The organism is Nocardia sp. NPDC050799 (genome assembly GCF_040654015.1).
Taxonomy (GTDB): Bacteria; Actinomycetota; Actinomycetes; order Mycobacteriales; family Mycobacteriaceae; genus Nocardia.
This window is the reverse complement of sequence record NZ_JBFAHF010000038.1, coordinates 1-57671: the sequence shown is the minus strand read 5'-3', so window position 1 is coordinate 57671 and position 57671 is coordinate 1. Positions and strand designations below refer to the sequence as shown.

Sequence of the window (57671 nt, the reverse complement as noted above, 5' to 3'; positions counted from 1 at the left end):
TCACACGGTTGAGCACCACCGAGGCGGCGGAACTGTTCGATGGGGTCGACCTGCTGTGCGCACCGCTTCTCACCCTGCAGCAAGCGCTCGATCATCCCCAGACGCGCCACAACGGCACACTCGTCGACGTCGATGTCGAGGGTGTGCGGACGACCCGCCTGATGGGCAGCCCAGTCACCTTGTCCCGTACGCCCGCACAGGTGCGCCGAGGGGTGCCCGCGGTGAGTGAACATGCCGACGAAATCCTTCGCGAACTCGGAATACCCGAGTCACGTATCCAGACATTGCGCAGTAAGGAAGTGATCCGATGAGTAATGCGATGCAGACGGACCCGACGAGCCCGACCACCGGCACGGCCACAGCCATGGTGCTCGAAGGGTTCGGACGGGCCGTGACCTCGAGAACGTTTTCGCGCGTGGATCCCGACGTCGGCGCGGTCGTCGTCGACGTGACGCACGCGGGAATTTGTGGAACGGACATCCACCTGCAGCAGGGTCGCTTGCCCATTCCGGTACCGGTCATCCTGGGGCATGAGGCGGTCGGTCGAGTGCACGCCCTCGGCGAGGGTGTCACGACGGACGCGCGTGGCGTGGAACTTCGCGTCGGGGATGCGGTGTCGTGGGCGTCCAACATCCCGTGCGGGCACTGCTACTACTGCCAGGACCGACAGGCGCCGTCACTGTGCGAGACCCGCAAAGTTTACGGCATCAATCAGTCGTCGGCCGACTGGCCCCACCTGTCGGGTGGGTGGTCCGAGCAGATCTACCTCCAGCCCGGCTCGACAATCGTCCGCATTTCGTCGTCGGTGACACCGCAGCAGGTGATCGCTCTCGGCTGTGCCGGACCGACCGCCGTCCACGCAGTGAACGATATCGCCAAGCCTGACGCAGGCGATGTCGTCGTGGTCCAGGGCAGCGGACCGGTCGGACTGGCCTGCGCCATGTACGCCACGCTCGCCGGGGCGGCGAAGGTGATCATCGTCGGTGGACCGGCCAATCGTCTGGAGGTCGCACGGGCGGCCGGCATCGGCGACCTCCACATCGACATCTTCGCCGAGACGGATCGAGCGGCCCGCCTGGACCGAATTCTCGCGGAAACAACGGGTGGGCGGGGCGCCGACGTCGTCATCGAGGCCACCGGCGTACCGACGGCGGTGGCCGAGGGTATCGACATCGCCCGGCGCGGCGGCAAGTACCTTGTCGTCGGGCAGTACACGGACCACGGCACGACTCCGATCAACCCCCACTACATTACGAAGAAGCAGCTGCAAGTGCTGGGAAGCTGGGCGTTCTCCCCGCACAACCACCTCGAGTACGTCGAATCGCTACCTCGGCTGGCAGCACGGTTCGATCTCGCGTCGATGATCACCGAGTACCCACTCGGGAAGGCGGAAGAGGCGATGGCCGACATGCGGGACGGGCGCACGCTCAAGCCGGTTCTCACGACCGGAGGTCAGTGGTGACCGACTCCCGGTACACCGCCGCCATAGACGCGCTGCTCGAGCGTATCGACTCGACCGCCAAGCAGACCAGCGGCAAGTTCCCGCACTACGGTGACATCGAATCCGGCGAATGGACCACCACCGCCGACGGAAACTGGACGGGAGGGTTCTGGGGAGGCCTGGCCGCACTCGGCTTCGCCGGCTCCGGCGAGGAGCACCTATCTCGACTCGCCGACGAGGTCACCGAGCAGATCCTGCCCCGGCAGAACTCCGATACCGCCTTCCGCGGCTTTCTCTTCTGGTATGGTGCGGCGGTCAACCACCTCGTCACCGGAAGCGAAGACGCGGCGCAGACCGCCCTGGCTGGTGCCCGCGGCCTGCTCGCCAGCTTCAACGATCGGGCCGGCATCATCCCGCTCGGCGCCGAAGCGGAGGAAGCGGAAGCGGTCGGAGAAGGCGCCGCGAACATCGACGCCGTCCCGGGCACCGTCGCCCTGCTGTCGTGGGCGTCGGAGCAGACCGGCGACCCGCGGTTCCGCCACGCCGCGGTCCGCCACGCGCAGCGGCACATCGAGCTCTGTGTCCGGGCGGATGGTTCGGTCTGCCAGTCGGCACTGTTCGACACGTCCAACGGTGCGCTCCTGGACCGCTACACCCACAAGGGCCTGAACGCCGACAGCACCTGGGGTCGGGCACAGGCGTGGGCGATGGTGGCGTACGCCCAGGCTGCGCAGTGGGCGTCGCCGTCCTTCCTGCCGACCGCCGTCCGGCTGGCCGACTGGTGGCTGGACCACACGCCGAATGCCGGAATCGTGTCATGGGACTTCGACGCCGGCACCGGGCCCGACGTTCCGATCGACACGTCCGCCACTGCCATCGCCGCCGCCGCGCTGCTCAAGCTCGACCGGCTGGTTCCCGAGCGGACCGACTTCCGGGACAGGGCCGTCGCCCACGTGGGTGCGCTCCTCGACCACCTCACTCCGACCGGGCCGCATGACAGCAGACCAGCAGGGATCCTCACGGACGGTTGTTTCGACAAGCGCCGGGACTTCGCTACCCGAAACGAGCTGATCTGGGGCGACTACTTCCTGCTCGAGTGCCTGATCAGCCTGGACAACCGGTCCGATACCCTGAGGCTGTGACCCAGCCGACATGAACGGGTTACCCAAGGCCCCGGGGGAAGAAGATCAAGGAAAGCCGGTGTCGGAAAGTATGCATACCGCAGCTTACGAATTCACGCACGCGGATTTCAGGACGTCGATCCTCGACGACCTCGCACTCTCGCGCGCCGAACTGCTTGTCCTGACCGACGAGGCGTCGGCCATGACCACGGCAGGTCAGCGCGTCCGGGAGATCGGCAACTTCGACATGTCTCTCATCGGGCGCATCGAGGTCAACGGCATGATGGTTCACCGCAGTTGGCAGGGAACAAAAAGCAACGCTCTGCACCGCCTGGTGGTGCCAGAAGGGATCGGGCTCGGCGGCAAGAGCATCATGCTGCAGAAACCCGTCTGGGTCCGAGACTACTTGTCCGACCCCGGCATCACTCACGACTTCGACGCGCTCGTCGCGAAGGAGTCACTGCGAGGAATGCTCGCAGTGCCCATGGCGTACGAAGGTTGTGTTCTCGGTGCCGTGTACGTCGGCACCCGCGAATATTCGTCCTTCGGTGATCGAGTCATCGCGGAGATCCAATCGATCGCCGAGACGGCCGCCGTCACTCTCATCAGTGCACAGCGGGCCGCAACCCAGACAGAGCTCGCGCTCGAGGCCGAACGGAAACGACTTGCCGAATCCCTGCACGATTCCGTGAGCCCGGTCCTTTTCCGGATCGGTGCCGAGCTGCAGAGTTTGCGTGCACTGGGTGACGCTCAGGCGATCCACGATCGGCTGCAGGAGATCACCGATCAGGTACACGCCGTCAATGCGTCTATTCGCAGGTCGCTGACCGGCCTCACCGCGCGACCCCCCGAACGGGAACTTCCAGTCGGCATCGAGGAGGACTGCCAGGCGTTCACGCTTCGGACCGGTATCCCGGCCCGTTTCGTACCGCTGACCGAATCTCCGGATCTCGACGTGAGCCGCGTCGAGGCCCTCCAGCGACTGGTTCGGGAGACACTCGTCAACGTCGAAAAGCACGCTGACGCGTCCACCGTGGTAGTCAGCTTGTCGGTTCGGTCGGGCAGAGTGACAGTCGTCATCAGCGACGACGGTCGGGGCGTGGACGGGGTCGAAGCCCCGGTGCGAGGAAGCCAATTGGGGCTCGGGTTTGCCGCAGGACGGCTCGAGCGACTCGGTGGCGGCATGTCCGTCGTCAGCGACGACGAAAACGGCACCACCGTGCGCGGCTGGGTGGACGCCATCGACGGGTCGAGTACATGACCGTGCCGTCGAAGACGATCCGCATCCTCGTCGTCGACGATCATCCGATCGTGCGCGGCGGGGTGGAACTTCTCGCGCGGGAGGACGTGAACCTCGAAGTCGTAGGAGGTGCACTGACCGGTGCCGCGGCGGTCGACTTGGCCCGTACCCTCTCCGTCGACGTCATCCTCCTCGATCTTCGACTCCCCGATATCCCTGCGCCCGAACTTATACCGCGGCTTCGGCGGGTCGCGCCGCACGCGCGGATACTGCTGTTCACCGCGTTCGCCGATCACGGCGCCATCGATCTGTTGATGGAGGCGGGCGCGGACGGATGTCTCGTCAAGGACATCAGCGGGCAGGACTTCGCCACGGCCATTCACCGCGTGTTCGGCGGAATCCGGGTTGTCGACCCGAGACTGGCCGGACCACGAAAAGTCGTGACATCCGAAGCTCTGTACCGGGCGGGCCTGACTCGACGCGAGTACGAAGTGCTGCGTTTCGCGGCAATGGGTCACAGCAACCCGGAAATCGCTCAGGAACTGTCCCTTGCACGGAATACCGTAAAAACCTATCTGCAGAGCGCCATGCAGAAACTGAACGCACGCAATCGCGTCGAAGCCATTGCACGCGCCCACGAACTTCGCTTGCTCTGACCATATTCATATTCCCGGGAGACCATTCCACCTCTCCATCTGGAGATGTTGTGTGTCCTGAGTCACCCATATATTCGAGCGCATAAGTCATTCCGCGCTCGTGCCAACGGAGGCCATACATGCCCAAAATATCCCAAACATCTAAAGCTGGCCTTGCCAGCGGTGTCGGTACGACAGTCGAATGGTACGACTTCTTCATCTACGGCACCGCGGCCGGACTCGTGTTCAACAAGATCTTCTTCCCCGAGTTCGACTCCCTGATCGGCACCCTGCTCGCCTTCGCCACGTTCTCCGCAGCCTTCGTGGCGCGCCCGCTCGGCGGAGTGGTGTTCGGCCATTTCGGAGACCGGATCGGACGCAAGTCGATGCTCGTCATCACCCTGAGCATCATGGGCTTCACCACCCTCGGAGTCGGGCTGCTCCCGAGCTACGAATCCATCGGCGTCGCCGCACCGATCATTCTCATCACCCTGCGCTTCGTGCAGGGCCTCGCGCTCGGTGGCGAAATCGGCGGGGCGATTCTCATGGCCGTCGAACATGCACCTTCCGGCAAACGCGGCTACTACGGCAGCTGGGTGCAGATGGGGGTGCCGGCGGGATTGATATTGGGTAACACGGTATTCCTGCTGACGTTCGGGCTTTCGCCCGAAGCCTTCGAATCCTGGGGATGGCGGGTTCCCTTCCTGATCGGTGGTGCGTTCGTCGCGATCGGCCTCTTCGTTCGACTGCATGTCGGCGAAAGCCCGAACTTCGACCGCGTCAAGAAGAACGCAAAGTTGGAGAAGCTGCCCATCGGGGTGGTCCTGCGCCACTATCCCAAACAGGTCCTCCTGACCTGCGGTGCCTACTTCGCCATCGGGGTCACCTTCTACGGCACCACGGTATTCGGTCTCAGCTACGGCGTCACCCAGGTCGGCTACACCCGAAACCAGATGCTGACCCTCGTCCTCGTCGCCATGGCGGTCACGTTCGTCGCGCTACCGTTGTTCGGCAAACTATCGGACTCCTACGGCAGGAAGCCGGTGTTCCTGGCCGGAGTCGTCGCAATGCTGCTCTTCACCTTTCCATGGTTCTGGCTCGTGAACACCGGATCTTTCCTGCTGGCAATGGTCGGGTTCGTGGTGTTCTGTCTCGCCTTCGCGACCTCCTACGGGCCGCTCGCAGCCTTCTTCGCCGAAGCCTTCGACACTCGCATTCGCTACACAGGGATCTCCTTCGGATACACGATCGGCACTCTTGCCTCGAGTGCTCCCGCACCGATCGTCGCCACGTACCTGCTGGATCGCACCGGATCATACGTTGCCGTGGCGCTATTCATGGTCGCAATGTGTGCCGTCTCCGTCGTCTGTGTGATCGCCATGCGGGAGACCTACCGGCAAAATCTGTCCGGCAATGACGAAACCCCGGGGCAGGAGTGGTTGTCACCGACCGAGTTCACCCCGAGTAGTGGACAAGGGATCAAGCAGCTGTAGCAGCTGCGGAGAGTGGTTGTTCATCATCGATCGGGCCGATCATCCCGATCGATGAATGACGGCGCCGAGTGTTATACCAGTGCTTCCATTTGTGAACCGCGCGGCAACGAGTTCAGCCTTCATAGCGAAGACATGCCGGTAGTAGTGCTCGCGTTCGAACGTCAACCACAGCGATTCCGCGCCGGCGTTGTCCAGCATTATCCGGCTAATCAGCGTTGATCTTGCTCCATTGGTTGGGGTTTGCGGGTTATCCGTTCAAGCCCGGGATGGGCCCGCAACCACGTTTCCAAGGTGGCCGAGCGGCGGTCGGGCAGAACATCGACACGCTGGTGGGTCGCGCCGTCGATCAGCACGGTCCCGTACCGGTGGCGGCGCAGCAAAGCGAAATCATCCACACCTCGGCACCCTCTGGGTCTGCAGCGGGATGCCGAGCAGCACCCGCACCGCGGTCTGCCGTGACATTCGCACCGACCACCGCCCGAGCATTCGGACCGAGGCCCGCCCGACCAGCTCCCGCACCGCCGCACGCACGTGCCCGGTCAACCGGGTCGTGCGCCGCTGAAAGCGTTCCACCACATCGGGGACCTGTTCCCAGAACGTGCGCTGACATCCCCGGGTCTGGCAGTAGAGGCGCCGCACACGCACCCGGACCACCACGCTGCGGCCATCGACCGGCAGATCGGCCGGCCGCCGCTCGTGAACACCATGAACGCGGGCCGATCCCGCACCACAACCCGGGCACTCAGCCACACCACCAGGAGTCCGGGCCCGGACTACCAGCCGCGAACCCACCACACCCACATCCTCGACAATAAGCGGCGAAAAACCTGAAAATACCCCGCCGACAGCAACACTCACCTCAGCCACCGGACTATCGTGTCGCCGTCACCTCACATGCACCACCGAAAGTGGCCGCGGCGACTGCTCGGCGCGCGTCGCGCATGGGCAGCAGGGCCAGCGCATGTTCGTGTACGGCGATGTCGTCGGGAGCGGATTCGCCGTAGACCAGCGCGTGGTTGGCGTCGGGGCTGGCCAGGACGGCGTTGCGCATGGCGACCTCGAGGTAATCGCGCCATTCACTGATGCCCGGCGTATCCGAATCGGGAAGCAGCGGACCTCGGTACAGCCGGACGGCTGTATCGCGGTCGCCCGTTTGCAGGGCGCGCAGGACATCGACCGCGTCGCAGGACAGGGCTGTGGTGAAGCGGTAGACACGATTGGTGATGTCGCCACCGGTGGCCCGGCGTAGGTGCGACATCTCCGACTTCAGGGTGCTCGCGCCGACCGCGCGATCGCCGTAGACGGCGTAGTGCAGGCGTTCGTGGCTGAATCCATCGTCGTCGAGAGCCAGCAGGGTGAGGATTTCGAGCTGGCGTGGGCGCAGGCGGATCGGCTTGCCATCGCGCAGTGACCGGCCCGGGCCCAGGCAGGTCAGCCGCATTCCCGCCGGTGCGGGCAGCGTCGCGTGCAGTTTCGACTCGATGGCGGTGGTCATGGTGCGCACGGTCGCCATGGCCAGCGGGTTCGAGCGCTTCCAGGTGGTCGACAGGTCGAGAACGCCGAGCAGGGTGCCGTCGGCGGCGCGGATCGGCGCGCAGTAGCAGACCCAGCCGTGCAGTGCCGCGACCAGATGCTCGGCGGTGAACACGGTGTGCGGCTGATCGGTGCGCAGCGCGAGGGAGAGGGCGTTGGTGCCCATGTGCGCCTCGTCCCAGCGGCCACCTGGCGCGAAGTTCACTTGCTCGGCTTTGCGCCGCATGACCGGGCCGCCGTAGGTCCACAGGATCGTACCGGAAGCGTCGGTCACCGCGGCGACGAAGCCGGCGTCGTCGGCGACACTGTGCAACTGCTCCTTCAGTTCGGTGACCGGCCCACGCAACGGCGACTCCGTCCACCGCGGCCCGATGTCGTCGGTCGCGCTCTCGGGCGCGCAATCCCGCCCCGGATCCACCGTCCGCAAAGACCGCAACCACGACTGGGCCACCTCGGTCCGCACCGCCGAACTCTGTCCCAGCGCCGACACACCGGTAGGCACCCACTGTGCCCACTCCCGCTCCAGCGCAGCACGCTGCTCGGAAAGCGACAGCTGCGATGCCATGAGCGGTTACACGTCTTCCTGTTCGATTGCATGACGAGGGTTGCACCCCATCATGCCCGACCTCCCCGCCCGCTGAACAGCAGTTTCGATAGATCCCGGTGCGCAGATCGTCGTAGACGATGACGCCCGTTCGGTTGTACTGGAGGCTCAGGTTTCCCGTCATGCGCAGATAGTGATGCTGTGGCCGAATACCTGTCCGCCGGGTGGCTGCGGACGCCTTCGCCGTGCGGGCGGCGCTGCAGAGCAGTCGGCGTACAGCACTGTTGGCGGCTTGATTCGGTGGCCCCACAGTGCTGATTTTCTCGGCGGTCAGCGCCGAACTGCGCAGTCAGCATCCCTACCCGCGGCAGTATGTGACCGGCTCAGCCAGGCGGCGGCACCGATCACGGAAGCAGGTGTGCTGGTGATCTGCGGGTTCCCTGCGTCCGGTAAGTCCTCGACGGCACGGTTCCTCGCTGCACGCACCGGTGCGGTTGTGCTGGACAAAGACAGGCTCGCTCCGATGCTGGAAGAGTCGATCATGGGCCGGTTGACCGGTGACCCGTTCGATCGTGATTCCGACACCTACCGCGAGGTCGTCGCGCCCAGGATCTACGACAGCCTCATCCGCACCGGTCTGACCGTTATCTAGGGTTGTCAACCTCTTTCGCCCGGCGCAGGCCTTTGAGCAGGTGCAAGGCACGTGAGTTGTGTTGTTGGGGGTGCCAGTTACGGCCCGAACTGAATCACTGCCAGTGGATCGGGCCAGGTATCGGCTCCTCGCTGCTCATCGACGCTTGACGCGCAGAGATGCCAGTTGATCCACAGTCCCTCCGCTCGTGGTCCTGGTCATCGCGTGGCTCGGACCGCCCAGCAGCAGTTGGCGCCAGTGGACGAAGCCGCCCTCATCTGCAGCTAAAGTGATTGCTAACTTTAGCAATCAGACATCTGGAGAATTGTGCCCCTCACCACACACAACGGCGTCCAACTCAGTTACGAGGTTACGGGCTCGGGTCCGCTGGTCCTGCTGATCATGGGCAGCGGTAGCCCCGGTCGGGTCTGGCGTACCCATCAGGCACCCGCGCTGGTGAAGGCAGGGTTCCGTGTCGCCACGGTCGACAACCGCGGTATCGCGCCATCGTCGGAATCGGCGGCTGGGATCACGATGCCCGATCTCGTCGGCGACACCGCTGCGCTGATCGAGCACATGGGTGCCCCTGCTCATGTGGTCGGCACCTCGATGGGATCGCGCGTGGTGGCCGAACTCTGTCTGGCCCGACCCGAACTACTGAGCAAGGCCGTCATGTTCGCCGCCACAGCCCGGCCGCACCCGGTGGCCGATACTCTCAACCGCGGCGAGCGGGCCCTTTACGACAAGGGCATCGAGCTCCCACCGGAGTACGCCGCCGCGGTCAAGGCCATGCTCAACCTCTCCCCCCACACCCTGGACGACCCGGGTAAAGCGCAGGAGTGGCTCGACATCTTCGAATTCACCTCGGGCAAAGGCACTCCCGGCACCCGCGCCCAACTCGGCATGGACCGCAGCCAGGACCGGCGGGACGCCTACGCCGCGATTCGCGTGCCGAGCCTGGTCGTCGGATTCGCCGATGACCGGATGGTGCCCCCCCGCTTCTGTCGCGAAGTCGCCGAGGCGATCCCCGCCGCGCGCTACCTCGAGATCGAGCGCTGCGGGCATTACGGATATCTCGAGCGGCCCGAGGAAGTGAACCGCGTCCTGATCGACTTCCTCACCGCGCCTTGACCTTCCACCGAAACGAGACACTCAATGAGCCAAACGCTGCCTCCCTGCCCCGCGTGCGCTTCGGTGTACACCTACGAACTCGGGGCTCTGCTGGTGTGCCCGGAATGCGCCCATGAGTGGGAACCAGCCGAGGTCACCGGCGACGATAGCGACGTGATCCGTGATGCCGTCGGCAATCTGCTCACCGATGGTGACACCGTCACCGTGATCAAATCCCTCAAGGTCAAAGGCAGCCCCACCGGGATCAAGGCAGGCACCAAGGTCCGCAATATTCGCCTGGTCGCCGGGGTGGGCGATCACGACATCGATTGCAAGGTCGACGGCATCGGGCCGATGCAGCTGAAATCCAGCGTGGTGAAGAAGCTCTGATCCACGACCGGCACCGAAGCTATGCGGTGTCGAGTGCGGTGTGGAGTCCGGTGGCGTGTGGTCACATCCACTGCAAGCACCACGCGCCACCGGCCATCGAGAACAGTTGATCACCAGCGCTTTCTGATTGGATCTACCCGAGCAGGCTGGGCTGATCGATCATCCACAGCCACGTGCCATCGGCTTGACGCCGAGCGACTTCGACGGTGACGCCGCCGTCGCCCAATCGGACCGAGGTCAGTGCCACATCTCCATTGCGGACCGTCGGCAACTGTCTCCCGGGCGTGAACGCCGGCGCGTCGGCGACGAAATGCTCGTAGGCCGTGCGGATCTCACTGCTGCCGGCAGCAACACGGCTGCCGGGTAGTGCCAAGACCGCATCCGGCTCATACAACGCCACCAGCCCCTCGACGTCACCCGCGTTCAGACGCTCCACCACGAGCCGGCTCAAGTCCTCCGGTTGCCACGCCTGCTCACGCTCCTGACCACCATTCATCGTTCACCCTTCTCATGGGCCGGACCCCGCGGCCAGCTCCGACCGGGACCTTGTCAGAAGGCGCCGACATCGTTTCAGCGCCCGTGGCGTCGTTCGTAGGCATCGCGTTCCGCGGCGTGTTTCTGGCGCTCTCGCGCATCGGCCAGTACCGGGTCGAGTCCGTGCTTGGCGAGGCGGTGGCGGCGGTAGACGTACATGAGCGCGGTTGTGAAGTAGATCAGTGGCATGTACAGCAGCGCCATCATCGCCAGCGCCCCATCCACAGCGGTCCCGGAATGAGCAGGAACACGCACAGCGGCGCAATGATCGGCAGCAGGATCCGCAGATGGTATCGGCGTGCCGCGCCGGAGCCGGTGAGATCGTCGATCACCCACTGGTGCATCGACGGCGGCAGGGTCGCACCGGCGATAAAGCGCACACGCTGGGTCAAGGTCGGCGTGGCCGGTTCGCTGCTCATCGAATTCCTCCGACCGGTTCGGGAAGATCGCCGCGAGCGTGGGCGATCGCGTCGACAGTGTTCCCGAAGACCGCCTCCTCGCCCGCAGCGGGCAACGCACCGATCGCGGCGAGACGGCGGAGGTGATCGGCGCGCAGTCCGGACATGAGCACGGTGATGTTGTGGTGTTCGAGCTTGCGGATGGCATCTTTGAGGACGAGCGCCCCGGTGGTATCGAGGGCGGTGATGCGAGACATGCGCAGGATGACGACCTGCACGTCAGAGACATCGGCCAGTTCGAGCAGGAACCGGTGCGCAGCAGCGAAGAACAGCGGGCCCTCGATCCGGTAGGCGACGATGTGGTCGCGCAGCAGGTCGTGTTCTTCGGTGAGGTGGTCGCCCTCGACGAGGGGGACCTGGTCCAGGCGGGCTTCGCGGGCCACCGAGCGCAAGGCCAGCAGGACCGCGATCCCGACACCGATAGCGACGGCGATGACCAGGTCGAAGGCGACAGTGGCGGCGAAGGTGATCACCATGATCGCGGTGTCACCACGGGAGGCGCGGGCGATCGCGGCCAGGGACGCGGTTTCGACCATCCGCACCGTGGTGGCCAGCAGCACACCGGCGAGGGCGGCCAGAGGTATCTGGGCGACCAGGGGCGCGGCGAGGTAGAGCAGGGCGGCCAGCACGACCGCGTGGGTGAGGGAAGCGAGGCGGGTGCGGGCGCCGGAGCGGACGCTGACGGCGGTGCGGGCGATCGCGCCGGTGGCGGGCACGCCACCGAACAGCGGTGCGGCGATATTGGCCAGGCCCTGGCCGAACAGTTCGCGATCGGGGTTGTGGCGGGTGCCCACCGACATCGAATCCGCGGCGGTGGCCGACAGCAGTGATTCCAAAGCGGCGAGCGCGGCCACGGCCAGAGCCGGAGCGATCAGCGATGCGAGCCGGCCGGGGTCGAGGAACCCGAGGGACGGGGCGGGCAGCCCCGCAGGCAGGGCCCCGATGCGGGTGAGGTCGAGCCCGGCAAGTCCGGCTACAGCGGTGGCGACCGCGACCGCGACGAGCGCGAAAGGCAGTTTGGGCAGGTACCGGCCGCCGATCAGCACCGCGGCGGCGACCAACAGGGCGGTGACCGGCGGGCCGGGGTCGGGATGGTCGAGGTAGCGGCCGACGGCGTCGGAAGCCAGCTGCCACATCTTCTCGCCCTCGGCCTCGCCGACGCCGAGGGCAGACGGGAACTGCTGCAGCGCGATCACCACGGCGATACCGGCGGTGAATCCCTCGATCACCGGCGCCGGCATATAGCGGACCGCGCGCCCGACACCGGCCGCAGCGAGCACGACCAGCACCACACCGGCCATCAACCCGACGGCGAGCACGCCAGGTCCGCCGTGTTCGGCCACGATTGGCAGCAGCACCACGGTCATGGCTCCGGTAGGACCCGACACCTGGAACCGGGAGCCACCGAACACCGCGGCCACCACACCGGCGATGATCGCGGTCGCCAGGCCTGCGGCGGCGCCGAGGCCGGAGCTGATCCCGAAACCGAGTGCCAACGGCAGCGCGACCAGCGCGACGATGACACCGGCGAGCAGGTCCGGGCCCGGGCGGCGCAGCGCTGGCGTCCAGTCCGCCCGGGTGGGCAGCAGCGCGCGCAGGGTCACGACGCCTCGGCGGTGGTGTCGGCGGGTCGGGCCGGGGTGTGGGCCAGGCGGTTCTTCAGCGCGGCGAGCTGATCGCACAGCGGTCCGGGTAGCGTGTCGGCGCCGATGCTGGCATACCAGTCCTCGATGGAGGTGACCTCGGCGGCCCATTCGTCGTAGTGGACTTCGAGCGCGGCCTGTGCCGAGCGTTTGTCGGTGTCGGAGAATCCGGACAGGTCCAGCGCGTGGGCCACCGGGACGTAGCCGATCGCGGTGGCATCTGCTGCCGCGGTGCCCTCGATCCGTTCCAGCGCCCATTTCAGGATGCGTACGTTGTCACCGAATCCGGGCCACAGGAACCGCCCGTCCGCGTCGCGGCGGAACCAGTTGACCTGGAAGATCTTCGGCAGCTTGGCCGGGTCTGCGGTGCTGCCCAGGCGCAGCCAGTGCGCGAAGTAGTCACCGACGTGATACCCCAGGAACGGCAGCATCGCCATCGGATCCCGGCGCACCACACCGACCTGCCCCGCGGCCGCGGCGGTGGTTTCCGAGGACAGCACCGAGGCGGTGAACACTCCGTGGGGCCAGTCGAAGGATTCGGCGACCAGCGGGATCGTGGTGGCGCGGCGGCCGCCGAAGAAGATCGCCGACAGCGGCACCCCGGCCGGGTCGTTCCATTCCGGGGCCACCGACGGGCACTGTTCGATCGGGGTGCAATACCGCGAGTTCGGGTGCGCAGCCGGCCCGGCCGCGGACTCCGGGGTCCAGTCGTTACCACGCCAATCGGTCAGATGCTGCGGTGGGGATTCGGTGAGCCCTTCCCACCACACATCACCGTCATCGGCGAGAGCCGTGTTGGTGAAGATCGAATTGCCCTGCTCGATGGTGGCGATCGCGTTCGGGTTGGTCTTCGCGCCGGTGCCCGGGGCGACACCGAAGAACCCGGCCTCCGGGTTCACCGCATACAACCGGCCGTCGGGGCCGAATCGCAGCCAGGCGATATCGTCGCCGACGGTTTCGGCCTTCCATCCCCGCAGGGCGGGTTCGAGCATGGCGAGGTTGGTTTTGCCGCAGGAGGACGGGAACGCCGCCGCCACATAGTGCGTGCGGCCCTGCGGTGAGGTGAGTTTGAGGATCAGCATGTGTTCGGCCAGCCACCCCTCGTCGCGGGCCAGAACCGAGGCGATCCGCAGCGCGAAGCACTTCTTACCCAGCAGGGCGTTGCCGCCGTAGCCGGAGCCGTAACTCCAGATGGTGCGGTCTTCGGGGAAATGCGCAATATATTTCGTATGGTCACACGGCCACGCCACATCCTGTTGTCCCGGGCTCAGGGGTGCGCCGACCGAGTGTAGGCATCGGACGAACTCCGCGTCGTCGCCGAGCTGGTTCCACACCGGAGCTCCGGAGCGGGTCATGATCTGCATCGACACCGCCACATATTCCGAATCGGTGACCTGCACACCGTATTTCGGGTCCTCGGCGTCGAGTGGGCCCATGCAGAACGCGATCACATACATGGTGCGCCCGGCCATGGCACCGCGAAAGTGCTCGGTCATCACCGTGCGCATATCGACCGGATCCACCCAATTGTTCGTCGGCCCCGCATCCCGCATCTCTCGTGAACAGATGAAGGTGCGGTCTTCCACCCGCGCCACATCCTCGGGATCGGAGACACACCAGAACGAGTTCGGCTTCCCAAACAACGCCACGAAGGTGCCCTTGTCCACCAGGCGAGCGGTCAACCTGTCCCACTCCTGCCGGGATCCATCGCACCACACGACGTCCTCAGGCGCGGTCAGATCGGCGACCTCGGCCACCCACGCCAGGATCTGCGCATGACCGGTGGGCGCGGCCATCGACTCCATCACGGGCATGTGATCGGTCTCCACCAACATCTCCTCCATCAACAACTAGATGACTATGTAGGAAAACATGCAAATAATTGGGCGGTATCGCCACGGCCGACCACACGGGAAGAGGGAGCCGCCGGCGATCCGGGCTGTCAGACGGGTTGTTCCTCCAAAGCCTCCGCCTGCCCCGCCACCACCCCGGTCAAAATGGCGCGCGCCGCGGTGAGCAGCTGCGCCACCTGCGGTGAGGTCAGCTCATAGATCACAGACAAACCCTCACGACGACTGGTGATCAACCCGGCCCGTCGCAGCACCGCCAACTGCTGGGACAAATTCGCCGGCTCGATATCGATATCGTTGAGCATCTCCGACACCGCGTGCTCGCGCTGACTGAGCAACTCCAGGACCCGGATCCGCACTGGATGCCCCAACGTCTTGAAGAACTCCGCCTTCATCTGATACAAGGGCCTGCTCGAACCCGGCATCGTTTCCGCCTTCCGCCGACGCACCCCACTACACGCAACCACGCTACTTGCACACATTAACAAGCAGGAAACCTCACGGTGGCCGGTGAGCCCTCATAGAGGCACATCTCACATCCTGGACAACATCGCGTGCCCCGGCCCGGGGCTATGCGGTGCCTGTAGTGAGGCCATGCCCCGCACTGGATGAGATCCAGACTCTGCTCGGTCAACCGCTGGGCGCGGCCGATGAGCCCGAACACCCTGAAGGAACTTCTCACAGCGCTCGGCCGCCGCGCGGGCGGCGCTCATCGTCACTGCCCCGGCCGCCGCACCAGGGACGGACGACAACGACTACTCTTCGTTCGGCAACTACTTCTCCCGGCGTTCAAAACCCTGATGGAAAAACCGCCACCGACCGTCAGTTCCGGACCGTGGGGACTATCTCGGTAAGGGTGTTTCCGGCGGTTCCCTCAATAGGTTCGGGCGTCTGGCCAGCGGTCAGCGAAGGTGATCGCGAACGCGTTGACCGCAGGCTTCCAGCGCATCGTCCATCGTGCCCGACCGGTGCCGGTCGGGTCGAGCGAACGGGTCACCAGGTACAGGCATTTCAGGGCGGCCTGCTCGGTGGGGAAGTGGCCTCTGGCCTTGATCGCCCGCCGGTAGCGGGCGTTCAAGGACTCGATCGCGTTCGTCGAGCAGATCACCCGCCTGATCTCGACGTCGTAGGTCGTGGAGTTCTGTGGGCAGGCTGGTTTCTTTGGCCATGGCGGGGTAGGCGCGTTCCCATTCGGGGCCGGGCGCGCGCAATGCGGTGGGTAGGTCCAGGGCGCGACGGTGTTGCTGGATATCGAGGGCGGTGCGGGTTTCGGCGGCGTCGAAGGCGAAGCTCGCGACGATGAAACAGAGGTCGGCGAGGTCGCGCCAGCGGCTGGAGGGCTGGCGGGTGGCGCCGTAGCGGGCGACCATGGCACAGATTTTGTCGGCGACCTGGCTGGGTATAGGGATCAGGCGCACCGGTGGCAGTGCGGCGAATCCGTCGAGGTCGAGGATCGGGGTAGGGGCCAGGGACTCGATCGTGCCGATGATGGTCTTATCGGTGGCCAGGTCGATGCGAAAGTCCTCGATCATGGTGGCGCCAAGGTAGATCGAAACGGTCAGCTCAGCGCCGGCGGCGGCATCGCCGGTGAGTTGTTTGGCCAGCTCGATCCGGAAGACGAAGGGATCGGTGTCGGGGTGCGCGCCGCCGAGGCGGCGGAGTTCGTCGATGGCGTCGGTGATCTCGGTGTCAGGCCGGATCAGGTCCAGATCCTGGCTCGAGCGAGCTCCCGGCAGGCGTACAAGCAGTCCACCGCCGCCGGTGACGACCCAGGGCGCGGCGGGGTCGGCGAACACGCGGGCCAGGAAGCGCTGCATGAAGAATTCGCGGCGCAATGCGCTGGCCGGACGGCGGGTCCGGCGGGCCTGGGCCTGGATCCGGGACCGCAGCGACGCCTTGAACGACGCGGGGCTGGGGATGGTCACTTCTCGGCCTCCGAGAACGATCCGGTGGGTACTGCCGTGGTGTCGAGCAGTGCGTCGATGATGCTGGTGCGCAGAAGCATATTCGTCGCTTCCTCGATGGCCTCGGGGCTGGTGAATTGCTGCGGGTCCAGTGAGTGCGCGATACGGGTGCGCAGGCGTGCCATCATGTCCCGCCATTCGCCGGACTCGACCAGTGGCGCGAGGGCCTGGCGGACCAGCAGGGTTATCTGCTCGCTCGGGACGGAGTGGGCGAGCTGGTTGCGGATCGCTGCCACCGCGGCGTCGGAGGGCCCCGAGACCAGAGAAGCGGTGAGGTGGGCGCTGCTGTGGCCGTGGAGCAGCTGCTCGAGTGCTTTGTTCGTGGCGAGGCTGGCAGCCACGACCGGTTCGAGCGCCGGCGCGGACAGCGCGAGGGAGGACTCCGGGACCCCCGCGAGGGCGATGAAGTGGTTGACCAGGGCGGAGCCGTTGTCGACGGGCGCACCGTAGCGGTGGGCATAGGGGCGCAGCGCGGCGGCGATATCGTCGCCGGACGTGCCCTGGAGCAGGGCATCGCGGACGACCGAGGCCAGGTGGCCGCCGTCGGTGCGGGTGGCGGCGAGGTCGGCGATGGTGCGTGCGGGGGTGGTGACCGGTAGTCCGTCGACCAGTGTCCAGTCACCCGGGGTGAGGACGGCGCGGTGGAAGCGGACGTCGGGGCTGCGGGTGCCGCGGCGGGCCGTGACGGTGAATTCGATGTAGTCGGCGTCGAGGTCACCGAGACGGTGCAGGTCGGCGGCACTACGGTGAGAAACGATCCCGACGGGGACCTCGTCACCGATGCGATCGCCGACGGTGCGGGCGGGTTCGAGCGCGAGCCATTCCGCGCGCAGGGGCTCGACCGGCGAATCGGGCACCCCGACAAGCCGGTAGACGCCGTAGCGGAGCCGGGCCAGCACACCGTGCTCGACGAGACGCTGGAGCTGTTTGGTGTTGGTCCCGACGGTGGCGGCTTGGGCGGTGGTGAGCAGCCCCCATTGCGACTCGGCCAGGGCGGCGAGCCGCGCACGAAGATCCACCATGCTCGACACTCATCAAAACTACCACTAAATCCATCAAAAAAGTCAACATGAGGGACCTTTTTGACGCAATATTTGCCTTTTCTGGCGCGTTCTGTACGAATGGCTGCGTGGTCCGGGGACCCCATCGGAATCACGGACACAACCCCGCGACGCGTCGACGATGCCGCCTGACCGGCGGGTGCAAATATCGACGTCGTGTGCCGCCCCGAGGAGTGCGGGGATCGGCCCGGGGGGCCGGCACATCGATGTTGGGGACAGCAGTGGCCCGTCACGCTGGAAGGCGCCATCCCCGGATGATGGCCGTACCCGGGGGCAGCGTGCGGGCATATGCAGCGATTCAGCCGGGGAGGGGCGGGTCGAGTTCTGGGTAATACTGCGCCGGAACAGGGTCGAGCCGAAGTTCACGGCGTACCGCGATGATGAAGTTCGCGAACGCCCTGTCGGTGGGTTTCCTGGTCTCGCGCCACTGTTCGCTCGTGAACTGTCGTTGCTGAACTGTGTCGAAGAGCTCGGTCATCGCGCCGTCCAACAGTGCTGCGGCCACCACAACCGGACGTGAGCCGACGAGCCGCACGGCCGCGTAGGCGTTATCCCACCCCGCGGTCTCGATCCGCACACGCGTGACCAGCTCGCCGAACTCCGGATTTGACCGGTCAGCGAGTGCCACCGTGCGTACTCCTTCACACGTGGCCCGGAACTCCTCGGCGACACGCTGGTAGCAGGCCGTCTTCTGATCCCGGCGCCAGCGCGTCGACTCCGATCGATGGTCCCAGACACGCCCGAGAACAACACCGAGCACCCCCGCCACCGCTGCAATCAGCGCCACCGTCACTTCGCTCACCTCCGGCGCACGCTCCAGTTGTCCGGCGGTCAGGCGGCGGGCAGGAGTTCGTCGATGCGTGTCCTGGCCCCTGGCGTGGTCTCGAATGTTCGGTTTCCGTCCGCGTCTACGTGGACCGGAGCCTGTCCCACAGCGTCGAGCAGGGCATGCAGGCGTGGATACGGGGCGGTGCGGGCGCGTTCGACGATGCCGGGGCGGCGCCACCATTCGAGGGCGTTGGAGATCAGGTTGATTCCGGAGGACCGGAACAACGCGGCCCTCTCGGGATCCGCGGTGAGGGGATCGGTGACGACGCCGGGGTCTTCGGTGAGGACCGTGTAGTCCAAGATGAGGTCTTCGCGGGGCACGGTCATGTGGGTGCCGGCCGCGAGCCGTCCTTCGGCCAGGGACGCGCGGGAGGCCGGACCACCCCCGATCGAGCCGGCCATACGGCCGATGACCGGTAGCGGCATGGAGGCCCGGACCTCGGGGTATTGCATCACGGTCGCATCGACCCAGCGGCCGGATCCCGGTAGCCACAGTACGCAGTGCGCGTTGAACTGCTCGCCGTCCCAGGAGGCTCCGCCGCTGCCGTAGCGGGTCAGCGTGCCGCGGGTTCGGTGCGCGATGACGAGTTCGACGGCGGTGGGCCGGGCCGTGATCCCGATCAGGTCGTAGGCGTGGTGCAACGATATCGCTGCCGAGACGCACAGATCGGCCCGGATGCCGGTGGAGTGGTGCAACCATAGAAACGGCGGCAGCATCTCCACCAGCTGGTCGGGTGGAGCGGCGGCGACCATGTTCGCGATCAGCTGTGCGGGGATGCCCAGCTGGCCGGGGTTGTATCCGCTGTGTGCTCGCGCGCCACGCCCTTGTGAACGGGTTGTGGAACGTTTTGGCTTGCGCCCCTTGGATTTCGGCATCCGTGAATCGCCCCCTTGGATCAGTCGACCTCGTCTGCCAGTATGACCGTGCTTGTCGTCGGACATACGGAATTCGAGACGTTTCCGAACAAGATGCGGTTGAGCGATTACGCGATCACCGTCGCCGGGCCGCCTACCCTGACCACCAGCGACGGCGGGACAACGGTGCGCATGACCTCACCACTGCGTCTCGAGCGGGTACAGGAACCCGGTGTGTACAACGACGCCGGCGTGCCGATCAGTGAGTCCGAGCAGTTCATGTTCACGCCCGGCAACGAGAGCAGCGATACGCACAACGAGGCATACGGTCAAGACGTCGTGGTGCACTGCGATCGCGAACCCGCATCGGTCGGCGAAACCGCGGAATGCTCACTCAGTTTCGACGCCCCGGCCGAGGAGATCCAAAACTTGTACTGGCTGATCAACCGCGAGACGATGGCTGCCTGGCCCGGCCAACTCTGACATCCGGTCTCGACGCCAACGCTCCCGGAACGAACGGGTGCTGAACCGAGCAGGGCCCCTGGTCGACTGCACCAGCGGTAGTCGGTACCGGTCGCCCGGGGGTCGGCGCTTCGGCCACGCGTCCAGACGATTCCGGTTGACTCCAGCGGTCCCGACCGTCGTGGTTCCGGCGCGCCGACCTGATTCCGGTAGATCTCCTCGCCGATGTGCGCGCTCCAGGTGTGGTTACAGATCGGCGAAGCTGATCCAGGCACGCTGTCGTCGGTTCGCTCTCGATCCCATCGAACCCAAGTTGCACACCCCCGGCGCGATCCGCGCGACTACAGCCACGTCTATCTCGACGAGTTTCAAGACCGCACCGACCGCCGATATCAGCTGATCGTGGAGCCTTGCAAGGCTATGCCTCATCGAGCGTCGAGGTAGGGGCATCAGGCAGCGGACCGTGGCATGGCCGGAGCTTTGCACGGGGCATTGCAACCTCGGCCGACGCCTTCTCTGCCGAGCCCTGGCCTGTGCCGCAACTCCCGCCGTCGGAGCTGGGGGAAGTCAGCTGGCAGGCGTGAAAGCGGTGCCCTATGCCCCATCCACCCACGGCCGTGACCCTTCGTGCGTGGTCGACCCTAGCCGGTATTAACGTCGTCGGCCATCATGATTGCCGGTGCCTCCGAACCCGCCGCGACCGAACCGACCCTCGATCCGAACAGCGAAACAGCAGGGCATCCTTGATTGGTGGCCCGCCGGCCCGCTCGGGTAGCGGTCTCACGGCAAGGCCGCAGCGGGAGACCGGGAATCTGTTGATCGGACCCGTAATCGGGTGGTCTCCGCTGTCGGTCCTCGCGCCTGTTTCCGCGATGGGTTGGGGGAGTTCGGTATGAGCATGGCGGGGGAGTTCTTCGGCGGCCTGTACTCCGAGACCACTCCAACAACACCGGTATCGGGCAGTCTCGTCACCGAGTTCGCGTTCCCTGACACCTTCGGTGAGCATATCCCCACTGATCTGCACTGCTCGGTGACCGCAATGGACAATCAGGGCCGGCTCGCCGCCCGCGCCACAGTCCGCCATCTGAACTGGCCGCGAGGACAGATGGTATCTATGACCCTGCGACAGGGGGTGATCGTGATCCGCCGCGCACCCCAGGGTCACCAGTTACCGGCTTCCGGGTTCGTGGTCTTGCCGTCGCGGATCAGGAACCGGTGCTGTCTCTACCCGGGTGACCGGGTCCTGGTCGTCGCCTCGCCCAGCGCGGAGATACTCGCCGTCCTGCCACCGCGGATCCTGGCCGCCGCAGTACAAGCCCACTGCCCCGACCTGCGTCGGAGCGAGTCATGAAGGACAACACCCTCAGCGTGCTGCGCAATACCTTCACCCACAAGGTCACGAGCCTGCATCACACGCCTACACCGGTCGAAGCGACCTTCGACGAATTCATCCCGCACATTCTGGCCACCGAATCCGCAGCCCCACAGGAGTGTTATGGCGCCTATTGGCGGTTGCTGCTCGCCGAATGGGGGCCGCGGCGCCTGTCCGATCCGACTCCCACCGAGGTCCTGCAGTTGATGAACCGGTACAAAGCCGGCGCCGTGGTCCGGTCGAACTGGCGTGGTGGCAGTGCCGCGACTCGTAACCTCCTGCACGGTATCCGGCGTCTCTACCGGCTCGCGGAACTCGACGGCCTCATCATCCCTGCCGCCAACTCCGCCACCAAAGTGCCTATGCCGCCGAAACTGGAAAGCACCCGCCACGCACTCACCCCACACCAAGTCGCCGAACTCGGCCGCGTCGCCGTCGAAACCGGGAACGACCCCGAACTCGACGCCCTGATCGTGCGCCTGCACATCGAAACCGCCTGCCGCCGCGAAGCAGCACTGACACTCCGAGTCGACGACCTCAGTGTTGACGACTCCACCGTCCTGCTCCACCACAAAGGCGGCGTCGACGCCTGGCATCCCATCACACCCCTTCTCATGCACCGTTTACTCGACCATGTCGCTCACCGCGGCGCTGCCTCCGCGCCGGCACGGCATCAAGTTCTGCGCACCCGTAACGGCAGACCGATCACCGACCGCCGTTACGACCACCTGCACAATCGATTCCACCGCCACCTCGCCTGGGCCGATGCCAAAGGTGTGACCGTGCATTGGCTGCGACACACGACTCTGACCTACGTCGAACGTCACTACGGAGAGGCCATCGCCCGCCGCTACGCCGCCCACAAGAACCCAGGCCTATCGGCCACACCGATCTACACCACAGCATCCCTGCCCGAATGCGCCGAGGCGCTCTCAGCGTTGACCGGGCAACCACACCCCCTCGCCCGCAACAGCCCTGCGCACCCGAGGAGTTCATGACCTGACCAGGAACAACTACAACATCGGTGTACTCTGGCTGCATGCACACCGAACCCCGGTGCAACTGCTGCAAACCCAGTGTTCTGATCCCCCTCCGGACACTCTCGTAATGTTCTGAACTGCGATTATGCAGTATCGCAATAGTTCGCTCTTGACATTTTCGCAGGTCGGGGCATTGCGCGAGGGGCTCTTGTCCTCTCCGGACACATTCCGCGGCATTTCTGCCCGAAGGCCGTGTCCATGCCTCGACCCGACCACGCACCTCGCGGGCCGCGAGCATGTCTCTGCCGCCAGTACGATTCTGTCCGCTTCATCGCGGTCGGGAGCAACGTCCACGCACCGCGATCGGAGCACGTATCGGCCTTGCGAAGGCCAGGATGCGAAGTTCGCTGCAGCTCGCCGGTTCAGTCTGCGCCGTGGCAGCGATCGGGGCTGCCTCTGCTCAGATCAAATTGAGGTAGTCTCGCAGCGCCGCGTTGGGATTGTCGGGGCGATAGGCGATCCCGACGGTCAGATACTTCGGGGGCCCGTCGAGCTGACAGAGATGGACGCCGGGAACGCGAAAGGTGTTCGCGCGTCCAGCGGGCATGGGGGCGATCCCCACTCCCGCTCCCACCGCGTGCAGGACCTGTTCGTCGTCGGCTTCACTGCGTACCACGCGCGGTGCAGTGTCGGGCCACATCTGTTCGACGATGCAGTCGTACATGCCGGGTCCGTTGGAGCGCGGCCAGAACACGACCGGCTCGTCGACCAGTTGCTCCGGTCGAATCCGGTCCATGGTCGTGAACGGGTGGTTCGCCGGAACGGCCAGTAGCAGCTGTTCGCGGTCCATCACCTCGATGGTCATATCAGGTTCGTCGACGGGAGGCCGCACTACGGCGATGTCCACCACGCCCTCCCGCACCAACTCCAGATTCCGTTTCGTGAAACCTCGATGTTCGTCGATCGCGACGTCGGGGAACCGCGTGCGGAACGCGTCGAGGGTGTCGGCGATCGCGCCGCCCGCCCAGGATCGGGTATGTGCGAATCGCAGTGTCGCGCTCCCGCTGGCGGCGGCCTGGATCCGCATCAGTGCCCGATCCGCGGCAACGAGCAGGAATCGCGCCTCGCGAACGGCGACTACGCCCGCATCCGTGAGTCCGATCCGCGGGCCGTTCCGGTCGATCAACGTCACCCCTACCTCGCGTTCGAGCACTTTGATCTGCTGGCTCAGCGCGGACTGGGCGACGTGCAGTGCCGCGGCGGCCCGCGTGAAGCTGGAGTGCTCTGCCACCGCGACGAGATAGCGGGCGCGTTGGAGGTTCATTCTGCCATTATAAAGAAAAGTGATCACCGATCGAGAATCTGTCTTGGACGCGGCGGTGAGGTCGGAGGAAGCTCTCGTTCGCGCACCGCTATCGCGGTGATGTGGCTGACAACGAGGACTTCCCATGGCATACGACACGAACACCGCAGTAGCGGCGAAGCCGCCCGCGGCGCCACCACCGCGGACATCCCGCGTCGCCACCGGCCTCGCGCTGGTGGGTCTGCTGGTGTCGATCGTCGTCGGCGTGGTTGTCGACGGCGCCACCATGTGGGGGCTGCTGCCGGTCGCCCTGTACGCAGTGCTGGCGCTGCTCGGTATGGACATCATGATCGCGACGGTCGTCGCGATCGCGTCGGCACTGCTGATCCTGATGCCGGCGCCGACCGCGGCGGCCGCTCTGCTCGGCGAATCGGTCGGCGACCAGATCACGATGATCGGCCTGATCATCATGTTGGGCGCCGGTCTCGCGGAGGTGTTACGTGCCACCGGTGTGGCCACCCAGATCGTGCGCGCGGTGATGCGCGTCGCCGGGGACCGGAGCCGCACCGCGGTCGCCCTCGGCATGATGATGTCCTGTCTGATCCTGGTCGCCGCACTCGGCACACTCGCCGGCGCTCTCGCCATCGCCGTGCCGCTTCTGCTGCCGATCGCCGCCAAGACGGGGTTCACGCGCAGCGCGACCGCGTCGACCATCTTCATCGGCGGTTGTGCGGGTCTCGCGCTCGCACCGTTCGCAGGCTCCAACGTCGCGATCATGGACGCCGCCGAGGTCGGGTACCTGCAGTTCGTGCTCTACGGAGCCGGGCCACTGGCGTTGCTGTCGCTGGTCCTGGGCCTGGTGATCGTGCCGTGGATGCAGCGTCGAACCGAGCACGAGGACGACTTCTACGACGAGTCGGAACTCGAATCGGAGACCGAGGTGGCCAACCCGCATGTGTCCCGTGCGACGGCCGTGTTCGTCGTTGCACTGCTGGCGAGTGTCGTCTACGCGACCGTGACCTCGGCGGGCACCGCCTTCCCGCTGCTTGCCCTACCGGTCCTGGCGATGGCCACCGGCCTGGCGGGTGGTCTGTCGCCGCGACAGATCGCCGACCGGGTCTATACCGGTGCCGCGTCGCTGATCAGCATCTTTCTACTGTTCTGGCTGCTCGCGGTGTTGTTCAACGCGGTGAATCTCATCGACCCGTTCACGGTCGTGCTCGAGTCCTACGGTAGCGGCTTGCAGAATCTGGGACCGTTTCCCTTCGCGGTCGCGATCGCACTGCTGGGATGGGTGGGGGTGCCCGGCGCCACCGCGGCGCAGGTTGTCCTGCTCGACAACCTGTTCGGGGGGCTGGCGAGCACCATCGGTGTCGGCGTGGGCACCTGGGTAATCGTGCTGCTATTCGCGTCGAAGGCGGACACCTACGGCCCGTTCCCGAACGCCAACCAGTTCGGTGCGCTCGGCCTCGCCCGGTCGACCAGCCTCAAGAACATGCTGATCACCGGATGGTGCCTGCTGATACCGGCGACGGTCATGTACGTCGCGATCATGTACATCGAAACCCGTTAGGAGACAACATCTTGAGCTACGACATCGTCATCTCCGGAGGGTTGGTCGTCGATGGGACCGGTGCGGCAGCTCGCCGCGCCGACGTGGCCGTCAGCGACGGTCGCATCGTGGAGATCGGTGACGGGCCGTACCGTGCGGACACGGTGATCGATGCTACCGGCGCGGTGGTCGCACCGGGGTTCATCGACCTGCACTCGCACGCCGACTTCACCCTTCCCGGCCACCCGGCCGCCGAGACCCAGCTCGTCCAGGGAGTGACGACGCTGATCACCGGGAACTGCGGTCACTCTCCCTTCCCGAATCGGCATCGTGGCGCGCCGCCCGGCGCCGGAGTTTTCGGGAAGGCCGAACTCACCTGGGATTGGACCGATGCGCGGGAGTTCGGCGCGGCGGTCACGGCGTGCGCGCCGGCGGTGAACCTGGGCCTGCAAATCGGGCACAATGCCCTCCGGGAGACCGTCATCGGCGCGGCCGACCGCCCTCCGACGACGGATGAGCTGGCGACGATGTGCGATGTCGTCCGGGACGCGGCCACCGCCCCCGGGGTGGTCGGGTTCTCGACGGGTTTGATCTACATTCCCGGACTGTTCGCGGAAACGGATGAGTTGCGCACCCTCGTCGGTGTCGCGGCCGAGGTCGGGCTGTTGTACTCGACACACGTGCGCAACGAAGCATCCGAGTTGATCGCCGCGGTGGCGGAAGCCATCGCCGTCGCGGAGTCCGCCGGTGCGCGCGTGGAGGTTTCGCATCTGAAGGCGATGGGTCCGGAGAACTGGGGGTCGGTCCGGACAGCACTCGACCTGATCGACTCCGCACGGGAACGCGGTGTCGACGTCACCGCCGACGTGTACCCGTACACGGCGTCGAGCACGGATCTGTCCTCGCGCCTCGCGAAGTGGGCCGTCGACGGAGGCCGGGAGGCCCTGCTCGCGCGGCTCGCGGTACCGGAGCAGCGCCGGGAGGTCGCAGCCGAGCTGCGGAGCCGGTTCGGCCGCGACATCGACCCGGACGGCGTGGTGATCGCCGACCTCCCGCCCGGCGACTTCCAGCAGTACGTGGGCATGTCGATCTCGGCGATCGGCGCCGAACGCGGCACCGATGCTGCCGAGGCGGCTCTCGACATCCTGGCCGCACACCATGGTTCGGCGCCCATCGTGAACCATGCGATGAAGGAAGCGGATGTGCGGGCGGTCCTGGAGCATCCGTGGGTGTCGGTGGCCAGTGACGGCTGGGTGCTCACCGCCACCGGCCCGGGGTGTCCGCACCCGCGTAGTTTCGGCACCTTCGCCCGCGTCCTGGGGCGGTACGTGCGGGAAGAGAAGGTATTGCCGCTCGAGGAGGCCGTCCGGAAGATGACGACACTGCCCGCGGCGCGAATCGACGTCGCCGACCGCGGAACGCTGGCTCCCGGCTACGCGGCCGACGTGGTGGTGTTCGATCCGGACGAGGTCGAGGACACGTCGACGTTCGAACATCCCTGGCAGTTGGCGCACGGTGTGCGGTCGGTGCTGGTCAACGGTGTAGTCGCGGTGGCTGACGGCACGGTGACCGGCGCCCGCGCGGGACAACTTGTCCGTAGAAGGAAGTAGGAGAATGACGGTGGAAACCCGGTCGCTCACAGCTGAGTTGACCGAAATCGTGGGTGCGGCTCACGTATTGACCGAGCAGGAGCTGATCTCGGGTTTCGTCACGGACTGGACCCGGCGCTGGACCGGGTACACCGCCGCCGTCGTGCGGCCGGCGAACACCGGCGAGGTGGCCGCGGTACTCGCGGCGTGTCACCGTGCGGGGATGGCGGTCGTTCCGCAGGGCGGCAACACCGGCCTCGTCGGCGGTTCCGTCCCGATGCACGGCGAGATCGTGCTCAGCACGGTGCGGCTCAACCGGATCGACCGGGTCGATCCAGTTGGCCGGACGATCGACGCGGGCGCGGGTGTCACCGTCGCGGAGGCACAGCGTGCGGCCCGCCACCACGGTCTCGACTTCGGCATCGACCTGGCGTCGCGCGATTCGGCGACGATGGGCGGCATCGTCTCCACCAATGCCGGCGGCATCCGGATGATCAAGAACGGCAACACCAGAGCGCAGCTGCTCGGTGTCGAGGCCGTCCTCGCGGACGGCACCGTCTTCACCCGGTGGAAAGAACTCACCAAGGACAACGTCGGCTACGATCTGCCCGGCCTGCTCACCGGCGCCGAAGGCACCCTCGCGGTGATCACCCGCGTCCGGATGAAGCTGGTGGTCTCCCCGCGAGCCACCAAGGTCGCACTTGTCGGTGTGGAATCGATGGGGGGCGCACTGGGGTTCCTGGACACTCTGCAGCGTTCCGGTCTGACCCTCGAGGCCGCCGAGCTGATGACGAGGTCGGGAATCGAACTGGTCCAGCAGCACAAATCGCTCCGGGCGCCGTTCGCGGAGGACACCCCGTTCGCCTTGCTGGTCGAGGTGTCGGGTCAGGCGGACGCACAGCAGTTGCTGCTCGACGCGCTGACCGCAGGCGAGTCGGTGATCGTCGACGCGTCGATCGAGGACGGCCCGGCGCACAGACTGTGGAACTACCGGGAGAGCCACACCGAGGCGGTCAGCGCGGTCTCGACGACGCCGCCGGTCAAACTCGATCTCTCCACGCCGCTGCGCGAGATCGAAAGCTTCCTCGCGGAACTGACGGTCCGGATGAGCGACGCTTTCCCCGGAGTGCGGGCGATCTGCTTCGGGCACATCGGGGACGGCAACATCCACGTGAATCTCCTTGACGTCGCGGACGATCAGCGTGAAGCCGTGACCGATATGGTGCTGCGCCTCGTCGCCCGGCACGACGGCAGTATCAGCGCCGAGCACGGGGTCGGACGTGCGAAGGCGCCGTGGATCGGACTCGGCCGCACCCCGGTGGACCTCCAGCTGATGCGTGCGATCCGATCCGCCCTCGACCCCGCCGGAATCCTCAATCCCGCAATCCTTCCCGCGAACCCACAGCTCTGACGAACGCGAAAGGTCTCTCGACCACATGACAGCCACCACCTGGACCGAACGGCTGCGCGAGCTCGGCATCGCCCTACCGACCGTGCCCACACCGGCCGCCGCGTACCTGCCCGCGGTGCGCACCGGAAACCTCGTGTACACATCCGGGCAGCTTCCCCTCGTCGACGGGGTCTGCACCACCGTCGGCAAACTGGGGGAGACCGTCACCGTCGAGCAGGGGGCGGACGCCGCCCGGCTCTGCACGCTGAACGGTTTGGCCGCCGTCCACGCCCTCGTCGGCCTCGACACCGTCGTCCGTGTTGTCAAGGTGGTCGGATTCGTCTCCTCCGCGGCGGGGTTCATTCAGCAACCGCAGGTGATCGATGGCTCGTCGAAGTTCCTCGGCGAGGTATTCGGCGAGGCGGGCAGGCATGCGCGGTCGGCCGTCGGCGTGGCCGAGCTGCCGCGTGGTTCCGCAGTGGAGGTCGAGTTCGTGTTCGAGGTGTGATCGCGGCCGCACTGCCCTCCGTTCCGATCGGCATCGGACGCGTCGCTGCTCCGGCAAGTTCAGGCCGCGACTGCGGCGGCAGCTTGGAGTAGACGCGTCTCTTCGAAGGGCTGACCCCCCGCGACATCGGCCGGTGAGGTGATCGATGGGGGTTCTGCCTCTGATATTGAGGTTGTGCCCGTCTGCGGAGCACCCCAGAAACGCCCGCCGCGTCCTCACGCGCCGGGAATGGAGCAACGGTCGAAGGACGCACCTCGCGGTCCCTGCGCTTCTTCTGTCGCGGTCGGCCACCCGATTCGTTGACAGACGACCATTCCCGGGAGTCCGCCGGTATTGGACCCTTGTCAGATGAACCTGAGTGCGGACGCCATCGTCATTGGGGCCGGTGTCATCGGCTCCTCGACCGCCCTTGAGCTTGCACGCGCCGGCCTACGGGTCGTCGTCGTCGACCGGCTCCACGGACCCGGCCAGGGCTCCACTAGCGCCTCGAGCGCCGTGGTCCGGTTCAACTACTCGATCTTCCCCAGCGTCGCGGCAGCGTGGGAGTCAAAGCACTGCTGGGAGGACTGGGCCGACCACCTCGGCATGGTCGACCCCGCGGGGATGGCTGGCTTCCGACGCACCGGGATGGTGTTCCTCGACGTCGAGATTGCTCCGACCAAAAAAGTCATGCCCCTGTTCGACCGGGCCGGCGTGCCGTACGAGCTCTGGGACGCAACGACCCTCGCCACCCGCGTCCCCGGCCTCGATCCCGGCCGTTTCTGGCCTCCCAAACGGCCCGACGACGAGGCCTTCTGGGGCGATCCAGTGGGCCAACTCGGCGCCATGTGGACTCCCGACGGAGGCTTCGTGGACGACCCGATGCTGGCCGCCGGCAACCTTGCCACCGCCGCGCGCAGGGCCGGCGCACAGTTCCTCTTCCGAAGCCAGGTCACCGCCGTGCGGCGGTCCGGTGGCCGCGTCGCCGGCGTCGACCTGACCGACGGGCAACGAGTAAGCGCACCCGTGGTCGTCAACGTAGCCGGGCCCTGGTCGCCGAAGTTGAACGAAATGGCCGGTGTGGGAGACGAATTCACGATCACGACCCGGCCGATGCGACAGGAGGTGCACTATGTGACGGCGCCTCCAGGCTTCAACGACGGGGACCGCATCGGCCCGGTCATCGCGGACCTCGACATCGGCACGTACATGCGTGGCACGCCCGGCGACGGGTTCTACATCGGCGGCACCGAGCCCGAGTGCGATCCCCTGCCGTGGATCGACGACCCGGATGCCGCTGACCTCGACCCGACTCCCACCGCGTTTGAGGCGCAGGTGATCCGCGCTGCGCGCCGCTTCGGCGAGCTTGGCGTACCCCCGCGGCCGCGGGGCATCGCCGGCGTTTACGACGTCTCCTCGGACTGGACGCCCATCTATGACCGCACGGACCTCGACGGCTTCTACGTCGCGATCGGCACAAGCGGCAACCAATTCAAGAACGCGCCGGTCGCCGGCCAGTTCATGCGGGACATCATCTTGGCCGTCGAGGCCGGGCACGACCACGACGGCGACCCGGTCCAGTACAAGGGGGAACGGACCGGACTGGCAGTCGACCTCGGGGCCTACTCCCGCCGGCGCCCGGTCAACGCCGAGTCCAGTGGAACGGTAATGGGGTAGCGCATCGGCCGGACAGGACGCGACCGCGACTGGCCCCAGCGACGAGGCGATGTCGCGAGGACCCGCACGGTCACGTCCTCACCACACCAGTCGGACGGGGAGCGCCATGTCCGGCTGTACAACCAGTCGCCGAGACTATCGCTCGGACGACTCGAGGACAGCGGTATCCCGGTCATGTTCTTCGCGGCCGCCGATTACACAAAATGCCCGCCGGTGGATCTGACCACCTGACGTGGCGTGGCAATTACATTGCCGGTGAGCAGCGCGACCGCCGCCGGTCGCCGCGGCGGCGAGCAGCCAGGAGCGATGATGGACGAGACGAAGCAGTCCGCGGCAGTAGCTCGGGCCCGCGGCCTGATCCGGACCGTCAGTCCCGAGCAGTCCCCGGAGTCATGGGCCGAGCGTCCTGGACTCGGGTGTCAGGGCGCGGATCTTCAGTGCGAGGTGCAGCATCAGGCGGTCCGAACCGGACCCGAGGTCACACCCCGTCACGTCCTCTATGCGCCTGAGACGTTGGTAGAACGTGGCACGGTGAACGCAGGCGACGCTGGCGGCGCGACGGACGTCGCCGGCGTGGTCGAGGAAGCACTCGAGGGACTCGAGCAGGACCCCGTGATGGTCGGCAGCCTGGAGGGCCTGGAGGGCCGGGACGGAGGACACCGCGGCCATGTCGCTGCTGTTCATCCGCAGCAGCAGCTGATATGGACCGAGATCAGTCCACCTGGCGAACGGCGAGAACGACGTCACGAGGTCCGCGGCACGGGCCGCCATCAAAGCCTGACGGTACGAGAGATGTAGGTCGCTCAGCTTCGTGACCACTCCGCCCAGACCGAAGGTCACGTCAGGCTCGCCCGACTTTCCTGTGGCCAGTCGGTCGGCGATCTGGCTTCGCAACGACTCGACGCGAAGGTCGGACCACGGCTCCGCCCCGGCGAGTAGCAGCCAGGCGCGCGCCGGACCTGCGACCGCCATGGCTGTACCAGACAGCAGTCGTCCCGCGGCCTCCTGGACCGCTTGCTGCAGCTCGGGGTCGCCCGTCGTGCTGCTGGCCAAGGTCGTCGGCCGCACCGCGAGCACCTGATACGGCCGGGCGTGCTCGGGAAAGACCTGCTCGGCCCGTAGGTCCTCGACCGCTTGCGCTCGTGATGCTTCGTCCGAGGAGACCAGCTCGCGCAGCACCGCCTCGTGGCGGTTCCTCAACCGTTCGTGGGTGAGCCGACCGCGGAAGAGGAGTACGCCGGCGTGGGCGGCTGCGGCAACGGCCCGTTCCACGTCCGCGGTCGCGATGGGATGGGCCGGCCACTCGATGAGCCACATGTATCCCAACGGCAAGCCGTGATACCGGACGGGTACACACAACCTGCGCCTCAGGCCCAGCTCGGCGTCTTCGACCCACCCGGGCTCCGTCCAGTCCGCGATACCCATGTCCAAGATGCGCTCGGCAACCGAACCAGGGATCTCACGATTGAGGATCGAGGTTGATCGCAGCTCGTCCTCCTCGCCGAAGTGGCGACTCGATGCCATAAGCCGGATGGATGTGTCGTCCACGGCGACCGATCTCTGGAGACGGTCGGCCAGGTCGTCCACGATGGCTTGCACGGCGTCGAAGTCCATGGTCGTCAATGCCGACGGCCCATGACGTCGATCGGACCCGACGAGGTCCTCTTCGATGCGAGGTCTCACCGTACCGCTCCTTGGCTCTGATGCCCGTCGCGCCGACATCCGCCTATCGGCTGGAAGCCTGAACGAGTGCGCCCATGCTATCGGATTTTGGACGGTTCCTGGGAGCTGACAGATGTCGTATCGATGGGTCCGAGATCGCGCCGGCGCAGGTTGACCCGCGGCGTGCTGGGCAAACGAATCTTTGCTCAACCCCCGGACGAGCATCGGGCAGAGTATCGCCGAGGCCCTCCCTGAGCGACCAGTGGTGGTGGGCACGAGGTACGAGACCACAACCGCCGCCGGTTTCTAACCTGCGTCCTCCTGCGGTGGCCCGCGACATTGGTCAAGCGGAGCCGGCTGAAGTCGCGACAAACGAATACTCCCTCCCCCGTCGCCTCAGGCGATGCTGGTTCGACCATCACAACGAGCAGAACCAGTGACATCAGACAGGCCACGGCAGGTGTCGTAGCGAAGGGATGCCTCTTGAGTATTGAGAACGTGGACGCGCCTCCAAGTGCGGTGAAAGAACCTAGCCTGCGACGCACCGTGGCTGCGGCATCGATCGGCAACTTCGTCGAGTGGTACGAGTTCTCGATTTATGGTGCGGTTGCGGCCTTCATTTCCGTCGCCATGTTCCCGACCGATGACCCCACGGCAGCCATGCTGAACACGTGGGCGGCCTACGGGATCGCGTTCCTCGTGCGCCCGATCGGTGGGGTGATTCTGGCGCGCGTCGGTGACCGCTACGGGCGACGACACATCCTCTACGTGACGATCACGATGATGTCGGTCGCGACGTTCTCCATCGCGCTGATCCCGTCGCACGCGGCCATCGGGATTGCCGCGCCGATTCTGCTCATCTGCGCCCGCATTTGTCAGGGTATCGCGGCCGGCGGTGAGCTGGCCGGTGCTGCGGCCTTCCTCTACGAGCATGCCCCGGCGGACCGTCGGGCACGCATGATCAGCTTCCTCGGCGTGAGCACGTTCTGCGCCACGGTCCTGGGTTCGCTGCTGGGAACAGTGCTCACCGTGGCGCTGCCGGCCGACGCGATGCAGTCGTGGGGCTGGCGCGTGGTCTTCGCCACGGCGCTCCCTCTCGGATTTGTCGGCCTCTATATCCGGCGTTCCCTGGAGGAGACGCCCGAGTTCCGGCAGCTGCACGAGAAGCGCGCCACCGAGGCGACCGAGTCGAGTACGAGCCCGGAGGGCTTCTGGCTGACCATGCGAAAGAACAGGCGTGCCATCTGCCTGTACTTGGGATTTGGATCGTTCTACTCGATCGCCATTTACGCCAGCATCGCCGCCTACATGGCGTTCATGCTCGCCAACGGCTTCTCGGAGAAGTCGGCGCTGACGATCAACACGATCTCCGGTCTAGTGATTATCGTGGGCATCCTGCTCTCGGGCGGCCTAGCCGACCGGATCGGACGCAAGCCCATTTTGATCTGTGGTGCCAGTGCCATGGCGGTGGCCGTCGTGCCGACCTTCCTGCTCGGCTCCACCGGAACGTTCGCGCTCGGACTGCTGGGCGCCCTGATCTTCGCCATCCCATTGTCGGTTTTCATCACTCCGGCCGTCATCAACGTGGTTGAGCTGTTCCCAGCCAAGGTCCGTGTCACCGCCGGCGCGGTCGCCTACAACCTCACGGTCATCGTCGGCGGGTTCATGCCCTTCGTAGCGGTGTGGCTCACCGAGGCCACGGGCTCTCCCTTGGCCTACCCGCTCTTCGTCGCATCGACGGCGGTCCTGGCCGTCACCGTGCTGCTGGTCTGGTACCGCGAGCCGAAGGATGATCACGTCTCGAAACCAGGAGCAGCGGAGGCTCGACGATGACACAGATCATCTTGGAGAACGCCCGGATCTTCGATGGTGTGTCCGAGGAGTGCGCCGAGGGTATGGCGGTGCGCGTGGCAGACGGTCGCATCCGCGAAGTCTCGGACCGTCCGATCCGCTCGGACGACGCGCAGCGGATCGACGTCGCGGGCAAGACCCTGATGCCGGGTCTGATCGACATGCACGTGCACTCGTACTTCTCCGACCTCGATCCGCGCGTACTCAATGACCGCGATGCGCCCTACCGGACCGCGTATGCGATCAAGAAGCTCGGTCATGCGCTCGACAGCGGGTTCACGACGGTGCGTGACATTGGCGGGGGCGACTACCCCCTGTCCGCCGCCATAGCCGACGGATTGATCCGGGCGCCGCGCTTCTTCTACGCGGGCAAAATCCTATCGATGACTGGCGGCCACGTCGACTACCGCATGCCCAACGAAAAGCACCATACGCACGGGTACTGCTCGTGCGATGCGATGAACTGGGCCGGCGTGATCGCCGACGGTGTCGATGAGTGCGTCAAGGCCACTCGTGAGGAGCTGCGCCGCGGCGCCCACTGCATCAAGATCGTCGCGTCCGGTGGCGTGATGTCCCCGAGCGACCCGATCTGGATGAACCAGTTCCGCGAGGACGAGATCCGTGCGATCGTCCAGGAGTGCGCCGAGCGCCGCACCTACGTCGCCGCGCACTGCCTGACGAGCGAGTCGACGCGCAGGGCAGTTGACTTCGGCGTCCGCTGCATCGAGCACGCCGCCCTGATCGACGCCGAGACAGCAGCATTCGTCGCGGAGCGGGGCGCGTACGTCGTGCCGACGATGGTCTGTCTCTACTCGCTCGCCGAGCAGGGCCTGGAGATGGGGTTGCCGGCCGACCGCATGGACAAGCTCCGCACCATCTGCAAGAACTCGATGGCCGGGCTGGACGTGATGCGCACCGCCGGTGTCAAGCTCGCCTTTGGCACCGACCTGCTCGCCGGTTTCTACCCCCAGCAGACGCGCGAGTTCGAGTTCCGTCGCGAGGTCTTCACCCCGCTAGAGCTCCTGCGCCAGGCGACCTCGGTGGGCGCGGAGATCCTGATGCAGACGGGCAAGCTGGGCTGCGTCCAGCCGGACGCGTACGCCGACCTGATCGTCGTCGACGGCGACCCGCTCACCGACATCGGCCTCCTCGCAGCGGCAGGTCGCCACCTGGACCTCATCATGCGCAGCGGCGAGGTCGTCAAGAATCGACTCTACTGAAGGAGCTCACATGACCGACGATGTGACGAACCGCAGCCGGCACGAGGGCGTGACCCCGCCCGCGATGACCGTCGACCAGGTGTCCGGCTCGACGGAGTATTTCGAAATGGAGTCGACGTCGGTCGGCGCCCGGTTCGCGATTTGGGTGACAACGTCTCCGACGTACAGCCAGGACGAGCAGGATTACCCCGTCCTCTACGTCACGGACGGCAACTACAGTCTTGGTCAGACGGCCCCGCTGGCCGTGATGCAGAGCGACCTGGCACTTCCGATCGCGCCTTACCTTCAGGTGACCGTGGGCTACGCCGGGGCCGACACTCAGGACCGGACCCGCGTACGCAACCGGGATCTCCTGCCACACGGCGAGCCGATCCCACCGGCGACACGGTCCTCGCTGGAGACGACGATCGAGCACCAGCTGATGACGCAGGAAGAAGCCGACGCCTACCTCGACCAGCTCGCCAACCCGCGCGCCGATGCCTTCCTCGCCTTCATCACCGACGAGCTCTACCCGGAGATCGCCCGGCGCTATCGGGTCGCACCTGAGGGCCACGGGCTGTTCGGCTACTCCTACGGCGGAGCCTTCACGCTGTACGCCCTGCTCACGGGCTGTCCTATGTTCGCCGCCTACGGTGCGGGCAGTCCAGGCGTCACCTCGTCGGAGAGCAAACTGCTCACGTTTGCCGATAAGCCGCTCGACCTCATAGGCAGGCGGCCCCACCTCACGATCAACGGGCCTGAGATGACGGGGGAGCTGCCGATCTATCGCATGCTCGGACGCGAATTCACCCTGCTCGTCGAGTCCCTGCGCACGACCGACTCAGGACTCGCGCTGACCACTCAGATGCTGGGCGAGACTCACCTCACCGGTCTGCAATCCTCCTTCCTGAGCTTCATGCGCACCTGCTGGTCAGAGTCCAGCATGAGTTCGGCCGCGACGTTCCGCGAAGGTTGCCAATGTTGATCGAACGCCTTCGGGAGCGCCTCCACGCTGATCGACTTCAGCTAGATCCCGAGGTGATGGAGGGCTATGCGCACGACGAGGCCGAGTGGGCACCCCACGGGGCGCCGCTTGCCCTCGTCAGGCCGCACACTGCCGAGGAGGTCCAGGAGGTCGTCCGCGCCTGCATCGAGTTCGGCGTTCCCGTGGTGCCCCGTGGGGCGGGCACCGGCCTGTCCGGCGGGGCGAACGCTGTCGACGGATGCGTCGTCCTGTCGACCGAAGCGATGACAGCCGTCACTCAGATCGATGCCGTTGAGCGGTTGGCAGTCGTGCAGCCGGGTGTCGTCAACGATCACTTGCGCGCCGCGGTGGCCGAACACGAGCTCTGGTACCCGCCGGACCCCGCCTCCTCGCCGTGGTCAACTATCGGCGGCAACGTCGCGACGAACGCGGGCGGCCTCTGCTGCGTGAAGTACGGCGTCACGGCTGACTACGTGCTCGAGGTGCAGGTCGTCACGGGCACGGGCGAGTTGGTCCGGCTCGGGCGACGCACAGCGAAGGGCGTCGCGGGGTACGACCTCGCCAGACTGCTCGTCGGCTCTGAAGGAACATTGGGTGTCATCACCGAAGTCACGGTCAGGCTCCGCCCGCAACGAGCGCCGGAGCGCACCGTCGCCGGCTTCTTTTCGTCGATCGTCGATGCCGGGCGCGCCGTCACAGCAGTGGGAGCGGCGGGCATTGTCCCCTCCGCCCTCGAGCTCATCGACCGACACTGCCTCGCGGCCGTCGACCGGTGGAAGAAGATGGACCTCGCCGTCGAGGCCGACGCTGTTCTGCTGGCGCGGTGCGATGTCCCGGGCGCAGCAGGCGACGATGAGGCGGACGCGATCCGTACCTGCTTCGAACGCGCGGGCGCCACCTGGGCGGCCCGTTCGACCGACGAAGCTGAGGCGGACGCCCTGTTCGAGGCGCGACGCCTGGCCTACCCAGCCCTCGAGCGTCTCGGCCCTGTGCTCACCGAGGACGTCTGCGTGCCGAAGGTAGCGGTTCCGGAGATGCTCGCCCGCATCGAGGCGATAGGCAAGAAGCACGACACCCTGATCGCGAGCATCGCCCACGCCGGGGACGGAAACCTGCACCCCCTGCTGGTGACGCCTCGTGACGACGACGCGGCCAGGGAACGGGCACAGCACGCCTTCCGCGAAATCATCGAGGAGGCGCTTGCCCTCGGCGGCACGGTCACAGGTGAGCACGGTGTCGGTCTACTCAAGATGGACGGACTCGCCCAGGAGCTGCCGCCGGCGGTCATGAACCTGCACCGCGCGGTCAAGGCCGCGCTGGATCCGCACGGCATCCTCAACCCCGGCAAGGTCATCACCGCTGCCGGGTAAACCTACCCACCCGCTCGCGGCTGGTTCGTTCCGTCGCGTCGAGGAGCCGATCACACCGGCCCCGACGACGATGGCGTCCGGACTCGAATTCACCCGACAACGGTCAGCTGGGCGGAGCCTACAGCGACTTGTCCAGATGTCGCGGAAAGTCGTCGGCGACCGCGACAGTCGTCTGTAGACGCTGAGATCCGAGTTTTTCATCATTTAGACACCGAAATGTCCAGTGTGACCCACGGGACAGTCACCCTTTGACCTGGCGAGACACGAGCTCGGATGGTCAGTTGACGAAAGTTGCGCCGCCATGAGCACGAGCGTCCTCGACCATCCCTACGCCCCCCTCGCCGTCTTTGACCGAGCCGACGAACTGCGGGACGCCCACCACGAGCAGATCATGTTCTGCAGAGACGAGCGGACGGGCCTCCGGGCGATCATCGCGATCCACGACACCACCCTCGGGCCGGGCCTCGGCGGTACGCGGTTCTATCCCTACGCGAACGAGTCGCTCGCGCTGACCGATGCGCTTCGGCTGTCCGAGGGAATGACGTACAAGGCGGCCGGCGCGGGCGTGCCCCTCGGCGGCGCGAAGGCCGTCATCATCGGCGACCCGGCAACCCAGCGGACTGAGGGTCTTCTCGAGTCCTACGGCAGATTCGTCGAGTCCCTCGGCGGGCGGTACTGCACGGCCGCCGACGTAGGCATCACGTCCGAGGACCTCGACATCATCGGGCGGACAAGTACCCATGTCGTGGGACGGACCACGGCCGCCGGCGGCTCCGGCGATAGCGGCTACGCGACGGCTCTCGGCGTTTTCTCGGCGATGCAAGCCGCGGCGACGGCGATCTGGGACGGGAACGGCCTGGCTGACAAGGTCGTCGGGGTCGAGGGTATTGGCAAGGTCGGGCGGCACCTCGTGGCCTTCCTCCAGTCCGTCGGAGCCCGCGTCGTAGTCTCCGACCCGAGGCCGACCGCGCTGAGCGAAGTCGGCGGACACGATTCGCGTGTCCAGGTCGCGGATTCGGTGCTGACCGAGGAGCTGGACGTCTACGCCCCGTGCGCGCTCGGCGCGAGCCTGACGGCGATCAGCGTGGCTCAGCTGAGCGCAAGAGTCGTTTGTGGCGCAGCGAACAACCAGCTCGCCGACGGAAGTGTGGCCCAGGCGCTCACGAACAGGTCAATCCTCTGGGTCCCGGACTACCTGGCCAACGCCGGCGGGCTGATCCAAGTCAGCGGCGAGCTCACGAACGAGCACCAGGCTGACGTCTTGGCTCGTGTGAGACGTATCGAGCACACGGTCGGCGAGGTGATCCGCGCGGCGCTCGACACCGACGTCTCGACGTTGCAGGCCGCGCGCAACATCGTGGACCAGCGGCTCACCGCCGGACGGGAGAGCTGACGTGTCCACGCCCCCGACGACCCTCGCTGCTGATCCGACCGCAAGCACTCCCGAAAGGACTCCGCCCGTGAGCACAACCGATGCGGTCGGGACTCTTCTCCTCGCTGCCCGTCAGAACGATCCGGCATCGACGGCTCCGTTTCAGCTCGTCGACGAGAATGGTGAGCTCACTCAGGCCGGTCACGACCTCGGTGTGGACCTCGAGTTGGCGAAGAACCTCCACACCGACATGGTGCTGGCCCGTCGGCTGGACCACGAGGCGCTGGCCCTCCAACGGCAGGGGGAGCTGCACCTGTGGATTATGGCCTGGGGACAGGAGGCCGCCCAGGTCGGGTCGATACGTGCACTCCGGCGCACCGACCACGTCTTTCCGAGCTACCGCGAGCACGCGGTACTGCTGTGCCGAGGGATCTCGCCTGCCGACATCCTGCGGCAGTGGCGCGGGGCGACCCACTCGGGCTGGAATCCAGAGGATTCGCACGTGCACATCAACTCGCTCGTCCTCGGTACCCAGACTCTCCACGCCACGGGCTACGCCGCCGGAGTCCGGCTCGACCGTTCCGACGAGGTCGTCATGACCTACTTCGGGGATGGCGCGGCCAGCCAGGGTGACGTCAACGAGGCACTGAACTGGGCGGCCGCGGGCACTCTCCCGGTCGTCTTCTTCTGCCAGAACAATCAATGGGCGATCTCGACTCCCACGGTCACGCAGATGCGCACCCTCCTCCATATCCGCGCCGCCGGCTTCGGGGTCGCGGGCTACCACGTGGACGGCAACGACGCGCTCGCCGTGCACGCCGTCACCCAACACGCGATCGCTCGGGTCCGAGCCGGCGAGGGGCCGGCGCTGATCGAGGCCCAGACCTACCGCCTCGCCGGGCACTCGAGCTCAGACGACCCCACGCGCTACCGCACCGATGATGAGCTCGTTGGCTGGCAGGCGAAGGACCCCGTCACCCGGCTCGAGCGACTCCTGCGCAACGCCGGTGTCAGCGAGCGCCACTTCAGCGACCTGGAAGTCCAGGCCGATGCCTTCGCGGTCGAGGTCCGCGAGCAGTGCAAGTTGGTGCACGGCGACGACCTCGCCGTCGTCTTCGAGCACACGTACGCCGAACCGCACCCGGTCATGCAGTCCGAGCTCGCGCAGCATCTCGCGCGCCACGACCGGACGGTGGGCTGACATGAGTACCCGATACGCTCTCGGCGCCGCGATCAACGCGGGCCTGCGCGCCGCAATGGCTCGTGACGAGAAGGTCCTCATGATGGGTGAGGACATCGCCACGCTGGGTGGCGTCTTCCGTGTGACCGACGGACTGGCAGCGGAGTTCGGCGCCGAGCGCGTCGTCGACACCCCGCTTGCCGAGTCCGGCATCGTCGGTACCGCTATCGGTCTAGCGTTGCGCGGGTACCGGCCCGTCTGTGAGATCCAGTTCGACGGTTTCGTCTACCCCGCTTTCGACCAGATCGTCAGTCAGCTCGCCAAGATGCGAGCCCGCTCGCAGGGAAATCTCTCCCTGCCAATTGTCATCCGCATCCCCGTCGGCGGCGGCATCGGCGCGGTCGAGCATCATTCGGAGTCCAACGAGGCCTACTTCGCGCACACGGCCGGTCTGCGGGTCGTGTCGTGCTCCACCCCCGACGACGCGTTCCACATGATCCAGCAGGCCATCGAGTCCGACGATCCGGTTATTTTCTACGAGCCCAAGCGACGCTACTGGGACAGGGCGGAAGTTCTGGAAGAGCCCACCCGATCCCTGCACGAGGCGGCTGTCCTGCGCGAAGGCGCCGACTGCACCTTGGTCGCCCACGGGCCGACCGTGGCCACGGCCCTGGCGGCGGCAGTCGCTGCGCAGGAGGACGGTTTCTCGGTTGGCGTGGTCGACCTGCGCACGATCTCCCCGCTCGACGTCCCGACGCTACGCAAGGTTGCGGCCGAGTCCCATCGCGTCGTAGTGGTCCATGAAGCTTCGACCTTCCTCGGGATCGGCGCGGAGGTTGCCGCGACCATCACGCAGGAGTGCTTCTACGACCTGGAGGCGCCTGTCCTTCGGGTTGGCGCCTACAACCTTCCGTACCCGCCAGCTCACATGGAGGACCGCTTCCTTCCCGACGTCGACCGGATCCTCGAGACCGTCGACACCAGCCTGAACTTCTAGGAGATTTTATGTTCGAGTTCAAGCTTCCAGACGTCGGCGAGGGCCTCACCGAGGCCGACATCCTCGAGTGGCAGGTTGCCGTCGGCGACACCGTGGAGGTCAACCAGAACCTCCTCGAGATCGAGACGGCCAAGTCCGCAGTCGAGCTCCCTTCCCCGGTCGCCGGCATCGTCTCGGTCCTGCACGTCGAGCCCGGGCAGACCGTCCCGGTCGGTACCGTCATCATCTCGATCGAGGACGGGAGTGAGTCCTCGGCTACGACCGGTGGCGTCGCGGCCTCCTCCGTCGGTGAGCCCGCGACGGAGAAGGTGCTCGAAGAGAAACCGTCGGTGCTCGTCGGACCGGGCCCGACCGCAGCAGTTCCTCGTACCCGTCGACTGGCGCGCAGGAGCGGTTCTGCTCCGGCGCAGGCTGCCGTGACGTTCCTACCCGATGACGCCGTCGCTAGCCCGAGCCGGGGCGCGACCCGCGCCAAGCCTCCGGTTCGTCTCCTGGCCAAGCAGCTCGGCGTGGACCTGACCTCGGTCGTCGCGTCGCACGGTGAGGTCATCTCCCGGCGGGACGTCGAGGCCGCGGCTGCTGCGGGGGCCCGACCCATCCAGGCGCCACCACGGCTGGCTGTGGAGTCGGGAGACCGCGAGACGAGGACGCCCATCAAGGGGGTGCGCAAGGCAATTGCCGCGGCCATGACGAGCTCAGCCTTCACCGCGCCGCACGTGACGCTCTTCCTCACGGTGGACGTGACGAGGACGATGGACCTGCTCGCCAGGCTCAAGGCCGACCGGGACTGGTCCGGCGTGCGTCTCACGCCGCTGGTCCTCGTGGCCCGTGCCCTTCTGATGGCCATCCGTAGTCACCCCGGCATCAACGCGCGCTGGGACGAGGTCGCACAGGAGATCGTGGAGCCGCATTACGTCAACCTCGGGCTGGCGGCAGCGACCCCGCGCGGTCTGATCGTCCCGAACATCAAGGAGGCGCACGACCTCAACCTGCGCGGCCTCGCTGATGCCATGGCCGAGCTGGTGGCTACTGCGCGCGCCGGCAAGACGTCGCCCGAGGCGATGGCACAGGGCACCATCACGATCACCAACATCGGTGCGCTCGGGGTCGATGCGGGCACGCCCATCCTGAACCCAGGCGAGGCGGCGATCCTGGCGTTCGGCAACGTCCGCGACACCCCGTGGGTCGTCGACGGGGAGGTTTGGGTCCGGAAGGTCGCGCAGCTCGCGCTGTCGTTCGATCACAGACTGATCGACGGCGAGCTGGGGTCGAACGTGCTGGCGACTCTGGGACGCCTGCTGGGGGACCCCAGCGAGGCCTTCATTCTGTGATGAGGGGCATGGGCCCGGTGTGCCCGGGACGAGCAGGTCTCGGCCTTGTCGTCCTGACCGTGTACGCGCGCGGCGAAGTCGCAGTCTGCGGTCGGGTCCTCCAGGTTCTCACCCTGCGGCGCTTCACGGTCGAGCGCATGCGCGAGGCCCGCGAGGAGGTCTTCGAGACCCTGCGCGACCTGCACGAGGCGCGGGTGCGACCTCAGAATCCATCACGCAGTACCTGCCCGGCCGTCGAAGCGTCATCCCGGGGAGGACTGGGGCAAGCCCGAGGAGTTCGTCGAGCTGACCGCAGAGGCCACCGCCGTCGGCTTCGCCGGCGTCATGTCCGGGCCCTGGCCCGCTCCTCGTGCCGCGCCGTCCGCCTCCACCAGCAGGCCACCGAAGTCCAAGCAAGCAGGGAGAACCAACTGACATGCCAGATGTGTACGACATCGTGATCCTCGGCGGCGGGAGCGGCGGCTACGCCGCGGCGCTCCGCGCCGACCAGCTGGGTCTCTCAGTGGCCCTTGTAGAGAAGAGCAAGATCGGCGGCACGTGCCTGCACAACGGCTGCATCCCCACCAAGGCGCTGCTCCACTCCGCCGAAGTCGCCGACGCGGCTCGCGAGTCCAAGTCCTTCGGCGTGAAGGCCTCATTCGACGGCATCGACATGAAGGGCGTCAACGCTTTCAAGGCCGGGATCGTCGAGCGCCTCTACAAGGGCCTGCAAGGACTGCTCGAGTCCTCCAAGAATCTCACGATCGTCGCGGGCGAGGGCAAGCTCGTCTCCACCGACAAGAACGGTGGCGGCACCGTCGAGGTGAACGGGGATAAGTACACCGGCAAGAACGTGATCCTCGCGACCGGTTCGACCGCCCAAACCCTGGGCCTCGACATCGGCGGGCGCATCGTCACCTCCGACGAGGCCCTCGAGATGAGCGAGGTCCCCGAGCGCGTCGTCATCATCGGCGGCTCCGTGATCGGCGTCGAGTTCGCGAGCGTCTGGAAGTCATTCGGCGCTGACGTCACAATCATCGAGGGGTTGAAGTCACTCGTCCCGCTGGAGGACCCATCGCTGAGCAAGCACCTCGAGCGCGCGTTTCGCAAGCGCAAGATTGCCTTCAGGACCGGCGTCAAGGTCACGAGCGTCGAGCAGACCGACAGCGGTGCCACTGTCTCGCTGGAGAACGGCGACATGATCGACACCGATGTGGTGCTCGTCGCCGTGGGCCGCGGCCCACGCAGCGAGGGCATGGGGTTCGAGGAGGCCGGCGTCACGGTCGAACGTGGCTGGGTCCCCACCGACATGCGTCTGCGCACCAACGTCAAGGGTATCTTCGCGGTCGGCGACCTGGTGCCCGGCCTGCAGGTGGCGCACCGCGGCTTCGCGCACGGGATCTTCGTGGCCGAGGAGATCGCCGGCCTCGACCCGCAGCCAATCCTCGACGTAGACATCCCACGCGTCACGTACTGCGAGCCCGAACTGGCCAGCGTCGGTATCACTGAGCCCCAGGCCAAGGAGAGATACGGCGAGGACAACGTCGAGATCGTCGAGTACAACCTCGGCGGCAACGGCAAGTCGCAGATCCTCCAGGCCGCGGGCAGCGTCAAGCTCGTACGTGAGAAGGACGGCCCGATCGTCGGCGTCCACATGATCGGTAGCCGCTTCGGCGAGCAGGTCGGCGAGGCCTCGCTGATCGTCAACTGGGAGGCCTACCCTGAGGACGTCGCTGCCTTCATCCACGCGCACCCCACGCAGAACGAGTCGCTCGGCGAGGCCGTAATGACACTGGCCAACAGACCCCTGCACTCCCACAGCTGACGATGCGTCAGTCTCTCCACACCTGCAACACGAGATCTGGAGTCTACTAATGCGATCCCAGGTCAAACCCCGATCCGGGGAGAGGCCAAACCGCAACACTTGCAGCCAGTCAGCGGCGCCGTAGGTCGCCACGTCGATCGTCTTGGCGCCACCGCCGCCCGGTAGGGCTCCGCCGATCGGGTGCCGGTACAGGGCTCGCCCCGCCCGTACCGGCACGCCGGAGCCAGCTGCACGATCCGAGCCCAAAGTCCGTGCTGATTCCGGACGGGCCCACCCGGGGTCGATGAGGGACCCTGCCGGGTGAACGCCTTTCGCCCTGCCCGCGGGAGAGCGAAAGGCGGTCACCCGCTCGGGTGTGCACCGGTTGCCGGTTACCCCAGCTGCCTTCCGATTCGGGCCGGCCCGCATACTGAACCGAAGCAGGGAAGGGCCGGGACGGCCACTGAGATCGGTTCGGCCGTAGGTGGGTCGAAGTCTGTGCTCCCGCGATATGGCCATGGACCCCACAACCCGATAGGAGGCGGCGTCGTCGGCAGATCCCGGTCGGTCGATCTCCAGCTCATACTCCAAATCAACCCGTCTTACCAGATGCTGCACAATCGACCGATCGCGTACGCACCGCACACACCCGCGTCGGCGAGAGTTGACCGATCCGGTCATGCCGCAGCATGACTTCCGCACCTGATACAAGAGGTTTTCCAGGTAGCAGGCACGCCGTGGCGTCCTGACCGGAGCCGAGTCACGGGCGGCGTTCGGAACCGTCGGGTACGGTGTGCGCCTCAGCCGACGGCGAGCCAAGTTGACAGATGAGCCGAAGCGCAGGCCGAGTAAGGGCCCCCGGAGCAAGGACCTCTTGCAGCAGTAGCCCGCGGATTGCGGCCACCGTTACTGTTGCGCGCACAACCGCACCTTCCTCCGAGTCGCCATCGCGGCGAGCTACGTCTGCAAGCAGGGAAGACAGGTCGCCCAGGGACGAGATGAAGTCCGTGAACGCCTCCGAATCACCTTGAGCGGCCAAGCCGGCGACAAGAAAGAAGCTCCGCACCCGCGCGATGCGTTTCGGATGCGTGTACAGCTCCCAGATCCGCTCGACCAGGTCTGGAAAGTTCGCGGAACCGGAGCCGCGGATCAACACCTCGTTGTCTTGTTCGCGCTGAGCGACAAGCATCGCAGTCAGCACTCCCGCATGCGAACCGAAGTGGTATCGAAGCAGCGCGTGGCTGGTCCCTGCTCGAGTCGCAATCTCGCGAAGCGAGAGGCTCGGACCTGGAAGCTCCTCACCAAAAGTACTCAGAAGACGCTCGAGCAGACGCTGACGCGCTATTGACATATATACCTCCCAGACGTATTTTTCCATTGGAAAAATCGAGGGTCGAAACCCCGCAGCCTTCGAAAGTAGCAATGGGAGTTTTTCTGACAGACGTGTGGTTTGCCGGCGGCAGGGTCGCCGATGGCTCCGGCACCGAGCCGCGAGCGGTAGATGTCTGTGTGACGGACGGCATCATCACGGCCGTCACGAAGGCACCAGCGGGCGTGAAGACGGTTGACCTGGACGGCAGGCTTCTGACGCCAGGGCTGATCGATGCACACGTTCATCTCGGGGTCCCCAGCCCGATCAGAGCGCAGTTCGGATTCGAGTTGTCAGCGGCCGAAATCGCTGCCGACATCTTCGCCACCGCCGGTCAGGCGATCGACGCAGGATTCACAACAGTCAGAGACACCGGGGGAATCGACCGCGGTGTCGTGGACGTCATCGCGAAAGGCAAGGTGCGGGGCCCGCGAGTGCTTTCATGCGGACCTGTCCAGTGTCAGACCGGCGGGCACGGCTACTATGGCGCCGATTGGGAGCCGACGGAACTCTGGACGCAGCACCACATTCCGGGGCTGTGCGCGTTGTCACTGATGTCGGGCAATGCAGACGAGCTCCGGCGAAATGTCCGTGAGACATTTCGCCGCGGTGCAACCTTCCTCAAGTTGTGCGTAACAGGAGGCGTCGTCGGAGGGCATGACCGACTGACCGACACGCAGTTCACCGTCGACGAGATCGCCGTGGCCGTGGAGGAAGCGGCAGCGCGTGGGACCTACGTGACGGTACATGCTCACAACAATCGGGGTATTCGCAACGCAGTGCGGGCCGGCGTGCGGTGTGTCGAGCACGGTACGGACATTGATGAGCCAACTGCCTCCCTAATGCATGAGCACGATGTCGCCCTGGTTCCGACGTTCGCCGTGGTCGATCAGATCCTGAGCACGGAAGGGCTGGATGTGGCCCCTGCGACGGTGCAACGGGCGGCAGGAGTCTATGAGCGGATGGCATCCGCTCTGAGGATCTCCCGGGCCGCAGGCCTGCGAATAGGCCTCGGGTCAGACCTCATCGGTCCGCTTCAGGATCGAAGGGGCGAGGAGCTACGGCTTCGATCCGAGTTGGAGTCGCCCATGCAGGCCCTGGTGTCCGCGACCAGCGTCAACGCGAACATTCTGGGCGTGGACGAGGTCGTTGGCACGGTGCGCGTCGGAATGCGGGCCGACATGGTCGCCTGGCAGCAAGACCCACTGGAGGACGCGAAAGCGTTCGCCGACCCAAAAATGGCCGTCCTCGTCGTCAAGGGCGGCGATATTGTGAAGGATACTCGATGAGCAAGATGCTGCATGGTTGCCTGCCCGATACGGAATACCTCGAAGTCACGGCCCGGTCGGGGCGTCGCTTCGGTGTCTGGGTGACCACGCCCCCCGGCTACGCGGAGTCCAGCGAGCCGTACCCCCTGATCTACGTGATGGATGGCAACTGGACCGTTGGTTTCACAGCGCCGCTCATCGTCACCCAGGCGGATCCGTATCTGACGATCGCTCCGTACATTCAGGTGAGCGTCGGCTACGCCGCCGAGGAAGCATCGGAATGGGCGACGCTCCGCAACCGCGATTTCGTGCCGCCAGGGGAGCCAGTCGGCGACGACATTTTGGCGACTCTGGAGACGGCTCGCGAATCGGGGCGCATGACCCAAGAGCAGGTGGACGCCTACCTTCGGGAGGTTACGGACAGTCACGCGGACGAGTTTCTCGAGTTCCTGACCGATGAGCTTCACCCTCGGCTGCAATCGCAATTCCGCGTCAGCGACTCAGGGCATGGCCTCTTCGGCTACTCCTACGGAGGGTTGTTCGCCCTGTATGCATGGCTCACCGCGGCGACACCATTCGCCACCGTCGGCGCCGGCAGTCCCGGCATCACCAGTCCAGGAAGCCAAATCCTCGACTTGATCCGCGGCCTTCCGGAACACAGCGACGGACCGGACGGTCCTCGGCTGCATGTCACGCTGAACAAAGCCGAGCTCCTCGGGGATATCACCGTGTATCGCGGACTCGCTCGACGTGTTCTCGCCGCGCTGGACGAGTTGCACACCACCGGGGTCCATCACTCTATTTCAAGCTCGTTGCTCAATGAGACCCACGTCACCGGCGTACAGGCATCGTTCCTGAGCTACCTGAAGGAATGCCATGCCTAGTGACTGCGACCTTCCTGTCGGAAACGGGAGCCGCCTCGGCTCTGACCTTGCTCTAACCTCAATCCCCCGTGGCAATTCCGGAACGTAGTGCCGGAATTGGCGAAAAGGTGCCCTGAACTGCGACAATTCGGCTTGTCTAAGGTCGAATAACACAGTGTCTGGAGCACCTTTTCGGTGAGTGAGTGTATGTCGTGGTATCCGTCGGTGAAAATCGAGGCCGACAGGTCGCCGGTCGTGTCGCAGGCCGGGGCGGGACTGGTGCTGCGGACTGTGGAGAAAACTGGGCTGACCGGGTTGTTGTCGCCCTGGCGCAGGCCGGGTGCGGTCCATGACCCGGGCAAGGTCGTGGCCGATCTGGCGGTGATGCTCGCTCTGAGGTTCCCCCGCTTCCTTGGAGGGCGCAGGTCATCGGCGGGCTGGTGCTGATCACCCGCCTCGGCGGCCCGGGTTCGGTGTCCAGGTCGATTCCGAGACCCCGACGCCCAGGGGTGCCACCATGGGGAGAACACACCCGGTTCGGAGGCGGTCATGACACAGACAGGCAGCGCGGCGTCCACGAGGCCCCATCATGAGGTCGATATCTCCAGCTACGAGTTCTGGGAGAAGGACTTCGACGGCCGGGAGGCGGCGTTCGCCCGGTTACGCGCGGCCGAGGGCCTCACCTGGCATGCCCCGCCGGATTCGCTGATCTTCGCCGATCCCGATCCGGGTTTCTGGGCTGTCACCCGGTACCGGGATGTCGTGCAGGTCAGCCGGAACCCGGAGATCTTCTCCTCGGAAGACGGCACGACCCTGGGGTATATGCCGCCCGATGTCGAATACCGCACCAAATTCTTCATCGCCCTGGACGCGCCCCGGCACACCCGCTACCGGAAATTGATCAGCTCGGCGTTCACTCCGCGCCAGATCCAGCGGGTGGAAGAGCAGGTCCGCGCCAATGCCGCCCGGATCGTCGACGATTTCGTCGCCGATCTGCGGACCGGCCGAACCCTCGATTTCGTCGATGCGGTATCCCGGAAACTGCCCATGCAGACCATTTCGCAGATGATCGGCATCTCCGAGGCCGACCGCGAGGCGGTCGCATTCGCGACCGAAGCCCTGTTCGGCACCACCGACCTCGAGTACACGAGCCTCGAGGAGCGCGCCGAGTTCTTCTACAGGCAGATCGGCATCCTCCATTCCGCCGGCACCGACCTGGCCCGGCAGCGCCGCGCGGAACCGCGCAATGACCTCATGAGCGCGATGATCGATGCCGAATTCGACGGGCATCGCCTCAGCGATGAGGACATCGGCGCGTTCATGGTGCTGATCTCCGCCGCCGGCAACGACACCACCAAACAGACCACCTCCCATGCGTTCAAGGCGCTGGTGGAGAACCCGGACCAAATCGAGTGGCTGCGTGCGGATCTCGATGGGCGGATGAACTCCGCGATCGAGGAATTCATCCGCTGGGGCAGCGTCGTGGTGCATTTCGCCCGCCGAGCGACCCGCGATACCGAGATCGCCGGAACCCCGATCGCGGCGGGTGAGAAGGTCGTGATGTTCTACAGTTCCGCCAACCGCGACGAGTCGGCGTTCGACAATCCGCACGCTTTCGATATCACCCGGGAACCCAACCACCACGCCGGATTCGGTGGCGGCGGCCCTCACCACTGCCTCGGCGCATGGCTGGCCCGCATGGAATTGAAACATCTGTTCCGGGAGTTGATCACCAAGGTTCCGCCGGTCGAACTCGGCAAACCCCAGTACGGGCACAGCGCGCTCATCCACGGCATCAAACGCATGACGGTCCGGCAGGCCACCCCTTGACCCGGTCATCTATCCGACGCCGTGCCTTCCGCCTCGCGACACTGCTTTTGAGCGGTCTGCGACAGGCACGGTCGGGCCGGCTCAGGGGCGGACCGCGGGTGGGGGTTTGCGCGGGTCAGTGCGCGGCGGCTTCCTTCGGCTTCCGCTTCGGAACGAAGTGCATGATCAGCACGACGAGGGCGCCGACGACGAGCCCGACGAGTGCGGAGGCAACCGTCCCTCCGGTCCAGGACAGGACACTTCCGAACCCGCCGTGGACGAGTTCTCCGGCCCAGTGTTCGAGGTCGTGGAGACGGTCGGCGGGCCAGTGGAATCCGGCTTCGCCGACGTTGACGAGGAGGATATGGCCGCCGACCCACAGCATCGCGGCTATCCCGACGACGGTGAGAACGGACATCACCTTCGGCATCGCGGCGACGAGTCCGCGTCCGACCCGCTGACCGAACGGCGACTCGCGCTCGGCGAGTGCGAGTCCGACGTCGTCCATTTTCACGATCACCGCGACGACGCCGTAGACCAGGGCGGTGATGAGGAACGCGACGACGATCAGCACCAGCAGCCGGGTGGCGAACGGTTCGTCCTCGACCGACGAGAGGGCGATCACCATGATCTCGGCGGAGAGGATGAGGTCGGTGCGGATCGCGCCGCTCACCATCGTCTTCTCGTGTTCGGGTCCGCTCGATGCCGTGGGTGCCTCGCCGTCGTCGTGGTGACCGCCGGTGAGCGCCTCATACACCTTCTCCGCACCTTCGTAGCAGAGGAACAGGCCGCCGGCGATGAGCAGGTATGGCAGCGCCTGCGGCAGGAACTGGCTCAATATCATCGCCACCGGCAGGATGATCAGGAGCTTGTTGCGGATCGACCCGATTGCGATCTTGCGGATGATCGGGAGTTCGCGCTTGGGGGAGAACCCGTGCACGTAGCGGGGGGTGACCGCGGTGTCGTCGACCACCACACCCGCGGCCTTGATACCTGCCTTGCCTGCCGCGGCACCGATGTCGTCGACGGACGCTGCGGCCACCTTCGCGATCGCCGCGACGTCGTCCAGCAGGGCGACGAGACCACCAGCCACGGGAACCTCCACTTCGATGTATCGAGCAGATCGAACAGTACGCGTACTGCCAGATGCTGATCGCTTGTGGTCGGGCCCGAAGGTTCCCGTCCACCGGGAAACGTTCTCGGGCCCTCGCCGGAACGATCTTAGTGTGATTCCACCCACTGGAACGTTCTAGTTCGGCCCGACCCATATCCACGAGGAAGTCCCGATGAACCTGATGAAGTCTCGCCTGTTCGCGATGATCGCAGCGATCATCGCAGCGGTGGCGCTCATGGCAGCTGGAACGGGTAGCGCGGCCGCGGCGCCGCAAACCGGTGAAATGTTTCTTACCTTTGTCCGCCACGGCGAATCGGCCGGCAATAATTCCGGTCTGGTCGACACTTCTGTCCCCGGACCCGGCCTGACCCAGAAGGGGCGGACGCAAGCCGCTGCGGTATCCCGGCTGCTGGCCGATTGCAAGTCCGACGGCATCTACGCGTCGACGATGGTCCGGACCCAGCAGACGGCGGAGCCGACCTCGCAGCTGTGTGGTCATCCCACAGTCGTCGAGGCGGGACTGCACGAGATCGAGGCCGGCATCTACGAGGGCACGCCGGAGCGGGACGTGCGTGCGGGCTACCTGGCCGCGCCGATTCAGTGGCTGCAGGGCAACCTGGATGCCCGGATCCCCGGCTCGATAAACGGCCACGAGTTCAAGAAGCGTATGGACGACTCCATCCAGGATATCCAGGACCGCCGCAGCAAGCGTGCTGTGATTTTTTCCCATGGCGGTGCCATCATGTTCTGGACACTCATGTCCGTCTCCAATCCTGATATGAGCAAGCTGCAGTCCGATCCGCTGCACAACACCGGCCGGGTGGTCGTGAAGGGCACCCCGAAAAAGGGCTGGAAGCTCGTCTCGTGGGACGGACACCCCGCCGCCTGAAAGTTCCCGCGGCACACGAGAGGCCCGTCCCTTCCCACGGGCCCGGCTGCCGAGGGCTCAGAGACGAGTGCGAATATCGTCCCGGCGCGCCATCTTGTCGATTTTGCCGTCCTTCGTGGTGGGCATGATGTCGAGCAGAATTACCTTCTCGGGCAATTGCAGCAACGGCTCGATCGTGCGCCACTGTTCCTCGGTCAGCTCATGCCTACGCGCCACGACCACACATCGAATCAAACCGGCACCTCAACCGCCCAACCTTTGAGGACACTCACTAGCTCGACTTCGCACTGCTCGCCGGATTCGGCGAGCAGTGCGGCGAGTTTGCGCGGATTGACGACGCCCAAGCCATCGGGCCGGTCAGTTACCGCCCAACTACTGCGCGAACGACGGATCCGGAACGGCGCCGCGATACCGGTCGTATGCGCGAACGCTGACGCTGGAATTCACCGATTTGCTCCGGTCGCCCTGGCGACAGACGTCGTTCCCGAACGCATCCCGCCACAGGTCCTCACGGAGCGATACATCCCGAGCGCACGCCCGGCACTGATCCGCTGGGTGGAGATCTACCGGCTCACCCGGACGCCACCAGTACCGGCAGTTCCGGCAGGCGCGCGAACCCCAGGGGTGCCGGCCCGGTGACGGGGTCGGCGAGTCGCAGGTCCGGGAAGCGCCCGAACACCCCACGCAGGGCGACCTCGGCCTCTTGCCGGGCGAGTGCCGCCCCGAGGCAGTAGTGCGCCCCCTGCCCGAACCCGAGATGTCGCTCACCGCGGCCGGTCTCGCGCCGGACGGCGAGCTCGTCGGGATTCTCGGTGAACTCCGGATCGAAGTTCGCGGACAGGATCCCGGCTGTCACCGTCGAACCGGCCGGCACGGTGATTCCGCCGAACTCGATGTCGGTCGCGGCGTAGCGGGGCAGGCTCGTCGGGATGGGGCCGCAGGTGCGCACCAGCTCATGCACGGCCCGCGGCCACAGCTCCGACTCCGAACGCAGTGCCGCGAGCTGGTCGGGTCGGGTCAGCAGCACCTGCACGGACTTCGAGATCAGGTGGGCGGTCGTCTCGAACCCGGCGATGACGAGTTCGAACACCATGGTGATCATCTCCTCCTCGGTGAGCCGGTCGCCGTCGTCGTGGACCTCGACCAGACCGGTCATCAGGTCGTCGGCCGGGGCGCTGCGGCGGGCCTCGACGAGGACGCGGATCTGCTCGACCACCGCGTGGATCACCGGTGGCATCCGGTCCGGGTCCGGGGAGGTGAGCAGCTCGGCCAGCTCGCGCCAGCGCGGCCGGTCGGGCTCCGGTACCCCGACCAGCTCACAGATCACCGCGATCGGCAACGGGTAGGCGAAGGCCTGCACCAGGTCGACCGGGCGCCCGCACGCGCCGACCGCGGCGATGTCGTCGAGCAGGCCTTCGGTCAGCGTCTCGACCCGCGGACGCAGCGTGTTCACCCGCCGGACGGTGAAGGCTCGGTAGACGAGCTTGCGCAGCCGGGTGTGCTCGGCCCCGTCCAGACTCAGCAGACTCCGCTTCATCCAGTCCAGCTCCGGCGGGATGCCGAGCCGGCCGAACAGGTCGAACAAGGCGTTCTGCGCCCCGTCCACCGTAGACGCGTCGGCCCGCAGCCGAGGATCGGTCAGGACCGCGCGAACGTCGGCGTGCCGGGTGATCAGCACACCGGAGTCGCCGCCGAAACCCGGGAAGCCCACGACCGGCCCCTGCTCGCGGAGTCGCCCGAACACCGCGACCGGGCAGCCGCTGCCGGGCCCGGTGGCGGCTGAAGCCGCGTCGTCGGGTGTTGCAGTGCCGGCGTCCATGCATCGTCTCCTCGGGAACATCCTCTAGGTTCGGCTCCAATCAACACCATGACGTCGCGGCATGGTCAAACCCGCCTGCCGACCGGCGTCGGTGTCAGCGCGGTCTCCCACGCCGCCGACTTCTCCCGTGAGTACATCACCCGGATCCGGGACGGAAAGGGCCCCAAGACGCCTGGTTCGTCCCTGTCGTAGGGGAGGAGGTGGCCGAGCCACGCGTCCAGCGGCTCCATCACCTCCTTCGGTGCGTCGGCACGCAGGGTGGTGTGTTCCACCAGGGTCGGTAAATAGAAGTGGGGTTTGTACGAACCGGTGGCCCCGAGTCCCCGGAATACACCTATGGCAAACCACGGATCGGCGATGGTCGGCCAGCACAGCGCCCCGTTTCGGACGAGGTCGAACTGCGGAGTGGGATCGGATTCGAACTCGATGGGCGGGTGGTCGTATGAATGGGCAAAGTGGACAACAGATCCCGCTCCGGCTTCGAGGGGGAGCCCGGGGTGAGCATGTACAACGCCTCGAAGTTCGCGGTGGCCGGCATCGAGGAGGCGCTCGCGGCGGAGCTGGGGCCGTTCGGGATCCAGAGCATGGTCGTGGAGCCCGGAGTCTTCCGCACCGACTTCCTCGACACCAGTTCCCTGTCGACCACGGCCGAGCGCATCCCCGCCTACGACAACACCCCCGCCCATGCCACCCTGGATTGGATCGACACCGCCAACCACACCCAGCTCGGCGACCCCGTCAAGGGCGCCGCCCTGATCTACGAGGTGACCTGCCAGGACAAGCTGCCCGGGCATCTGGCACTGGGCCGCGACGCGATCGAACGCCAACTGGTCAAGATCCGCAGCCTTCAGGACGACCTCGCGGCCTGGCAGGACAAGTCCGCCGCCACGGCCTGCGACGATGCCGCCTGACTATCCCGGTCCGTCCATGGGTCTGCGCCGCGCCAGGCATGCTGCTCACCTCGCATCACCGGCCGGCTCCGAGCATCAGGAACACGCGGTACCGGTCCACGGCCGGGGATCGGACACCGGCACGCCGGCCGCGCGAGATCGGGATTCACGACCGGGCAACGAGCCGCGGCAGCCCGGCCGACGTCCGGAAGTTGTGATCGTCGCGGGCAGCCCTCGCAGTCCGAGCCGTGCGGACTTGACCCGATGGGGAGTGGTGGTTCGACTACGACATGGTGATCGCGACGAGGGCCGCGGTGAAGGGCGCGGGATCCAGATCGCCCCGTACGGCGAGCTGCTGACTATAGGCGTGGCAGAGCGCGACGAAGGACTCGGAGATGCCGGCCGCGTGTGCCGGCGGGTGGTCCGGCAGAAGTGCGCCGACCGCCTTGCGCATCTGCTCGAGCTGCGCCTCGACAAGAGCGGCCAGGCTCGGCGTGACGGCGGCCTCGGCAAAGATCTGCGCGACCAGCCGGGCGTGGCCCTTCTCGCGCGCCAGTGTCCGGATGTGCTGCAGGAAGGCGTCGATGGCCTCGGCGGTCAGTTCCGCTGGGAAGTCCTGGCTCGACTGGGCGCAGATCGCCGCGACGATCTCGTCCTTGCTCGTGAAGTACCGATAGATCGCGCCGTTGGACAGCCCGGAGGCCTTGACGAGGTCGGTCATGGATGTGCGCGCGAAGCCGTGGGTGGCGAAACGCGTGTAGGCCGCGTCGATGATCTGCTGTCGACGGGCGTGGCGGTGGGCCTGGCTTACCTTGGGCAAAAGAGAGTGACCGATCGTTTTTTATGCTGACGTCGCCGACAGTACCCCATATCCCGAGGAGATACACGTGCGTTATCAGGCCTTCGGACGGCAGAGCGGCCTGCGCGTCTCGGAGTACGTGTTGGGTACAGCCAATTTCGGCACAGCTCCCGCTTCGACGGGGCTCGGCGGATCGAAGACGATATTCGAGTCGTTCGTCGCCGCCGGCGGGACTACCTTCGACGCCTCGAACATCTACCAGAACGGCGAGGCCGAAACCGTCCTGGGTGACCTGCTCGGACGTGAGCGCGACGACTACGTGGTGATCACCAAATACACCGGGAGCAGGAGTTCACACGTCCGGCCGGGCACTACCGGCAACAGCCGCAAGATCATGATCCGGTCCGTGGAGGAGAGCCTGCGGCGATTGAAGACCGACTACGTCGACATCTTCATGCCGCACCTCCCCGACGGCGTTACTCCGATGCCGGAGATCCTGGCCGGCCTGGAGGACCTGATTCGAGCGGGCAAGATCCGATACGGTGGCCTGTCGAACTTCCCCGCCTGGCGGGTCGCGGGCGCGGGGCAGACGGGGCGTATGCCGCTGATCGGAATCCAGACCGAGTACAGCCTGGCCGAACGCTCCGCCGAACGGGAACTCCTCCCCATGGCCCAGGCGTACGGGCTGGGCGTCGTGCTCTACTCCCCGCTGGCCGGTGGCCTGCTGACCGGCAAGTACCGCCGCGGCGAGACAGGTCGTCTCAGCGGCCGGACGAACACCGATGATGCCGGGAACAACGCAGCAGCGCAGCGTAGTTCGATACTCGACGCAGTGCTCGCCGTGGCCGAGGAGATCGGCACCGGCCCGGTCCAGGTCGCACTGGCCTGGCTGCGCGAACGCGCCGCACGGGCCGGTACCTCGATGATCCCCATCGTGGGACCCCGCACCCCGGCCCAGCTCGACGGCTACCTCGACGCTCTGGACCTCGAACTCGGCCCACACCACTACCGAACGCTGGACGAGGCGAGCGCGATCCGGCTCGGAGCGCCCTATGACGACGTGGCCGCGGCGCTCGTACATGGTGTCGACGGGGACCGGAGTCTCCTCGACGACCCGCTCGTGCCGGTACCCTGAGGCCGGCACCGGCTTTCCCCGATCCGATCGCACGCTCTGTGTCCCCTCATACCCGATCGTCATCAGGAGTGCGTATGCCACCGGCCACCGTCACCGCCATCAACCTCGACTGCGCCGACCCGCATGACCTGGCCCGCTTCTGGGCGCACCTGCTCGGCGGTGAGGTCGTCGTCGAAACCCCCGGATTCTGTGCCGTCACAACCGGGGCGCTGCATCTCGGCGCTGTCCGTGTCGAGAACTACCAACCGCCGACCTGGCCCTCCTCCGAGCGCCCGCAGCAGATTCACCTCGATCTCACCGTCGACGACCTCGACAGCGCCGAGGCCGAAGCGATCCGCCTCGGCGCGACCAAAGCTGCATATCAGCCCAGCCCGGAACGCTCCCGTGTGCTCAGCGACCCGGCCGGCCACCCCTTCTGCCTGCGTGCCTGACAGTCGACACAGATCGGGGGTACGTGTCCGCCGTGACCTCGCGCGGCGGCTCAGCGTCGCCTCGATGATCGAGTAGGACTCGGCGTGGTCGCACTCTTCGCCGATCGGGCCGAATCAGCCTGCCCCGCAGACGGAGTGCACTGCCGTGCCGAGCGCCTGTTGGTGCAGGGCGTCCAGCCTCTCCAGGTGCACTGCCGATCCGGCGGCCAGTAATAGTTCGACGGTGCGCCGAGTCGGCGCGGAGCGCACGTCCGCGGTAGCCCCGAGTTGCTCGAGCACGGCGCCGGTCAGTTGGTCGAGTTGGTCGCGGATCCGGACCAGGTCCGGACGTGTGCCGGGAGCTTCGTCCGGGTGGGCCCGCCATCGGTCCAATAGTCCGATCTGTACCACTTTGCTCGCGGCGATCTGGTCCCGGAAGAACGCCGTCGCCGTATCGCAACGAACAGACCGACACAAGCTGATATCTTCGACCAGCATGTTCGCAGTCCATCTCTATGAATGGCCGCTGTACCCGGCGAGGAGCTGACCGTGACGGCATCACATCCCGACGAGCACCCTCGGGTCACCGCCGAAGAATTCCTCGATGCCGAACCGGATTCTCTCGGAGATGTCGAGATCGTCGATGGCCTCGTCGTGCGATTGGTGGCGCAGAGCGAAGCACACAGCCGCGTAGTGCGGCGCTTGGCCGCCGCCCTGGAAGACGCTCGCGACCCGGCCGGCCCATGCTTACGGATCGGGTCCGATGTCGCTGTCCGCTTCCTCGACGCCGACGACCGCCGAGACGACCACCAACTCAACATCCGCTACCCGGATATCTTCATCCGCGACTGCGAACCCTACGACGTGAACACCGTCCGAGACCATATCGCTCTAATCGTCGAGGTCGTCTCGAAGAGCACCGTCGACGCAGACACTTCCGAAAAGCACAAAATGTATGCACGGGCCGGCATTCCGGGCTACTTGATCGTCCACTTCGACAAGAGCTGGGAAACCATAGACCGCATCGAGGAATACCGACTCGACTGGTCCGGACTGCGATACATGCCGCACAAGGTCCACCACATCGCCCTGGTCCTCGACACACCGGTCACCCTCGCCATCACCTTCGACGCCCTCCACCGCCTCTGACCAGTAGCCCAGAATCAGCGTTTCCGCAGGTCGATCTCTGTGGATAGCCGCTGCATCCCCCTCCGGACACCAGTGCTAATCCGGCAGAGGGGGGTGGTGACGAGGAGAGTGTCAGAATTTTTGTGGGCGGAACAGTGACCGTTCCGTTTAATTCCCAGTTATCCGCTCACCATAAAACAGCGCGAGCGCGTTGAGTATATCCTTCCACCCAGCGATCTTTCCAGTGATATTCGGACGATTCTTCAACGGATTTCGTATGACCAGGTAGAGAACCTTGAGTGCCG

At 66.1% G+C, this 57671-nt stretch carries 51 protein-coding genes and 6 pseudogenes (1 of these 57 running past the window's edge); 35 read left to right on the top strand and 22 right to left on the bottom strand.

All coding sequences use genetic code 11. The features are described 5' to 3' along the window. From AB0H42_RS29730 to AB0H42_RS29705, 6 genes are all read left to right on the top strand, one after another. A protein-coding gene (locus tag AB0H42_RS29730) for a CaiB/BaiF CoA-transferase family protein (RefSeq protein ID WP_357062128.1) crosses the window boundary here: on the top strand, positions 1-311 show its end. 886 nt of this gene lie to the left of the window's left edge; the window shows 311 of its 1197 coding nt (coding positions 887-1197); its start codon lies off the left edge, out of view; its stop codon occupies positions 309-311. Continuing rightward, positions 308-1462: a zinc-binding dehydrogenase gene (locus AB0H42_RS29725; RefSeq protein WP_357062126.1), complete on the top strand. Its 1155-nt coding sequence runs from the start codon at positions 308-310 to the stop codon at positions 1460-1462. The genes AB0H42_RS29730 and AB0H42_RS29725 overlap by 4 nt, the downstream gene beginning before the upstream one ends. Next, positions 1459-2583, top strand: coding sequence for a glucuronyl hydrolase (locus AB0H42_RS29720; RefSeq protein ID WP_357062124.1), 1125 nt, complete (start codon positions 1459-1461; stop codon positions 2581-2583). Before AB0H42_RS29725 ends, AB0H42_RS29720 begins: the two co-directional genes overlap by 4 nt. A gap of 10 nt (positions 2584-2593) precedes the next feature. Next, the gene (locus AB0H42_RS29715; protein WP_357062122.1) at positions 2594-3823 is read left to right on the top strand and encodes a GAF domain-containing protein; all 1230 of its coding nucleotides are present in this window, start codon (positions 2594-2596) and stop codon (positions 3821-3823) included. Beyond that, positions 3820-4458: a response regulator transcription factor gene (locus tag AB0H42_RS29710; RefSeq protein WP_068048474.1), complete on the top strand. Its 639-nt coding sequence runs from the start codon at positions 3820-3822 to the stop codon at positions 4456-4458. The genes AB0H42_RS29715 and AB0H42_RS29710 overlap by 4 nt, the downstream gene beginning before the upstream one ends. Before the next feature lie 119 nt (positions 4459-4577). Continuing rightward, positions 4578-5930, top strand: coding sequence for an MFS transporter (locus AB0H42_RS29705; protein WP_357062118.1), 1353 nt, complete (start codon positions 4578-4580; stop codon positions 5928-5930). On the opposite strand, the pseudogene AB0H42_RS29700 reads toward AB0H42_RS29705, so the two are convergent. The 3 genes and pseudogenes from AB0H42_RS29700 to AB0H42_RS29690 all read right to left on the bottom strand — a co-directional run. Beyond that, positions 5917-6024: pseudogene (locus tag AB0H42_RS29700) on the bottom strand (hypothetical protein); the annotation flags it as partial. The gene AB0H42_RS29705 and the pseudogene AB0H42_RS29700 sit on opposite strands and share 14 nt — an antisense overlap. 148 nt (positions 6025-6172) lie before the next feature. Beyond that, positions 6173-6797: pseudogene (locus tag AB0H42_RS29695) on the bottom strand (transposase family protein); the annotation flags it as partial. Between the two features lie 4 nt (positions 6798-6801). Further along, complete coding sequence (locus tag AB0H42_RS29690; protein WP_357062115.1) at positions 6802-8028, bottom strand: transcriptional regulator; 1227 nt, start codon at positions 8026-8028, stop codon at positions 6802-6804. A gap of 397 nt (positions 8029-8425) precedes the next feature. On the opposite strand from AB0H42_RS29690, the gene AB0H42_RS29685 reads away from it, so the two are divergent. The 3 genes from AB0H42_RS29685 to AB0H42_RS29675 all read left to right on the top strand — a co-directional run bounded on the left by AB0H42_RS29685 (position 8426) and on the right by AB0H42_RS29675 (position 10138). Continuing rightward, positions 8426-8659 carry an AAA family ATPase gene (locus tag AB0H42_RS29685; protein WP_357062113.1) on the top strand — a complete coding sequence of 78 codons (234 nt, stop codon included), beginning with the start codon at positions 8426-8428 and terminating at the stop codon, positions 8657-8659. Positions 8660-8965: 306 nt separating this feature from the next. Next, positions 8966-9769: an alpha/beta hydrolase gene (locus AB0H42_RS29680; RefSeq protein ID WP_357062111.1), complete on the top strand. Its 804-nt coding sequence runs from the start codon at positions 8966-8968 to the stop codon at positions 9767-9769. Positions 9770-9793: 24 nt separating this feature from the next. Then, complete coding sequence (locus tag AB0H42_RS29675) at positions 9794-10138, top strand: zinc ribbon domain-containing protein YjdM (RefSeq protein WP_357062108.1); 345 nt, start codon at positions 9794-9796, stop codon at positions 10136-10138. A 133-nt stretch (positions 10139-10271) separates the two neighbouring features. On the opposite strand, the gene AB0H42_RS29670 is transcribed toward AB0H42_RS29675, so the two are convergent. The 10 genes and pseudogenes from AB0H42_RS29670 to AB0H42_RS29625 form a co-directional block, all read right to left on the bottom strand. After that, positions 10272-10634, bottom strand: coding sequence for a nuclear transport factor 2 family protein (locus tag AB0H42_RS29670; RefSeq protein ID WP_357062106.1), 363 nt, complete (start codon positions 10632-10634; stop codon positions 10272-10274). A gap of 74 nt (positions 10635-10708) precedes the next feature. Then, positions 10709-11016, bottom strand: a pseudogene (locus tag AB0H42_RS29665) (DUF5313 family protein). 71 nt (positions 11017-11087) lie between these two features. After that, positions 11088-12734, bottom strand: a complete 1647-nt coding sequence (locus AB0H42_RS29660; RefSeq protein WP_357062103.1) for a SulP family inorganic anion transporter — start codon at positions 12732-12734, stop codon at positions 11088-11090. Continuing rightward, on the bottom strand, positions 12731-14578 hold the full coding sequence (locus AB0H42_RS29655) for a phosphoenolpyruvate carboxykinase (GTP) (RefSeq protein ID WP_357062161.1): 1848 nt from the start codon (positions 14576-14578) through the stop codon (positions 12731-12733). The genes AB0H42_RS29660 and AB0H42_RS29655 overlap by 4 nt, the downstream gene beginning before the upstream one ends. A gap of 137 nt (positions 14579-14715) precedes the next feature. Then, positions 14716-15048, bottom strand: a complete 333-nt coding sequence (locus AB0H42_RS29650; protein WP_357062100.1) for a metalloregulator ArsR/SmtB family transcription factor — start codon at positions 15046-15048, stop codon at positions 14716-14718. Positions 15049-15497: 449 nt separating this feature from the next. Continuing rightward, positions 15498-15752 (bottom strand): annotated as a pseudogene (locus AB0H42_RS29645) (transposase); the annotation flags it as partial. Positions 15753-15771: 19 nt separating this feature from the next. Further along, a pseudogene (locus AB0H42_RS29640) lies at positions 15772-16440 on the bottom strand (nucleotidyl transferase AbiEii/AbiGii toxin family protein); the annotation flags it as partial. 104 nt (positions 16441-16544) lie between these two features. Then, positions 16545-17609, bottom strand: a complete 1065-nt coding sequence (locus AB0H42_RS29635; protein WP_357062097.1) for a type IV toxin-antitoxin system AbiEi family antitoxin domain-containing protein — start codon at positions 17607-17609, stop codon at positions 16545-16547. Positions 17610-17946: 337 nt separating this feature from the next. After that, positions 17947-18441, bottom strand: coding sequence for a hypothetical protein (locus AB0H42_RS29630; RefSeq protein ID WP_357062094.1), 495 nt, complete (start codon positions 18439-18441; stop codon positions 17947-17949). Between the two features lie 38 nt (positions 18442-18479). After that, positions 18480-19352, bottom strand: coding sequence for a hypothetical protein (locus AB0H42_RS29625; RefSeq protein WP_357062092.1), 873 nt, complete (start codon positions 19350-19352; stop codon positions 18480-18482). Positions 19353-19394: 42 nt separating this feature from the next. Here AB0H42_RS29625 and AB0H42_RS29620 point away from each other — a divergent pair, with 42 nt between their 5' ends. The 3 genes from AB0H42_RS29620 (at position 19395) to AB0H42_RS29610 (ending at position 22163) form a co-directional block, all read left to right on the top strand. After that, positions 19395-19814, top strand: a complete 420-nt coding sequence (locus AB0H42_RS29620) for a hypothetical protein (RefSeq protein ID WP_357062089.1) — start codon at positions 19395-19397, stop codon at positions 19812-19814. Between the two features lie 871 nt (positions 19815-20685). After that, positions 20686-21144: a hypothetical protein gene (locus AB0H42_RS29615; RefSeq protein ID WP_357062086.1), complete on the top strand. Its 459-nt coding sequence runs from the start codon at positions 20686-20688 to the stop codon at positions 21142-21144. Further along, positions 21141-22163, top strand: coding sequence for a site-specific integrase (locus AB0H42_RS29610; protein WP_357062084.1), 1023 nt, complete (start codon positions 21141-21143; stop codon positions 22161-22163). Before AB0H42_RS29615 ends, AB0H42_RS29610 begins: the two co-directional genes overlap by 4 nt. 442 nt (positions 22164-22605) lie before the next feature. Here AB0H42_RS29610 and AB0H42_RS29605 read toward each other — a convergent pair whose 3' ends face one another. Beyond that, positions 22606-23469 carry a LysR substrate-binding domain-containing protein gene (locus AB0H42_RS29605; RefSeq protein WP_357062081.1) on the bottom strand — a complete coding sequence of 288 codons (864 nt, stop codon included), beginning with the start codon at positions 23467-23469 and terminating at the stop codon, positions 22606-22608. A 124-nt stretch (positions 23470-23593) separates the two neighbouring features. Here AB0H42_RS29605 and AB0H42_RS29600 point away from each other — a divergent pair, with 124 nt between their 5' ends. The 5 genes from AB0H42_RS29600 to AB0H42_RS29580 all read left to right on the top strand — a co-directional run bounded on the left by AB0H42_RS29600 (position 23594) and on the right by AB0H42_RS29580 (position 30143). Then, positions 23594-25021, top strand: a complete 1428-nt coding sequence (locus AB0H42_RS29600) for a Na+/H+ antiporter NhaC family protein (RefSeq protein WP_357062078.1) — start codon at positions 23594-23596, stop codon at positions 25019-25021. An 11-nt stretch (positions 25022-25032) separates the two neighbouring features. Beyond that, positions 25033-26610 (top strand): D-aminoacylase, encoded by a 1578-nt coding sequence (locus AB0H42_RS29595; RefSeq protein ID WP_357062075.1) that lies wholly within the window; start codon positions 25033-25035, stop codon positions 26608-26610. Between the two features lie 4 nt (positions 26611-26614). Beyond that, positions 26615-28000: an FAD-binding oxidoreductase gene (locus AB0H42_RS29590; protein ID WP_357062073.1), complete on the top strand. Its 1386-nt coding sequence runs from the start codon at positions 26615-26617 to the stop codon at positions 27998-28000. A gap of 25 nt (positions 28001-28025) precedes the next feature. Next, entirely contained in the window at positions 28026-28487 is a 462-nt protein-coding gene (locus AB0H42_RS29585) for a RidA family protein (protein WP_357062070.1), read from the top strand. A gap of 348 nt (positions 28488-28835) precedes the next feature. Then, the gene (locus tag AB0H42_RS29580) at positions 28836-30143 is read left to right on the top strand and encodes an FAD-dependent oxidoreductase (RefSeq protein WP_357062066.1); all 1308 of its coding nucleotides are present in this window, start codon (positions 28836-28838) and stop codon (positions 30141-30143) included. A 390-nt stretch (positions 30144-30533) separates the two neighbouring features. Here the strand turns inward: AB0H42_RS29580 and AB0H42_RS29575 are convergent, their stop codons facing one another. Then, complete coding sequence (locus tag AB0H42_RS29575; RefSeq protein ID WP_357062065.1) at positions 30534-31826, bottom strand: helix-turn-helix domain-containing protein; 1293 nt, start codon at positions 31824-31826, stop codon at positions 30534-30536. 525 nt (positions 31827-32351) lie between these two features. Here AB0H42_RS29575 and AB0H42_RS29570 point away from each other — a divergent pair. The 9 genes from AB0H42_RS29570 (at position 32352) to lpdA (ending at position 43894) form a co-directional block, all read left to right on the top strand. Next, complete coding sequence (locus tag AB0H42_RS29570) at positions 32352-33638, top strand: MFS transporter (protein WP_357062062.1); 1287 nt, start codon at positions 32352-32354, stop codon at positions 33636-33638. Next, positions 33635-34876 (top strand): amidohydrolase family protein, encoded by a 1242-nt coding sequence (locus AB0H42_RS29565; protein ID WP_357062060.1) that lies wholly within the window; start codon positions 33635-33637, stop codon positions 34874-34876. Before AB0H42_RS29570 ends, AB0H42_RS29565 begins: the two co-directional genes overlap by 4 nt. A gap of 10 nt (positions 34877-34886) precedes the next feature. After that, on the top strand, positions 34887-35840 hold the full coding sequence (locus AB0H42_RS29560; RefSeq protein ID WP_357062058.1) for an alpha/beta hydrolase-fold protein: 954 nt from the start codon (positions 34887-34889) through the stop codon (positions 35838-35840). After that, the gene (locus AB0H42_RS29555) at positions 35834-37210 is read left to right on the top strand and encodes an FAD-linked oxidase C-terminal domain-containing protein (protein ID WP_357062055.1); all 1377 of its coding nucleotides are present in this window, start codon (positions 35834-35836) and stop codon (positions 37208-37210) included. Before AB0H42_RS29560 ends, AB0H42_RS29555 begins: the two co-directional genes overlap by 7 nt. Before the next feature lie 301 nt (positions 37211-37511). Next, complete coding sequence (locus AB0H42_RS29550; RefSeq protein WP_357062052.1) at positions 37512-38603, top strand: Glu/Leu/Phe/Val dehydrogenase dimerization domain-containing protein; 1092 nt, start codon at positions 37512-37514, stop codon at positions 38601-38603. A 67-nt stretch (positions 38604-38670) separates the two neighbouring features. After that, a complete protein-coding gene (locus AB0H42_RS29545; RefSeq protein ID WP_357062049.1) occupies positions 38671-39783 on the top strand; it encodes a thiamine pyrophosphate-dependent enzyme in 1113 nt (370 codons plus the stop codon). Position 39784: 1 nt separating this feature from the next. Next, a complete protein-coding gene (locus AB0H42_RS29540) occupies positions 39785-40759 on the top strand; it encodes a transketolase C-terminal domain-containing protein (protein ID WP_357062046.1) in 975 nt (324 codons plus the stop codon). 8 nt (positions 40760-40767) lie between these two features. After that, positions 40768-42090 carry a dihydrolipoamide acetyltransferase family protein gene (locus tag AB0H42_RS29535; RefSeq protein WP_357062043.1) on the top strand — a complete coding sequence of 441 codons (1323 nt, stop codon included), beginning with the start codon at positions 40768-40770 and terminating at the stop codon, positions 42088-42090. A 415-nt stretch (positions 42091-42505) separates the two neighbouring features. Next, on the top strand, positions 42506-43894 hold the full coding sequence (gene lpdA, locus AB0H42_RS29530) for a dihydrolipoyl dehydrogenase (RefSeq protein WP_357062040.1): 1389 nt from the start codon (positions 42506-42508) through the stop codon (positions 43892-43894). A gap of 739 nt (positions 43895-44633) precedes the next feature. Here the strand turns inward: lpdA and AB0H42_RS29525 are convergent. After that, a complete protein-coding gene (locus AB0H42_RS29525; protein ID WP_357062037.1) occupies positions 44634-45251 on the bottom strand; it encodes a TetR/AcrR family transcriptional regulator in 618 nt (205 codons plus the stop codon). Positions 45252-45295: 44 nt separating this feature from the next. On the opposite strand from AB0H42_RS29525, the gene AB0H42_RS29520 reads away from it, so the two are divergent. From AB0H42_RS29520 to AB0H42_RS29505, 4 genes and pseudogenes are all read left to right on the top strand, one after another. After that, a complete protein-coding gene (locus AB0H42_RS29520) occupies positions 45296-46531 on the top strand; it encodes an amidohydrolase family protein (protein WP_357062035.1) in 1236 nt (411 codons plus the stop codon). Then, positions 46528-47394 carry an alpha/beta hydrolase-fold protein gene (locus AB0H42_RS29515; protein WP_357062032.1) on the top strand — a complete coding sequence of 289 codons (867 nt, stop codon included), beginning with the start codon at positions 46528-46530 and terminating at the stop codon, positions 47392-47394. The genes AB0H42_RS29520 and AB0H42_RS29515 overlap by 4 nt, the downstream gene beginning before the upstream one ends. Before the next feature lie 186 nt (positions 47395-47580). After that, positions 47581-47769 (top strand): annotated as a pseudogene (locus AB0H42_RS29510) (IS1380 family transposase); the annotation flags it as partial. A 153-nt stretch (positions 47770-47922) separates the two neighbouring features. Next, a complete protein-coding gene (locus AB0H42_RS29505; protein WP_357062029.1) occupies positions 47923-49203 on the top strand; it encodes a cytochrome P450 in 1281 nt (426 codons plus the stop codon). A 115-nt stretch (positions 49204-49318) separates the two neighbouring features. Here the strand turns inward: AB0H42_RS29505 and AB0H42_RS29500 are convergent, their stop codons facing one another. Next, on the bottom strand, positions 49319-50275 hold the full coding sequence (locus AB0H42_RS29500; protein WP_357062159.1) for a DUF808 domain-containing protein: 957 nt from the start codon (positions 50273-50275) through the stop codon (positions 49319-49321). Between the two features lie 193 nt (positions 50276-50468). Between AB0H42_RS29500 and AB0H42_RS29495 the strand changes: the two genes are divergently transcribed. Further along, positions 50469-51185: a histidine phosphatase family protein gene (locus tag AB0H42_RS29495; RefSeq protein ID WP_357062025.1), complete on the top strand. Its 717-nt coding sequence runs from the start codon at positions 50469-50471 to the stop codon at positions 51183-51185. A gap of 57 nt (positions 51186-51242) precedes the next feature. On the opposite strand, the gene AB0H42_RS29490 is transcribed toward AB0H42_RS29495, so the two are convergent. The 3 genes from AB0H42_RS29490 to AB0H42_RS29480 all read right to left on the bottom strand — a co-directional run bounded on the left by AB0H42_RS29490 (position 51243) and on the right by AB0H42_RS29480 (position 53276). Beyond that, on the bottom strand, positions 51243-51401 hold the full coding sequence (locus AB0H42_RS29490; RefSeq protein WP_357062023.1) for a hypothetical protein: 159 nt from the start codon (positions 51399-51401) through the stop codon (positions 51243-51245). A gap of 355 nt (positions 51402-51756) precedes the next feature. Next, positions 51757-53004, bottom strand: a complete 1248-nt coding sequence (locus tag AB0H42_RS29485) for a cytochrome P450 (RefSeq protein ID WP_357062021.1) — start codon at positions 53002-53004, stop codon at positions 51757-51759. A 65-nt stretch (positions 53005-53069) separates the two neighbouring features. Next, on the bottom strand, positions 53070-53276 hold the full coding sequence (locus tag AB0H42_RS29480) for a hypothetical protein (RefSeq protein WP_357062019.1): 207 nt from the start codon (positions 53274-53276) through the stop codon (positions 53070-53072). Between the two features lie 174 nt (positions 53277-53450). On the opposite strand from AB0H42_RS29480, the gene AB0H42_RS29475 reads away from it, so the two are divergent. Continuing rightward, on the top strand, positions 53451-53915 hold the full coding sequence (locus AB0H42_RS29475; protein ID WP_357062015.1) for an SDR family NAD(P)-dependent oxidoreductase: 465 nt from the start codon (positions 53451-53453) through the stop codon (positions 53913-53915). Positions 53916-54177: 262 nt separating this feature from the next. Here the strand turns inward: AB0H42_RS29475 and AB0H42_RS29470 are convergent, their stop codons facing one another. After that, on the bottom strand, positions 54178-54714 hold the full coding sequence (locus AB0H42_RS29470) for a TetR family transcriptional regulator (protein ID WP_357062013.1): 537 nt from the start codon (positions 54712-54714) through the stop codon (positions 54178-54180). A gap of 67 nt (positions 54715-54781) precedes the next feature. Between AB0H42_RS29470 and AB0H42_RS29465 the strand changes: the two genes are divergently transcribed. Next, the gene (locus tag AB0H42_RS29465) at positions 54782-55828 is read left to right on the top strand and encodes an aldo/keto reductase (RefSeq protein WP_357062010.1); all 1047 of its coding nucleotides are present in this window, start codon (positions 54782-54784) and stop codon (positions 55826-55828) included. Between the two features lie 74 nt (positions 55829-55902). Beyond that, positions 55903-56259, top strand: coding sequence for a VOC family protein (locus AB0H42_RS29460; RefSeq protein ID WP_357062008.1), 357 nt, complete (start codon positions 55903-55905; stop codon positions 56257-56259). 114 nt (positions 56260-56373) lie between these two features. Here AB0H42_RS29460 and AB0H42_RS29455 read toward each other — a convergent pair whose 3' ends face one another. Continuing rightward, on the bottom strand, positions 56374-56736 hold the full coding sequence (locus AB0H42_RS29455; RefSeq protein WP_357062005.1) for a hypothetical protein: 363 nt from the start codon (positions 56734-56736) through the stop codon (positions 56374-56376). Positions 56737-56787: 51 nt separating this feature from the next. Between AB0H42_RS29455 and AB0H42_RS29450 the strand changes: the two genes are divergently transcribed. Then, on the top strand, positions 56788-57387 hold the full coding sequence (locus tag AB0H42_RS29450) for a Uma2 family endonuclease (RefSeq protein WP_357062002.1): 600 nt from the start codon (positions 56788-56790) through the stop codon (positions 57385-57387). The last annotated feature ends 284 nt before the right edge of the window (positions 57388-57671 follow it).

Bases quoted from the DNA above. Each gene is read 5' to 3' on its own strand.
- AB0H42_RS29525 (WP_357062037.1), bottom strand. From the start codon at position 45,251: ATGGAAAAATACGTCTGGGAGGTATATATGTCAATAGCGCGTCAGCGT.
- AB0H42_RS29560 (WP_357062058.1), top strand. From the start codon at position 34,887: ATGACCGACGATGTGACGAACCGCAGCCGGCACGAGGGCGTGACCCCG.
- AB0H42_RS29650 (WP_357062100.1), bottom strand. From the start codon at position 15,048: ATGCCGGGTTCGAGCAGGCCCTTGTATCAGATGAAGGCGGAGTTCTTC.
- AB0H42_RS29540 (WP_357062046.1), top strand. From the start codon at position 39,785: ATGAGTACCCGATACGCTCTCGGCGCCGCGATCAACGCGGGCCTGCGC.
- AB0H42_RS29705 (WP_357062118.1), top strand. From the start codon at position 4,578: ATGCCCAAAATATCCCAAACATCTAAAGCTGGCCTTGCCAGCGGTGTC.
- AB0H42_RS29615 (WP_357062086.1), top strand. From the start codon at position 20,686: ATGAGCATGGCGGGGGAGTTCTTCGGCGGCCTGTACTCCGAGACCACT.
- AB0H42_RS29620 (WP_357062089.1), top strand. From the start codon at position 19,395: ATGACCGTGCTTGTCGTCGGACATACGGAATTCGAGACGTTTCCGAAC.
- AB0H42_RS29460 (WP_357062008.1), top strand. From the start codon at position 55,903: ATGCCACCGGCCACCGTCACCGCCATCAACCTCGACTGCGCCGACCCG.
- AB0H42_RS29635 (WP_357062097.1), bottom strand. From the start codon at position 17,609: ATGGTGGATCTTCGTGCGCGGCTCGCCGCCCTGGCCGAGTCGCAATGG.
- AB0H42_RS29725 (WP_357062126.1), top strand. From the start codon at position 308: ATGAGTAATGCGATGCAGACGGACCCGACGAGCCCGACCACCGGCACG.
- AB0H42_RS29520 (WP_357062035.1), top strand. From the start codon at position 45,296: ATGGGAGTTTTTCTGACAGACGTGTGGTTTGCCGGCGGCAGGGTCGCC.
- AB0H42_RS29555 (WP_357062055.1), top strand. From the start codon at position 35,834: ATGTTGATCGAACGCCTTCGGGAGCGCCTCCACGCTGATCGACTTCAG.
- AB0H42_RS29690 (WP_357062115.1), bottom strand. From the start codon at position 8,028: ATGGCATCGCAGCTGTCGCTTTCCGAGCAGCGTGCTGCGCTGGAGCGG.
- AB0H42_RS29710 (WP_068048474.1), top strand. From the start codon at position 3,820: ATGACCGTGCCGTCGAAGACGATCCGCATCCTCGTCGTCGACGATCAT.
- AB0H42_RS29670 (WP_357062106.1), bottom strand. From the start codon at position 10,634: ATGAATGGTGGTCAGGAGCGTGAGCAGGCGTGGCAACCGGAGGACTTG.
- AB0H42_RS29485 (WP_357062021.1), bottom strand. From the start codon at position 53,004: ATGGACGCCGGCACTGCAACACCCGACGACGCGGCTTCAGCCGCCACC.
- AB0H42_RS29580 (WP_357062066.1), top strand. From the start codon at position 28,836: ATGAACCTGAGTGCGGACGCCATCGTCATTGGGGCCGGTGTCATCGGC.
- AB0H42_RS29475 (WP_357062015.1), top strand. From the start codon at position 53,451: ATGGGCAAAGTGGACAACAGATCCCGCTCCGGCTTCGAGGGGGAGCCC.
- AB0H42_RS29550 (WP_357062052.1), top strand. From the start codon at position 37,512: ATGAGCACGAGCGTCCTCGACCATCCCTACGCCCCCCTCGCCGTCTTT.
- AB0H42_RS29565 (WP_357062060.1), top strand. From the start codon at position 33,635: ATGACACAGATCATCTTGGAGAACGCCCGGATCTTCGATGGTGTGTCC.
- AB0H42_RS29455 (WP_357062005.1), bottom strand. From the start codon at position 56,736: ATGCTGGTCGAAGATATCAGCTTGTGTCGGTCTGTTCGTTGCGATACG.
- AB0H42_RS29715 (WP_357062122.1), top strand. From the start codon at position 2,594: ATGAACGGGTTACCCAAGGCCCCGGGGGAAGAAGATCAAGGAAAGCCG.
- AB0H42_RS29505 (WP_357062029.1), top strand. From the start codon at position 47,923: ATGACACAGACAGGCAGCGCGGCGTCCACGAGGCCCCATCATGAGGTC.
- AB0H42_RS29515 (WP_357062032.1), top strand. From the start codon at position 46,528: ATGAGCAAGATGCTGCATGGTTGCCTGCCCGATACGGAATACCTCGAA.
- AB0H42_RS29535 (WP_357062043.1), top strand. From the start codon at position 40,768: ATGTTCGAGTTCAAGCTTCCAGACGTCGGCGAGGGCCTCACCGAGGCC.
- AB0H42_RS29610 (WP_357062084.1), top strand. From the start codon at position 21,141: ATGAAGGACAACACCCTCAGCGTGCTGCGCAATACCTTCACCCACAAG.
- AB0H42_RS29605 (WP_357062081.1), bottom strand. From the start codon at position 23,469: ATGAACCTCCAACGCGCCCGCTATCTCGTCGCGGTGGCAGAGCACTCC.
- AB0H42_RS29600 (WP_357062078.1), top strand. From the start codon at position 23,594: ATGGCATACGACACGAACACCGCAGTAGCGGCGAAGCCGCCCGCGGCG.
- AB0H42_RS29590 (WP_357062073.1), top strand. From the start codon at position 26,615: ATGACGGTGGAAACCCGGTCGCTCACAGCTGAGTTGACCGAAATCGTG.
- AB0H42_RS29655 (WP_357062161.1), bottom strand. From the start codon at position 14,578: ATGGAGTCGATGGCCGCGCCCACCGGTCATGCGCAGATCCTGGCGTGG.
- AB0H42_RS29675 (WP_357062108.1), top strand. From the start codon at position 9,794: ATGAGCCAAACGCTGCCTCCCTGCCCCGCGTGCGCTTCGGTGTACACC.
- AB0H42_RS29625 (WP_357062092.1), bottom strand. From the start codon at position 19,352: ATGCCGAAATCCAAGGGGCGCAAGCCAAAACGTTCCACAACCCGTTCA.
- AB0H42_RS29495 (WP_357062025.1), top strand. From the start codon at position 50,469: ATGAACCTGATGAAGTCTCGCCTGTTCGCGATGATCGCAGCGATCATC.
- AB0H42_RS29585 (WP_357062070.1), top strand. From the start codon at position 28,026: ATGACAGCCACCACCTGGACCGAACGGCTGCGCGAGCTCGGCATCGCC.
- lpdA (WP_357062040.1), top strand. From the start codon at position 42,506: ATGCCAGATGTGTACGACATCGTGATCCTCGGCGGCGGGAGCGGCGGC.